The organism is Porphyromonas pogonae (genome assembly GCF_036320655.1).
Taxonomy (GTDB): domain Bacteria; phylum Bacteroidota; class Bacteroidia; order Bacteroidales; family Porphyromonadaceae; genus Porphyromonas; species Porphyromonas pogonae.
The window spans coordinates 2,673,700-2,731,370 of record NZ_CP143258.1 but is presented as its reverse complement, the minus strand read 5'-3'; the positions used below and the strand labels follow the sequence as shown (position 1 = coordinate 2,731,370).

General features: G+C 42.2%; 40 protein-coding genes, 4 tRNA genes and 4 pseudogenes (1 of these 48 running past the window's edge). 36 read left to right on the top strand and 12 right to left on the bottom strand.

The features are described from left to right. The first annotated feature begins 1,063 nt into the window (after nt 1-1,063). The 15 genes from rpsU (at nt 1,064) to VYJ22_RS10840 (ending at nt 17,499) form a co-directional block, all read left to right on the top strand. Nucleotides 1,064-1,255, top strand: a complete 192-nt coding sequence (gene rpsU, locus VYJ22_RS10910; RefSeq protein WP_329904097.1) for a 30S ribosomal protein S21 — start codon at nt 1,064-1,066, stop codon at nt 1,253-1,255. Between the two features lie 187 nt (nt 1,256-1,442). After that, a complete protein-coding gene (gene hpf, locus VYJ22_RS10905; protein WP_329904096.1) occupies nt 1,443-2,651 on the top strand; it encodes a ribosome hibernation-promoting factor, HPF/YfiA family in 1,209 nt (402 codons plus the stop codon). A 652-nt stretch (nt 2,652-3,303) separates the two neighbouring features. After that, nucleotides 3,304-3,386, top strand: a tRNA-Tyr gene (locus VYJ22_RS10900). 16 nt (nt 3,387-3,402) lie between these two features. Next, a tRNA-Thr gene (locus VYJ22_RS10895) sits at nt 3,403-3,474 on the top strand. A gap of 61 nt (nt 3,475-3,535) precedes the next feature. Then, nucleotides 3,536-4,723, top strand: a complete 1,188-nt coding sequence (gene tuf / locus VYJ22_RS10890; protein WP_329904094.1) for an elongation factor Tu — start codon at nt 3,536-3,538, stop codon at nt 4,721-4,723. Between the two features lie 106 nt (nt 4,724-4,829). Then, a tRNA-Trp gene (locus VYJ22_RS10885) sits at nt 4,830-4,902 on the top strand. A 16-nt stretch (nt 4,903-4,918) separates the two neighbouring features. Continuing rightward, nucleotides 4,919-5,125: a preprotein translocase subunit SecE gene (secE, locus tag VYJ22_RS10880; protein WP_329904092.1), complete on the top strand. Its 207-nt coding sequence runs from the start codon at nt 4,919-4,921 to the stop codon at nt 5,123-5,125. Nucleotides 5,126-5,136: 11 nt separating this feature from the next. Continuing rightward, nucleotides 5,137-5,676 carry a transcription termination/antitermination protein NusG gene (nusG, locus tag VYJ22_RS10875; RefSeq protein ID WP_329904090.1) on the top strand — a complete coding sequence of 180 codons (540 nt, stop codon included), beginning with the start codon at nt 5,137-5,139 and terminating at the stop codon, nt 5,674-5,676. 64 nt (nt 5,677-5,740) lie between these two features. Continuing rightward, the gene (gene rplK / locus VYJ22_RS10870) at nt 5,741-6,178 is read left to right on the top strand and encodes a 50S ribosomal protein L11 (RefSeq protein ID WP_329904088.1); all 438 of its coding nucleotides are present in this window, start codon (nt 5,741-5,743) and stop codon (nt 6,176-6,178) included. Between the two features lie 21 nt (nt 6,179-6,199). Further along, complete coding sequence (gene rplA / locus VYJ22_RS10865) at nt 6,200-6,895, top strand: 50S ribosomal protein L1 (protein WP_329904086.1); 696 nt, start codon at nt 6,200-6,202, stop codon at nt 6,893-6,895. 18 nt (nt 6,896-6,913) lie between these two features. Continuing rightward, nucleotides 6,914-7,438, top strand: a complete 525-nt coding sequence (gene rplJ, locus VYJ22_RS10860) for a 50S ribosomal protein L10 (RefSeq protein WP_329904084.1) — start codon at nt 6,914-6,916, stop codon at nt 7,436-7,438. 47 nt (nt 7,439-7,485) lie between these two features. Further along, the gene (gene rplL / locus VYJ22_RS10855; RefSeq protein WP_329904082.1) at nt 7,486-7,860 is read left to right on the top strand and encodes a 50S ribosomal protein L7/L12; all 375 of its coding nucleotides are present in this window, start codon (nt 7,486-7,488) and stop codon (nt 7,858-7,860) included. Nucleotides 7,861-7,969: 109 nt separating this feature from the next. Then, nucleotides 7,970-11,779: a DNA-directed RNA polymerase subunit beta gene (gene rpoB, locus VYJ22_RS10850; RefSeq protein ID WP_329904080.1), complete on the top strand. Its 3,810-nt coding sequence runs from the start codon at nt 7,970-7,972 to the stop codon at nt 11,777-11,779. A gap of 97 nt (nt 11,780-11,876) precedes the next feature. Beyond that, a complete protein-coding gene (gene rpoC, locus VYJ22_RS10845) occupies nt 11,877-16,208 on the top strand; it encodes a DNA-directed RNA polymerase subunit beta' (RefSeq protein WP_329904078.1) in 4,332 nt (1,443 codons plus the stop codon). A 214-nt stretch (nt 16,209-16,422) separates the two neighbouring features. Then, nucleotides 16,423-17,499 carry an IS5 family transposase gene (locus VYJ22_RS10840; RefSeq protein ID WP_329904076.1) on the top strand — a complete coding sequence of 359 codons (1,077 nt, stop codon included), beginning with the start codon at nt 16,423-16,425 and terminating at the stop codon, nt 17,497-17,499. A 442-nt stretch (nt 17,500-17,941) separates the two neighbouring features. Here the strand turns inward: VYJ22_RS10840 and VYJ22_RS10835 are convergent, their stop codons facing one another. From VYJ22_RS10835 to VYJ22_RS10825, 3 genes are read right to left on the bottom strand one after another with little or no spacing between them, the layout of a single operon-like run. Then, on the bottom strand, nt 17,942-19,594 hold the full coding sequence (locus VYJ22_RS10835; RefSeq protein WP_329904074.1) for a glycosyltransferase: 1,653 nt from the start codon (nt 19,592-19,594) through the stop codon (nt 17,942-17,944). A gap of 21 nt (nt 19,595-19,615) precedes the next feature. Continuing rightward, on the bottom strand, nt 19,616-21,772 hold the full coding sequence (gene feoB / locus VYJ22_RS10830) for a ferrous iron transport protein B (protein ID WP_329904073.1): 2,157 nt from the start codon (nt 21,770-21,772) through the stop codon (nt 19,616-19,618). After that, nucleotides 21,772-22,824 (bottom strand): metal-dependent transcriptional regulator, encoded by a 1,053-nt coding sequence (locus tag VYJ22_RS10825; protein WP_329904071.1) that lies wholly within the window; start codon nt 22,822-22,824, stop codon nt 21,772-21,774. The genes feoB and VYJ22_RS10825 overlap by 1 nt, the downstream gene beginning before the upstream one ends. Before the next feature lie 392 nt (nt 22,825-23,216). Between VYJ22_RS10825 and VYJ22_RS10820 the strand changes: the two genes are divergently transcribed. From VYJ22_RS10820 to VYJ22_RS10800, 5 genes are all read left to right on the top strand, one after another. Next, a complete protein-coding gene (locus VYJ22_RS10820; RefSeq protein ID WP_329904070.1) occupies nt 23,217-25,256 on the top strand; it encodes a transketolase family protein in 2,040 nt (679 codons plus the stop codon). Between the two features lie 4 nt (nt 25,257-25,260). Further along, nucleotides 25,261-25,695, top strand: coding sequence for a ribose 5-phosphate isomerase B (rpiB, locus tag VYJ22_RS10815; RefSeq protein ID WP_329904069.1), 435 nt, complete (start codon nt 25,261-25,263; stop codon nt 25,693-25,695). Nucleotides 25,696-25,702: 7 nt separating this feature from the next. Then, the gene (locus VYJ22_RS10810) at nt 25,703-27,139 is read left to right on the top strand and encodes an arylsulfatase (protein WP_329904068.1); all 1,437 of its coding nucleotides are present in this window, start codon (nt 25,703-25,705) and stop codon (nt 27,137-27,139) included. A gap of 23 nt (nt 27,140-27,162) precedes the next feature. Next, nucleotides 27,163-28,323: an AI-2E family transporter gene (locus VYJ22_RS10805; RefSeq protein WP_329904067.1), complete on the top strand. Its 1,161-nt coding sequence runs from the start codon at nt 27,163-27,165 to the stop codon at nt 28,321-28,323. Between the two features lie 75 nt (nt 28,324-28,398). Then, nucleotides 28,399-28,471, top strand: a tRNA-Lys gene (locus VYJ22_RS10800). A gap of 511 nt (nt 28,472-28,982) precedes the next feature. On the opposite strand, the gene VYJ22_RS10795 is transcribed toward VYJ22_RS10800, so the two are convergent. From VYJ22_RS10795 to mobV, 5 genes and pseudogenes are all read right to left on the bottom strand, one after another. After that, complete coding sequence (locus tag VYJ22_RS10795) at nt 28,983-29,825, bottom strand: KilA-N domain-containing protein (protein WP_329904066.1); 843 nt, start codon at nt 29,823-29,825, stop codon at nt 28,983-28,985. A 48-nt stretch (nt 29,826-29,873) separates the two neighbouring features. Further along, a pseudogene (locus VYJ22_RS10790) lies at nt 29,874-30,629 on the bottom strand (class I SAM-dependent methyltransferase). A 91-nt stretch (nt 30,630-30,720) separates the two neighbouring features. Then, a complete protein-coding gene (locus tag VYJ22_RS10785; protein ID WP_329904065.1) occupies nt 30,721-32,262 on the bottom strand; it encodes an HNH endonuclease in 1,542 nt (513 codons plus the stop codon). A gap of 321 nt (nt 32,263-32,583) precedes the next feature. Further along, nucleotides 32,584-32,841 (bottom strand): hypothetical protein, encoded by a 258-nt coding sequence (locus VYJ22_RS10780; RefSeq protein WP_329904064.1) that lies wholly within the window; start codon nt 32,839-32,841, stop codon nt 32,584-32,586. A gap of 25 nt (nt 32,842-32,866) precedes the next feature. Then, nucleotides 32,867-33,284: pseudogene (mobV, locus tag VYJ22_RS10775) on the bottom strand (MobV family relaxase); the annotation flags it as partial. A 1,160-nt stretch (nt 33,285-34,444) separates the two neighbouring features. Between mobV and VYJ22_RS10770 the strand changes: the two are divergent. Continuing rightward, nucleotides 34,445-35,752 (top strand): IS5 family transposase, encoded by a 1,308-nt coding sequence (locus tag VYJ22_RS10770; protein ID WP_329902946.1) that lies wholly within the window; start codon nt 34,445-34,447, stop codon nt 35,750-35,752. A gap of 623 nt (nt 35,753-36,375) precedes the next feature. Here the strand turns inward: VYJ22_RS10770 and VYJ22_RS10765 are convergent. From VYJ22_RS10765 to VYJ22_RS10755, 3 genes are all read right to left on the bottom strand, one after another. Beyond that, complete coding sequence (locus VYJ22_RS10765) at nt 36,376-36,708, bottom strand: RNA recognition motif domain-containing protein (RefSeq protein WP_329904063.1); 333 nt, start codon at nt 36,706-36,708, stop codon at nt 36,376-36,378. Nucleotides 36,709-36,876: 168 nt separating this feature from the next. Continuing rightward, on the bottom strand, nt 36,877-37,077 hold the full coding sequence (locus VYJ22_RS10760; protein WP_329904062.1) for a hypothetical protein: 201 nt from the start codon (nt 37,075-37,077) through the stop codon (nt 36,877-36,879). A 10-nt stretch (nt 37,078-37,087) separates the two neighbouring features. Beyond that, nucleotides 37,088-38,212: a DEAD/DEAH box helicase gene (locus VYJ22_RS10755; protein WP_329904061.1), complete on the bottom strand. Its 1,125-nt coding sequence runs from the start codon at nt 38,210-38,212 to the stop codon at nt 37,088-37,090. A 742-nt stretch (nt 38,213-38,954) separates the two neighbouring features. Between VYJ22_RS10755 and VYJ22_RS10750 the strand changes: the two are divergent. Then, nucleotides 38,955-39,256 (top strand): annotated as a pseudogene (locus VYJ22_RS10750) (IS982 family transposase); the annotation flags it as partial. A gap of 192 nt (nt 39,257-39,448) precedes the next feature. Further along, nucleotides 39,449-40,040, top strand: a pseudogene (locus VYJ22_RS10745) (IS982 family transposase); the annotation flags it as partial. A 1,035-nt stretch (nt 40,041-41,075) separates the two neighbouring features. On the opposite strand, the gene VYJ22_RS10740 reads toward VYJ22_RS10745, so the two are convergent. Continuing rightward, a complete protein-coding gene (locus tag VYJ22_RS10740; RefSeq protein ID WP_329904059.1) occupies nt 41,076-41,273 on the bottom strand; it encodes a CsbD family protein in 198 nt (65 codons plus the stop codon). A 213-nt stretch (nt 41,274-41,486) separates the two neighbouring features. Between VYJ22_RS10740 and VYJ22_RS10735 the strand changes: the two genes are divergently transcribed. From VYJ22_RS10735 to VYJ22_RS10675, 13 genes are all read left to right on the top strand, one after another. After that, on the top strand, nt 41,487-44,276 hold the full coding sequence (locus tag VYJ22_RS10735) for a TonB-dependent receptor (RefSeq protein ID WP_329904058.1): 2,790 nt from the start codon (nt 41,487-41,489) through the stop codon (nt 44,274-44,276). A gap of 14 nt (nt 44,277-44,290) precedes the next feature. Then, a complete protein-coding gene (locus VYJ22_RS10730; RefSeq protein ID WP_329904057.1) occupies nt 44,291-45,502 on the top strand; it encodes a DUF4876 domain-containing protein in 1,212 nt (403 codons plus the stop codon). Between the two features lie 21 nt (nt 45,503-45,523). After that, nucleotides 45,524-47,071, top strand: coding sequence for a DUF6850 family outer membrane beta-barrel protein (locus VYJ22_RS10725; protein WP_329904056.1), 1,548 nt, complete (start codon nt 45,524-45,526; stop codon nt 47,069-47,071). A 23-nt stretch (nt 47,072-47,094) separates the two neighbouring features. Next, a complete protein-coding gene (locus VYJ22_RS10720; RefSeq protein ID WP_329904055.1) occupies nt 47,095-47,982 on the top strand; it encodes an ABC transporter ATP-binding protein in 888 nt (295 codons plus the stop codon). 19 nt (nt 47,983-48,001) lie between these two features. Further along, the gene (locus VYJ22_RS10715; RefSeq protein WP_329904053.1) at nt 48,002-48,670 is read left to right on the top strand and encodes a hypothetical protein; all 669 of its coding nucleotides are present in this window, start codon (nt 48,002-48,004) and stop codon (nt 48,668-48,670) included. Nucleotides 48,671-48,695: 25 nt separating this feature from the next. Next, nucleotides 48,696-49,937, top strand: coding sequence for a DUF4857 domain-containing protein (locus VYJ22_RS10710; RefSeq protein ID WP_329904052.1), 1,242 nt, complete (start codon nt 48,696-48,698; stop codon nt 49,935-49,937). Between the two features lie 173 nt (nt 49,938-50,110). After that, nucleotides 50,111-51,325, top strand: coding sequence for an aminotransferase class V-fold PLP-dependent enzyme (locus VYJ22_RS10705; RefSeq protein ID WP_329904050.1), 1,215 nt, complete (start codon nt 50,111-50,113; stop codon nt 51,323-51,325). Between the two features lie 19 nt (nt 51,326-51,344). Continuing rightward, complete coding sequence (locus VYJ22_RS10700) at nt 51,345-51,920, top strand: ribonuclease HII (RefSeq protein ID WP_329904049.1); 576 nt, start codon at nt 51,345-51,347, stop codon at nt 51,918-51,920. Nucleotides 51,921-51,976: 56 nt separating this feature from the next. Beyond that, nucleotides 51,977-52,273, top strand: a complete 297-nt coding sequence (locus VYJ22_RS10695) for a hypothetical protein (protein WP_329904047.1) — start codon at nt 51,977-51,979, stop codon at nt 52,271-52,273. Then, nucleotides 52,273-52,596, top strand: coding sequence for a cell division protein ZapA (zapA, locus tag VYJ22_RS10690; protein ID WP_329904046.1), 324 nt, complete (start codon nt 52,273-52,275; stop codon nt 52,594-52,596). Before VYJ22_RS10695 ends, zapA begins: the two co-directional genes overlap by 1 nt. Before the next feature lie 147 nt (nt 52,597-52,743). Beyond that, entirely contained in the window at nt 52,744-54,282 is a 1,539-nt protein-coding gene (gene rny, locus VYJ22_RS10685) for a ribonuclease Y (protein ID WP_329904044.1), read from the top strand. 35 nt (nt 54,283-54,317) lie between these two features. After that, nucleotides 54,318-55,022, top strand: coding sequence for a hypothetical protein (locus VYJ22_RS10680; RefSeq protein ID WP_329904043.1), 705 nt, complete (start codon nt 54,318-54,320; stop codon nt 55,020-55,022). A gap of 1,473 nt (nt 55,023-56,495) precedes the next feature. Then, nucleotides 56,496-57,671: the 5' portion of an IS4 family transposase gene (locus VYJ22_RS10675; RefSeq protein ID WP_329903271.1), read on the top strand. It continues 174 nt past the right edge of the window; 1,176 of the gene's 1,350 nt are visible here — the first part of the coding sequence; the start codon lies at nt 56,496-56,498; the stop codon falls past the right edge of the window.

The following is a 57,671-nucleotide window of genomic DNA, read 5'->3' as shown; positions in this document are numbered from 1 at the left end:
ATGTCATTTTTTTACAGACGTGTCCAAACAGGTGGCTTTTAGAGATGAATGAAAGATTCTATTAGGATAGGTGTATAGACCTTGTAGATAGGTCGAGTGTCCGTGTATGATAGGTCGGCTGACTTTATAGGATAGGTCGAACGTCCGTCTATGATGAGTCTGTCGTTTTTATATGATGATTTTGGGTTGCTTTGCAGGATGAGACCGTTGCATAGCAGGCCAATTGCTTCGTTGCTTGCGAGATTCGCGCTTGGTCATTTACCTGAAGTAAACTCCGTGTGCACTCACTCTTAGCGCCTTGCACTTTACCCTCTCTGCCCGGTCAAAGAGTCTTTTGTCGGCTTTGCCTCCAAAATCCACGAGACTGTTGATTTTTGCAACAGTCTCGGATGGCTCAGTCTGCTATTATTATAGGGCAAGGCATATCGCTATCATTGGAGTAGCCTTTATGTGAATGAGGGTAGTGTTTTTTGGTAAAGCCATGTAAAGAGAGAAGTATGCTGAGGATCAGTGATGTATCCTGCGCTCGTGAGTATATGGCGTGAGTAAAATATACCAAACCATGAGCTTCCTAATGCATGTGGTATATTCGCTGGGGGAATAATCTGATGCAATTGTTTGTAGTGTATTATCTGTGATAGTGCTCATATTCCGTAGTCGTATTGTAAATAAGTTTTTGATTTAGTATATATAGTGTGTATAGGTAATTCATCCAAGAGCAAAGATACAACACTACGAAGCCTTTGTCAAGCCCCCTGGAATTTTGGTTCATAATCTCGGGACCATGTTTGTGAAGCATCGGGGAGATCTTACTTTTTGCATATCATAGCCTCGTATTGGGTGCAAACTGAAAGCTAAAGGCGGATTCATACCCCATTCGCTGGTATTGAGCCTCATTTATGAAGTGTTCAAATGTGCCGAGAAAACAGGAATTGTATCGGATTCTGAATATTTTATGATAATAAGTTTTGGTGTTTCAATAAACTCTTTCTAACTTTGCGAACCAAAATATAGGTAATAAAGGAAATAATAACATAAAAAATAGAAATCAAGAAAAATCATTATGATCGTAGTTCCATTGAAAGAGGGCGAAAACATTGAAAGAGCTCTGAAGAGATTTAAAAGAAAGTTTGAGAAAACAGGTGCTGTACGTGAGCTGAGAGCTCGTCAAGCTTTCACTAAACCTTCTGTGGCCAAGCGTAAGAAAATGGAAAAAGCCGTTTACGTAAAGCAACTGCAACAACAGGAAGATTAATTCAAGGTGTAACTTTTGCCCCTTGCAGTGTGACGTTAGTGCTCTTGATGAGGCATTATTTCTGTTCATGCTTATAAGCCTTATTGATAAGACATCTCTATTGCGGAGGTGTCTTTTTTTGTGTGACACTCCTGATTCTGAGGGCTTATTACTACTTTTAAACGGTTAATATCAGTAAAGTATATTTATGTTGCACTCTTCTATAATCGAATTTTGCAGTTACCTCTCGGCAGAGCGGAACTACTCGCCTGTCACCGTCAAAGCTTATAAAGATGATTTGGGACGCTATTGCGTCTTTGTGGCTAACTATCTGTCCGAGCCTTTTGCGCCGGGGAGTGGCGATGCCGATCTTGCCCGTGCATGGCTCTCGCATATGATCAAAGAGGGCCAGAGCCCCGCATCTGTGGGGCGACGCTTGAGTTCACTCAAGAGCTATTATAAGTATTTGGTAAAGTCTGGTGTGCTGGAGGGGAGCCCTGTGGCTTTGCTCAAAGGCCCCAAGAGAGAGCGTCCTTTGCCGGTATATGTGCCTCAGAAAGAGGTGGAGGCATTGTTGGATACGGGAGATGAGGAGCCGACAGACTTTATAGGAGTGAGAGATCGTCTGATCATAGAATTGATATATGAGACCGGAATGAGACGCTCTGAGGTGAGCAGTCTTATGGATACTGATATAGACATGGGCAAGAGGGTAATCAGGGTTCATGGCAAGGGCAATAAAGAGAGGCTTATTCCGTTTGGGCAACGTTTGTATACAATGATTAACAATTGGATGCAAATTAAGGCCGAAAAAGTTGTTTTTTCTAAATCCTTTTTTCTATCTTTGAAAGGAGAGCCAATGAAAACAGGTCAGGTATATCAGGTGGTGCACCGTATGCTTGCTTCCGTGCCCAATCTCTCGCGACGCGGCCCTCACGCCCTGAGGCATTCATTTGCAACAGACCTACTCAATCAAGGCGCTGATCTAATGGCTGTGAAAGAGTTGTTGGGACATTCGAGCATATCTACCACGGTGCAATATACTCATACTTCATTCAGGCAGCTCAGAGAAATGTATAACGCTCATCCAAGAGCACAAAACTTTATAAAAGCTATGGACGTTAGAATTCAATCGTTGCATTTCGATGCAAGCGACCAACTGAAAGAGTTTATTGAGAAGAAATTGAATAAATTAACTCATTTTGTAGATGGTATTCAGGCTGCTGAAGTAATCCTCAAGGTGGTAAAGCCGGAGGCAGCACAAAATAAAGATGCGTCTATAAAACTTATTGTTGACGGATACGACCTATTTGCTCAAAAGATAAGTGATACCTTTGAGGAATCCATAGATCTGTCCATCGATGCCTTGAAAAAACAGCTTGTAAAGAGAAAAGAGACATTGAACGGCAAAAAGTAAAACAAAATAGCAATCATACATAAATAAAAAATAAAGGTATGCCGGAGCATTTTTCGGCATACCTTTTTTGTGTGTATGATAGGTTATTGCTGGTAATATAAGACGAGGACAAGTCCGGATAATGAGGTTTGATTTGAAGGCTAATAATGTGCTCGGCATCATGTGTCCTGTGTGCACTGTTTCTCCTGCTATAGGAGTAGGGGAGGGCAGTGGGTATTTCTGACAATTCTCACTTTGGGGTGTAGTATTTGTGGCCGAGCTCTGAATGCGTCATGCTTTTAGTTCGAAATGGTGGCGGTAAACGGAGTGGGTTATTTGCAAAGATAAAGATAGATTATCTGACATGAAAAGTGTTGATGTTCAAAATTTTATTTATCTTTACATTCGGATTACATTGTGCGCAAGTGATTATACGGGTAGCTACTCTCCTGATGCATTTCTGATCGGGAGGGATTTGTTTGCCTTTGTATGATCAGGGGTTGTGTCTTTTTATACATCTATGAACCTGTGATGTAATATGAAGAATAACTGTTTGGTGCATATAAAAAATGACTTTTTATTTAATCAACTATTTGCTGATATAGAAAAAGTCACTATATTTGCACCCGATTAATCACTTTTGGTAGCCCTGTTGTCACTGGTGATAGTCTATGGGCAGTTACCAGAGTGGCCAAATGGGGCTGACTGTAACTCAGCTGGCTTTCGCCTTCGGTGGTTCGAATCCATCACTGCCCACAGTTAAATGTAGATTGCCAATGTAGCTCAGCGGTAGAGCACTTCCTTGGTAAGGAAGAGGTCCCGGGTTCAAGTCCCGGCATCGGCTCTAAATTGTGGTTTAACGTAAAAACTAAACACAACTAACTAAAATAGCAAATAATAAGGTTATGGCAAAAGAACACTTTAACAGATCGAAACCACACGTAAATATTGGTACGATCGGTCACGTGGACCACGGTAAGACTACCTTGACTGCGGCTATCACTACAGTTTTGGCTAAGAAAGGTTTGTCTGAGTTGCGTTCATTCGATTCAATTGACAATGCTCCTGAAGAAAAGGAACGCGGTATCACAATCAATACTTCGCACGTAGAGTACGAAACTGCTAACCGTCACTATGCTCACGTTGACTGTCCGGGTCACGCTGACTACGTGAAGAACATGGTTACCGGTGCTGCTCAGATGGACGGTGCTATCATTGTAGTAGCTGCTACTGATGGTCCTATGCCTCAGACTCGTGAGCACATCCTGCTCGCTCGTCAGGTGAACGTGCCTCGCTTGGTTGTATTCATGAACAAATGCGACATGGTTGATGATGAGGAAATGCTTGAGCTTGTTGAAATGGACATGCGTGAGCTTCTTTCATTCTACAACTTTGACGGTGATAATACTCCTATTATCCGTGGTTCTGCCCTGGGAGCCCTTAATGGTGAAGCCGTATGGGAAGACAAGGTTATGGAGCTTATGGATGCAGTAGATACTTGGATTCCATTGCCTCCGCGTGATGTTGATAAACCTTTCTTGATGCCTATCGAAGACGTGTTCTCTATCACTGGTCGTGGTACTGTAGCTACAGGTCGTATCGAAACCGGTATTATTCACACTTCTGACGAAGTTCAGATCATCGGTCTTGGTGCTGAAGGTATGAAGTCAGTGGTAACAGGTGTTGAGATGTTCCGTAAGATTCTTGACGAAGGTCAAGCAGGTGACAACGTAGGTCTTCTTCTTCGTGGTATCGATAAAGATCAGATCAAGCGTGGTATGGTTATCGCTAAACCTGGTCAGGTTACTCCTCACAAGCACTTCAAGGCTGAGGTTTATATCTTGAAGAAAGAAGAAGGTGGTCGTCACACTCCGTTCCACAACAAATATCGCCCTCAATTCTACATCCGTACTTTGGATGTAACAGGTGAGATTACTCTTCCTGAAGGAACAGAGATGGTAATGCCTGGTGACAACGTGACTATCGACGTAGAACTTATCTACCCGGTTGCATGTAACGTAGGTCTTCGCTTCGCTATCCGTGAAGGTGGTCGTACAGTTGGTGCAGGTCAGATCACTGAACTTGTTGACTAATTTGGTCAAAATGTCTGCCAAAGCAGCGTAAGCTCAAAGCAGATTTCAATAAAATATATCAAACCGACCCTTAGATAAGGGTTCTTGTCGAGGGTCGGTTTTATTCACGGGTTTAGCTCAGTTGGTAGAGCACTGGTCTCCAAAACCAGGTGTCGGGAGTTCGAGTCTCTCAACCCGTGCAAAATTTTCGTAGAAATGAAACTATTAAGAAATACGGGATCCTATATTATGGATTCCTATAACGAGCTTGCTCATAAAGTTTCTTGGCCCTCTCGCTCCGAGTTGACCAATAGTGCTATCGTAGTGATGATTGCTTCCCTTATCATTGCGATATTTGTCTATTTAGTGGACTTGGGCTTCCGTGAAATCATTGATGTGATTTATAGTTTGATTCTTCGTTAAGTTTATAAGATATGTCAGACGCTGATAAAAAATTTTATGTTCTCCGTGCCATCAGTGGCAAAGAGAATAAAGTGAAAGAATATCTGGAAGCGGAAATGAAGAACAGCGATTTGGGTAATTATCTTTTTCGTGTGATTATTCCCACAGAAAAGGTAGTGGCTCAGAGAGCGGGCAAGAAGGTTGTAAAGGAACGCCCATATTTACCGGGGTACATCTTGATCGAAGCTGCCTTGGTAGGTGAAGTAACGCACCAACTGAGGAACACTCCCAACGTGATTGGTTTTTTGGGTGACGGTGCTCCTGTGCCGTTGCGCAAGTCTGAAGTGGATAGAATCCTCGGTAAGGCAGACCAAATGGCGGATATGGAAGGCGATTATGATGTAAACTTCCTCGTGGGCGATACCGTCAAAGTTATTGACGGTGCATTCAGCGGCTTTGAAGCTGCTGTAGAGGAGGTTAATTCCGATAAAAAGAAACTTAAAGTGATGGTGAAGATTTTCGGAAGAAAAACTCCGCTTGAACTGAGTTATGCTCAAGTAGAGAAAGAGTAGGTTTTTGTTACGGAATCCTACGATGGACTACAAATCTAGTGTTTACACTTTTAATTTTTGAACAATGGCTAAAGAAGTTGCTGGACAAATAAAATTGCAAATTAAGGGAGGAGCTGCAAACCCTTCTCCCCCCGTTGGACCTGCATTGGGTGCCAAGGGTATCAATATTATGGAGTTTTGCAAGCAATTCAATGCCAGAACCCAAGAGAAAGCCGGTAAAGTATTACCAGTAGTAATTACTTACTATGCTGACAAGTCTTTTGATTTCATCGTTAAGACCCCTCCTGTGGCAATACAATTGCTCGAAGCTTCAAAGCAGAAGAGTGGTTCAGCCGAGCCTAATCGTAAGAAGGTGGCTGAAATTACATGGGATCAGGTTCGTGCGATTGCTGAAGACAAGCTTGTTGATCTTAACTGCTTCTCTGTAGAAGCTGCTATGAAAATGGTAGCCGGTACAGCTAGAAGTATGGGTATTACGATTAAAGGGGATTTTCCCGGGTAATTTTTTAACTTCAATTGTAACATGAGTAAACTAACAAAAAATCAAAAGTTAGCTTTAGGTAAGATTGAGGCCGGGAAAGCGTACACATTGGCGGAAGCTACTGCGTTGGTGAAAGAAATAACAACCACAAAGTTCGATGCTTCTGTAGATGTTGACGTACGTCTTGGCGTAGATCCTCGTAAAGCTAATCAAATGGTACGTGGCGTGGTAACACTGCCCAACGGTACCGGTAAGCAAGTAAGGGTTCTTGCATTATGTACTCCTGACAAAGAAGCTGAGGCTAAAGAAGCCGGTGCGGACTTTGTTGGATTGGACGAATATATCGAAAAGATAAAAGGCGGATGGACGGATGTTGACGTTATCATTACAATGCCTGCTATCATGGGTAAAATCGGAGCACTGGGTCGTGTACTCGGTCCGAGAGGCTTGATGCCTAACCCTAAGAGCGGTACTGTGACTAATGATGTTGCCTCGGCTGTTCGTGAAGTGAAATCCGGTAAGATTGACTTCAAAGTAGATAAGACTGGTATTATCCATACTTCTATTGGTAAAGTGTCATTTACTCCCGAACAACTTAAGGAGAATGCACAAGAGTTTATCTCTACGCTGATTAAGCTTAAGCCTTCTTCTGCAAAAGGAACATATGTAAAGAGCATTTATCTTTCAAGTACTATGAGTCCCGGTATCAAGGTTGATCCTAAGTCTGTTGAAGATTAATACTAAAGGAACTAAGAAATGAGAAAGGAAGATAAAGGCTTAATTATAGAGCAACTCAAAGGTTATATCAACGAATATCCTCACTTCTATTTGACGGATATCGAGGCCTTGAATGCTGATAAAACAATGGCCCTCAGAAGAGCTTGTAACAAAAGTGAAATTAAATTGGTGGTGGTGAAGAATACGCTATTGCGTTCGGCTTTGGCTGCCTCTGAAGTGGATTTTGCTCCTATTTACAGCGTATTGAAAGGTAATACTGCGATCATGTTTAGCCAGTCGGCTAATGGCCCTGCTAAGCTGATTAAAGATTTTACCAAAGACTCTAAGGGTGAAGGTAAACCTCAACTCAAAGCTGCGTATGCTCAAGAAGGCATTTACGTAGGTGCTCAGAACTTGGATGCTTTGGTATCTATCAAGAGCAAAGAGGAACTCCTCGGAGACGTTATCGCTTTGTTGGAATCTCCTGCAAAGAACGTTATCTCTGCACTTCAGTCTGCAGGTCAGACTATCCATGGTGTGTTGAAGACCTTGGAAGAAAGATAAAATCAACAAAACTTATTTGAATAAAAACTTTTAATAAATAGATAAAAATGGCAGATATTAAAGCTATTGCTGAACAACTAGTAAATCTTACTGTAAAAGAAGTTAGCGAACTCGCTACTATCCTTAAGGAAGAATATGGTATCGAACCTGCAGCTGCTGCTGTAGCTGTTGCAGCTGGTCCTGCTGCTGCCGGTGAGGTTGCTGAAGAAAAGAGCTCATTCGACGTAGTTCTTAAGAGTGCAGGTGCTGCTAAACTTCAGGTTGTTAAGGCTGTTAAAGAACACTGCGGTCTTGGTTTGAAAGAAGCTAAGGATCTTGTAGACGCAGCTCCTTCTAACATCAAGGAAGGTGTAGATAAGGATACTGCTGAAGCTCTTAAGAAAGCACTCGAAGAAGCAGGTGCTGAAGTAGAGTTGAAGTAATTTCTCTTACACCTGATTTTCAGGTAAATATGGTTAAGATTCCTCGTGTAGAGGATTCTTAACCATTTCGTGTCTATAATTCCCCAAGTCAATATTACTCCTGAATTAGATGGCCTCAAACCAAATCAAACCGAGAATAAATTTTGCTTCAATTAAACATCCGCTTGAATTCCCGGATTTTCTTGAAGTTCAATTGAAGTCGTTTAGAGACTTCTTTCAATTAGACACTCCTCCGGAAAGGCGTAAGAAAGAGGGTCTATATAAGGTTTTCGCTGAAAACTTCCCTATTGCTGATACTCGTAACAATTTTGTGCTTGAGTTTTTGGATTACTATGTTGATCCTCCCAAGTATTCTATTGAAGAGTGCCTTAGCAGAGGGTTAACTTACAGTGTCCCTCTGAAAGCTAAGCTGAAACTTTATTGTACAGACCCTGATCATGAGGATTTTTCTACTGTGATTCAGGATGTTTTCTTAGGTCCTATTCCTTATATGACCGATTCCGGCACGTTTGTGATAAATGGAGCCGAGCGTGTTGTTGTATCCCAGTTGCACCGCTCTCCGGGCGTGTTCTTCGGGACTAGCATGCATACCAACAGAACTCAGCTTTACTCAGCTCGTATTATTCCTTTCAAGGGCTCTTGGATCGAGTTTGCCACCGATATCAACAACGCTATGTATGCTTATATCGATCGCAAAAAGAAGTTGCCCGTAACTACTCTGCTTCGTGCGATAGGATATGAGACTGATAAGCAGATCTTAGACTTATTTGACTTGGCTGAAGAGGTAAAAGTTTCTAAAGCCAATCTCAAGAAATACATCGGTCGCAAACTCGCGGCCAGAGTTACAAAAACTTACTTTGATGATCTAAGTGATGAAGATACCGGCGAAGTTGTTTCAATGGAGCGTATCACCGTGCTTGTAGATCGTGAAGTGGAGTTGAATGATGATAACATCGAACTCATTTTGGAATCAGGTGCGAAAACAATCTTGCTTCACAATGAAGATAAGAGTGTTTCCGACTATTCGATTATTTTCAATACATTACAAAAAGACCCGTGTAACTCCGAACACGATGCTCTTTATTATATATACAGACAGCTTCGCAACTCTGAGCCTGCCGATGATAGCAGTGCTCGCGAAGTTATTACCAACTTATTCTTCTCTGACAAGAGATATGACTTGGGCGATGTAGGTAGATATAGAATCAATAAGAAACTAAATCTTTCTATCGACCCGGATACCCGTGTCCTCACCAATGAAGATATTATCGAAATCATCAAGTATCTTATAGAGCTTGTAAACTCTAAGGCTTCTGTAGATGATATCGACCACTTGTCCAACCGTCGTGTGCGCACTGTAGGCGAGCAGCTTTATAATCAGTTTGGTGTGGGACTTGCTCGTATGGCGAGAACTGTACGTGACCGTATGAACGTACGCGACAATGAGGTGTTTACTCCCGTAGATCTTGTAAATGCGAAGACTATTTCTTCTGTAGTAAACTCTTTCTTTGGAACCAATGCATTGTCCCAGTTTATGGACCAAACCAACCCGCTTGCCGAAATTACGCACAAGCGTCGTTTGTCGGCCCTCGGCCCCGGAGGTCTTAGCCGTGAGCGTGCAGGTTTTGAGGTTCGTGACGTTCACTATACACATTACGGACGTTTATGTCCTATTGAAACACCTGAAGGTCCTAACATCGGTTTGATATCTTCTTTGTGTGTCTATGCAAAGATCAACGATCTCGGATTTATAGCTACCCCTTATCGTCAGGTGAGCAAGGGTGTTGTTGATTTCTCTCAAGAAGGACTGCACTACTACACTGCCGAAGAAGAAGAAGAGAAGATTGTGGCACAGGGCAACGCTCCGGTAAAAGAAGACGGAAGTTTCAGAAATGATCGTGTTAAAGCACGTTTTGAATCAGACTTCCCCGTTGTTTCACCTGATCAGGTGGACCTTATGGACGTTTCTCCTACGCAAATTGCTTCTATAGCAGCTTCACTTATTCCTTTCCTTGAGCATGACGATGCTAACCGTGCTTTGATGGGATCAAACATGATGCGCCAGGCGGTGCCATTGTTGCGTCCGCAAGCTCCTATTGTTGGTACGGGTATTGAGGCGCAATTGGTTCATGACTCCAGAACACAGATTGTGGCTGAGCGTGAGGGTGAAGTAGTATTTGTAGATGCTGAGTGTATCAAGATCAAATATGATAGAACCGAAGAAGAGCAGTTTGTCAGCTTTGAAGATCCTATCACTACATATAAACTCCCTAAGTTCCGTAAAACCAACCAAAGTACAACTATCGACCTTAGACCCATTTGCTCCAAAGGAGATCGTGTGGTCAAAGATCAAGTTCTTACCGAGGGATATTCTACCCAAGCGGGCGAGTTAGCTCTTGGTCGCAACGTTCAGGTTGCATACATGCCTTGGAAGGGTTACAACTATGAGGATGCTATTGTGCTCAACGAACGTATGGTTCGTGAGGATTTCTTTACCTCTGTTCATGTAGATGAGTACGTGTTGGAAGTTCGTGAGACTAAACGTGGTCTTGAGGAACTTACTTCGGATATTCCTAATGTAAGTGATGAGGCAACTCGTAATCTGGATGAAAACGGTATTGTACGTGTTGGTGCACGCATCGGCCCGGGTGACATCCTCATTGGTAAAATTACACCTAAGGGTGAGTCTGACCCTACTCCGGAAGAAAAACTATTGCGTGCTATATTTGGCGACAAAGCAGGCGATGTAAAAGATGCATCCCTCAAAGCTACACCTTCACTGCACGGTGTCATTGTAGATACTAAATTGTTCTCCAAGGCTGTGAAGAAAAAAGGCCGTACCGAGACTAAAGAGATCGTTGCAAGACTGGATCAGGAGTTCGAGTCAAAACAAAATCAGCTCAAAACTTCTTTGGTTGATAAATTGGTGGAACTTACAGCCAATAAGACATCAAAGGGAGTAAGAGATTATTTGGATACTGAGTTGATTAAATCCGGTGCTAAATTTAACCGCAAGGATATTGAAGCACTTCAATTCAACGAAATACAATTGAGCGACTGGACTGACGACGATCACGCTAATGAGCTTATCAAATTAGTTATTGTAAACTATTTGAAGAAGTCCAAAGAGATTGATTCCGAGTTGCGTCGTAAAAAACTTGATGAGACTATCGGTGACGAGTTACCTGCAGGTATAGTGCAAATGGCCAAAGTTTATATCGCCAAGAAACGTAAGATACAGGTCGGTGATAAGATGGCGGGTCGTCACGGTAACAAAGGTATTGTTTCCAAAATTGTCCGTCAGGAAGATATGCCTTTCTTGGAAGATGGTACTCCTGTAGATATCTGTTTGAACCCGTTGGGTGTGCCTTCACGTATGAACCTCGGGCAGATATTCGAAGCCGTTTTGGCTTGGGCAGGTAAAACTCTCGACGTTAAATTTGCCACACCTATTTTTGACGGTGCTTCATTGGATGATATGAATGAGTGGACCGACAAGGCAGGCTTACCTCGCAATGGTAAAACTTATCTTTATGATGGTGGTACCGGCGAGCGTTTTGACCAGCCGGCTACAGTGGGGGTTACTTACTTCCTCAAGCTTGGTCACATGGTCGATGACAAGATGCACGCCCGTTCTATCGGTCCGTACTCTCTTATTACTCAGCAGCCTTTGGGTGGTAAAGCCCAGTTTGGTGGTCAGCGTTTCGGTGAGATGGAGGTTTGGGCTCTGGAAGCATTTGGAGCATCACATATCTTGCAGGAAATACTCACTATCAAGTCTGATGATGTTATAGGACGTTCCAAAGCATACGAAGCTATAGTGAAAGGCGATCCTATGCCTACACCGGGTATTCCCGAGTCCCTCAATGTGTTATTACATGAGTTGAAGGGATTGGGTCTAAGCTTCTCTTTAGATTAAATACATCACAACGCTTTCGACTCCGTGTGGTAAGCCAACAAAGCTTGCCACCGGATACCGGAAGAATCAAATTAATTCTTTACATCGTTAAAGACATATGGCTTTTAAAAAAGATAATAAGATAAAGAGCAATTTCTCGCAAATTCGTATTTCTCTGGCATCTCCTGAGGAGATTCTGGAAAATTCAAGCGGTGAAGTGCTCAAGCCGGAGACTATTAATTATCGTACTTACAAACCTGAAAGAGACGGTTTGTTTTGCGAGCGTATTTTTGGCCCGGTAAAAGATTTTGAATGTCACTGTGGTAAATACAAACGTATTCGATATAGAGGTATTGTTTGTGACCGTTGTGGTGTAGAGGTAACAGAGAAGAAAGTACGCCGTGAGCGTATGGGACACATCCTGCTGGAAGTTCCTGTAGCTCATATTTGGTATTTCCGCTCTTTACCCAACAAGATGGGCTATCTTTTGGGAATCCCTTCCAAAAAACTCGATACCATCATCTATTATGAGCGTTACGTCGTTATTCAGCCCGGTATCTTTGCTGATGAAGTACAGACACTGGATACACTTACAGAAGACGAGTACCTCACGCTGCTCGATAAGCTGGATGCTGAGCATCCTGAAAACGAAGCATTGGAAGACAGCGACCCCAACAAATTCATTTGTAAAACCGGTGCGGAAGCGATTTATAATCTGCTTTGCCGTGTTGATCTTGATAGTCTTTCATACGAATTACGCCACAAGGCTAATACAGATGGTTCTCAACAACGCAAGAATGAGGCTTTGAAGCGCCTTCAGGTAGTTGAGAGCTTCCGTTCATCGAAGGGGGTAAACCGTCCTGAGTGGATGATCATGAAAGTTATTCCGGTTATTCCTCCCGATCTTCGTCCTTTGGTACCATTGGATGGAGGACGCTTTGCCACATCCGATTTGAACGATCTTTACCGTCGTGTAATTATTCGTAACAATCGTCTCAAAAGAATGATCGAGATTAAAGCTCCCGAAGTGATTTTGCGCAATGAAAAGCGAATGCTTCAGGAAGCTGTAGACTCTCTATTCGATAACTCACGTAAATCCAGCGCAGTTCGTTCCGATAACAACCGCCCTCTCAAATCTCTTTCTGATAGCTTGAAAGGTAAGCAAGGTCGTTTCCGTCAGAACTTGCTTGGTAAGCGTGTCGACTATTCGGCTCGTTCGGTTATTGTTGTGGGACCAGAGCTCAAAATGCATGAGTGTGGTATTCCCAAGCATATGGCCGCAGAGCTTTATAAACCGTTTGTAATCCGCAAACTCATTGAGCGTGGTATTGTGAAAACGGTAAAAAGCGCGAAGAAGATTGTGGATCGCAAAGAACCCGTTGTTTGGGATATTCTTGAGCATGTGATGAAAGGTCATCCTGTATTGCTCAACCGTGCACCTACACTTCACCGTTTGGGTATCCAAGCTTTCCAGCCCAAGATGATCGAGGGCAAAGCTATTCAGTTGCACCCGCTTGCTTGTACGGCTTTCAACGCCGACTTCGACGGTGACCAGATGGCCGTTCACTTGCCTCTCGGCAATGAAGCTATTCTGGAAGCGCAGATGCTGATGCTTGCTTCGCACAATATTCTCAATCCGGCCAACGGTGCACCTATCACCGTACCTTCACAGGATATGGTACTGGGCCTTTATTATATTACCAAGCTACGTCCGGGCGCCAAAGGCTCAGGTCTTGTATTCTATGGTAGTGAAGAAGCTACTATTGCTTACAACGAGGGTAAAGTTGATATCCACGCTCCGGTAAAAGTTTATGTTGATGACGTTGTCGATGGCGAAAATGTACATCGCATCGTTGAGACTTCTGTAGGTCGTCTTATGGTCAATGAGTTTGTACCCCAAGAAGTAGGTTTTGTAAACGAAACTTTGGGTAAAAAAGCCTTGCGCGATATCATCGGTAATGTGATCAAGATATGTGGAGTGGCTGTTACTGCCAAGTTCCTTGACGATATCAAGAACCTCGGTTACTACATGGCTTTCAAAGGCGGACTTTCATTCAACCTCGGTGACGTCATTATCCCCGAAGAGAAAGACGCCCTTATCCAGCAAGGTTATGAAGAGGTGGAGCAGATCATGCAAAACTATAGCATGGGATTCATCACCAATAATGAGCGTTACAACCAGATCATCGATACTTGGACGCACATCAACAGCCGTTTGTCCAATATCCTTATGAAGCATTTGTCTGAGGACAATGCCGGTTTCAACTCTGTGTTCATGATGATGGATTCCGGAGCTCGTGGTTCTAAAGAACAGATCCGTCAGCTCTCTGGTATGCGTGGTTTGATGGCGAAACCTCAAAAGAGCGGGGCAGAAGGTGGTCAGATTATCGAGAACCCTATCCTCTCCAACTTCAAGGAAGGTCTTTCGGTACTTGAGTACTTCATCTCTACCCACGGTGCTCGTAAAGGTCTTGCGGATACCGCTCTCAAGACGGCCGATGCAGGATATCTTACTCGTCGTTTGGTTGACGTATCTCATGACGTTATTATTAACGAAGAAGACTGCGGTACACTTCGCGGACTTGTAGCTACAGAGCTCAAGCAAAACGAAGAAGTCATCGCTACATTATATGAGCGTATCTTAGGTCGTGTGTCTGTTCACGATGTTATCCACCCTTCTACAGGTGAGATTATCGTAAGAGCTGGAGACGAGATTCGTGAAGATGCTGCTCAGCGCATTCAGGAATCGCCTATCGAGCAAGTCGAGATACGTTCCGTACTTACTTGTGAGTCCAAAAAAGGCGTTTGTGCTAAGTGTTATGGTCGCAACCTTGCATCCAACCGCATGGTGCAGAAAGGCGAAGTTGTGGGTGTTATCGCTGCACAGTCTATCGGTGAGCCGGGTACACAGCTTACATTGCGTACATTCCACGTCGGTGGTATCGCTTCCAACGTAGCTACTGAGAATAGCCTTGCGGCCAAATTCGATGGCATACTTACTTTCGAAGAGCTTCGCGCAGTGGAGACTCAGGGCGAGGATGGCAAGATCTACAATGTTGTTATCAGCCGTATGGCAGAGCTTCGTATTGTCGATCCCAATACCAACATCATCCTCTCTACACACAACATCCCTTATGGAGCTTCTTTGTTCTATAACGAAGGCGATGCTGTGAAAAAGGGCGATGTGCTGTTCCAGTGGGACCCCTTCAATGCCGTTATCGTATCAGAAGTTGCGGGTAAGGTCGAGTTTGAGAATGTGATAGAAGGTGTTACCTATAAGATCGAGTCTGATGAAACTACTGGTCTTAAGGAAAAAATCATCATTGAATCCAAAGACAAAACCATGGCTCCCGGTGTACATATCACCGATGCTTCAGGTAATCCGCTCAAAAACTATAGCTTACCACTGGGTGCTCACGTGATGAAAGACAACGGAGACATTGTAAAAGTCGGTGAAGTTCTCGTCAAGATACCTCGTGCCGTGAGCAAAGCCGGTGACATCACCGGTGGTCTTCCACGTGTTACCGAGTTGTTCGAAGCTCGTAACCCGTCCAACCCTGCAGTAGTTGCAGAGATAGATGGTGAAGTGATATTCGGAAAGCTCAAGAGAGGTAATCGTGAAATATCTATCCAGCCCAAGATCGGCGAAACTAAGAAATACCTTGTGCCGCTGTCAAAGCAGTTGCTGGTACAGGAGGGCGACTTTGTTCGTTCCGGTACGCCTCTGTCCGATGGTGCCATCACTCCTTCCGACATCCTTGCTATCAAGGGCCCTACGGCTGTGCAAGAGTACATTGTCAATGAGGTGCAAGACGTGTACCGCCTGCAGGGGGTAAAGATCAATGACAAGCATTTCGAAGTTATCGTGCGTCAGATGATGCGTAAGGTCGAGATTGTCGATCCGGGTGATACTATCTTTTTGGAACAGCAGGTTGTGGATAAGATTGAGGTAATGGAAGAAAATGATCGCATCTGGGGTAAGAAGGTAGTTATCGATGCCGGTGACTCCGAAACCCTCAAACCTGGTCAGATCGTTACTCTCCGCAAACTCCGTGACGAAAACAGTATGCTCAAGCGTCGCGACCTCACATTGGTACAAGTGCGTGATGCTAAGCCTGCTACTGCCAGCCAGATACTTCAGGGTATCACGCGTGCAGCTTTGCAGACCAAGAGCTTTATGTCTGCGGCATCCTTCCAGGAAACAACCAAAGTGCTCAACGAAGCAGCTATTTCAGGCAAGGTGGATAATCTTGACGGCCTGAAGGAAAATGTCATCTGTGGTCACCTTATTCCCGCCGGTACCGGTCTTCGTGAATACAAGAAGTTGGTAGTCATGCCTATGGAAGATTACGAGCGTGCTGTAGCCGAGAAGAACAGAATGTTGGGCGACGAAGCTTTGTCGGAAACCTTGGTTGCCGAGGAGGCAGAAGCCAAAGAAAATCAGAACTAAGAACTACATCCACTATTCCCTAAGCAGTAGTAGGGTGGTGTAGTAATCTCTCAATACCGAGGGCTGTGCTCCAAGTCAAAGACTTGAGTGCAGCCCTCACTGTATATTGTATTTACAAATTGAGACTGTTGCACGAGAATTGTCCTTTTAATCTTGTCTATATCGCTGAATATCATTAGATTTGATATATAAAACAGCAATCAAAACAGTCTCTATGAGTAAGGAAAAGAACACCAAGGCCCCATCTTTTGCAGAACTATCAGTAGAACGTCGTCTGCAAGCCACCAAAAACAACTTTTTGCATCAGATTGACACCATTGTAGATTGGCGTCCCATCTCCAACTTGCTCAACAAACATTGCCTTAAGGGAGACACCCCATTTGGCGCTTCCTCTTACCGCCCCATTATGCTCTTCAAGATACTGCTTTTGGAGACTTGGTACGGTCTCTCAGATCGTCAATTAGAAGAGCGAATCAACGATTCCCTCACATGGAGTGCCTTCCTAGGGCTGACGATGGATTTCGTTTCACCCGATCACTCGACCATCTGTCGCTTCCGGACGGAGCTTATAGAGAAAGGCTTAATGGCAAAGCTGTTCAAGCTTCTCAACAAGCAACTCAAACAACATGGCATCATGGAGATCAAAAAGGGCGCCATTGTGGACGCAAGCATTGTTGACAGTCCCAACAAACCAACGGGAGGGTGTCAAATTGTGATCTGCGATGATCGGGAGGATACTCATAGCGATCAGGAGAAAGAGGCTGAAGAAGAATACCAGATCAAAGTCTGCTCAACGAAACCCGGCGTAGATGAAGAGGCTCGTTGGGTAAAGAAATGCAACAAATATAGATACGGTTACAAGAAGCACGTCTTAACAGACACCGGGGGACTGATACATGAAGTAATCACCACAGCGGCTAATGTGGCAGATACGACACAAATCATTCCTCTTTTGGAGCAGGCTCAACTCCCCCAAGAGACAATGATATTAGCGGACAAAGGTTACACATCCAAGAGGAACAGAGGTTATCTGTGCGACCACAACCTGATAGATGGCATCATGCACAAAGCAGTCAAGGGAGTGCCACTGACGGAGGGTAAAAAGCAATTGAATAGGCTGATCAGTTCCATGCGATGGCAGATAGAGCGTAGCTTTGGTAGCATTATACGATGGTTTCATGGAGGACGATGTCGCTATCGAGGAATTGCTAAATCGCATTATCAGAACCTCATTGAGTCTTTGGCCTACAATCTCAAACGTGCGCCAAGGCTACTTGACACCGTTGCATAGCAGGCCAATTGCTTCGTTGCTTGCGAGATTCTCGCTTGGTCATTTACCTGAAGTAAACTCCCTGTGCACTCACTCTTAGCGCCTTGCACTTTACCTTCTCTGCCCGGTCAAAGTGTCTTTTGTCGGCTTTGCCTCCAAAATCCATAAGACTGTTGACTTTTGCAACAGTCTCTACTTATGCAACAAAGTGTAAGCTAGCCTCCGATTGAAGGGGAAGCCCCCCCTCAGGTAGCTCAAAAAAGAGCTAAATCAAAAAAATTAGAATCAAAATTTCTTCGTCTGTTCACTAAAATCGGGCGGAAAATTGCTCGTCTTCTGTCTCTGTCTCTCGATCCGACTTTTTCAACGGTCTCATCAAAGACGGGCGGTATCATGTGCAATGATTACCGCCCCGCATTGTTGTTTATGAATTAGGATGACTATATGTAGAGTACAGAGATATTCAATGACTCTGATTTACGCGTTGCTCAAAAATAAAGTCGTATGCTTTGAGATAATAATAATAGAAATGTGACCACTGAGCTTTGACAGACAGCTGTAATGCACTTTCGCGAAAATCATCAGGAGAACCGCATGTGCCACGACTCAAGCAACAAATCTTATCTGCAATAGATGATGAGGCTTCGGCAGCATTGAAATCATCACGCATGACTATCTTGACGGGATATTTTTCAGGGGCAAGTGTTTCATTCTTACCCAATTCGTCCAAAGCCCATAGTCCAAAACCCGAAAGGTTGGTTGTAATAGTAGGCACCCCAAAAGCTATACTCTCCAGCGGAGTATACCCCCACGGTTCGTAATAGGAAGGATAGATCGTAAGATCCATACCGATCAATAGATCATAGTAACTTTTGTTGAAAATCCCGTCTGCACCATTGAGGTAGCAGGGTACAAATATGATTTTGAGTTTACCCCCCGAGTTATTATTTATGCCGAAGGTATGCAACTGTTTCATTATACTATCCTCCGACATATTGAAGAGCCAATGTGTAATCACAGGATGTTGCAAAGGTGCTTCATTAGACACCTCGCTATGCTGTAGCAAGTAGTTGAGATCGGCTCTGGGAGCAGATACCCATGCAGGGACTAATATAAAAGCGACGACCTCCTTACCCAACTCGGTGCTGTGTCCGGCCTTGTGAAGAGCTTCGATATACAGGTCAATCCCTTTGTTGCGGTACTCATAGCGGCCGCTCAGCGACATCAGTAATGCATTTTTATTAATCTCATGCCCCGTAAGAGCTTTAGCTACTCGTAACAGGAGTTCGCGCGCTTCCTTTCGCTTGGCAATATACTCCTGGCCCACAGGGACAAAATCAGGTTCAAACCCATTAGGAAGGACAGCCTCGGGTTCTTTGTCGAGCAATTGTTTACATTCCATAGCCGTGAGTTTGCTCACTGTAGCAAAACAATCACACTTGTGCGCTGCTGCTTTTTCCACGGCATGCTTGGCCTCCACATTGAGTTCGCGGGCCATGACGTCACCGTCATACTGCGCCATGTATGCATATAGAGCTTTATTATTTCCTGCTATAGAGCGCCCTACAGTAGTGGCGTGAGTAAGAAACATTGTATGTAAATCGGGGCAGTATTTCTTGAGGTAAAGAAGCCCGTTGCCCGTTTGCCATTCATTGAAGATGGCAACAGAGCGCTCACCACCTTGATGAAGATGGCGATAGAGACTCATCATCACTTTGGCTGCGGCTATACTAAATAGGGAGGCTTCATCATAGTCTCCATATCCCTTGGTATGATCTATACCATAAGCTTCCCATATTTCATAATAAACCACACTTCTGGCTTCCCACATGGGGGCGAAATCGACTAGAACAGCCGGCGGATTCCCCGGGACTTTCCAATACCCTACTTGAACCTCCAGCCCCAAAAAAGGAGCTTCCTTATCGAACCAGTCTTGCAGATATTCGGGACATTCGGCTACGAAGTCTGCAGGAGCAGCATCCCGAGCCGGTATCTTAGGCCCTATAAAAACAACCCGACCATTGTGTTTCTCCATCATCACACGAGCTCTCGAACTGAGCACCGTGTATATACCTCCCATTTTATTACAAACTTCCCAACTGGTTTCCAATATCATGATCAATCTCTTTTTTTAGTTTTATGCGGGAAGGAACAAGCGCCATACAAATGCTACCAGTATGGTCACTATTATACCCATGATCAGAGGCAGCAATGTGGCTACCGCTGTCCATTTCCGACTTCCCGTTTCTTTATAAATAGTATAAATAGTAGTGCTGCACGGATTATGTAGCAAGCTAAATAACATCAAATTTACTCCCGTAAGTATAGTCCACCCCCCAGCGTGTAACAGAGAGGCGATCTGGTTATCATCACCCTCAAATAAAACTCCATTGCCTGCACCTCCATGCACTCCCGTGATAAGAACGGTGAGCATGAGCACCGTGGGTATAACGATCTCATTGGCGGGGATAGCCAGCACATAAGCCAGCAGTATGATACCATTGAGGCCCATGATCCAACCCGGATACTCAAGGATGCGTATCAGGTATTCGGCAATGCTCGATCCTGCAATAGTGATATTACAAGAAAGCCAGATCAACGCACCTGCGGGTGCAGCAAAGACAATGGCACGCCACAAAACAATAAGGGTGCGATCGATAAGTGAAGTGTACAGCGTACGCCAAAACTGGGGCGGACGGTAAGGAGGAAGCTCCAGGTTGAAAGTGGAGACTTCGCCACGCAATACCGTACGGGAGAGTAGCCAAGATGTAAGGAACATAAACCCTACACCCAACAAAGCTACCACCAATACAGAGCCTATACTTACAATACCCCGCACAGCAGGTGGCACAACGGCTCCCAGGAATATGGAAGCTATAAGAATCTGCGTGGGCCAACGCCCATTGCAAAGCGAAAAATTATTGGTAATGATAGCGATAAGCCTTTCTCTGGGACTATCTATAATACGTGTGGAAACCACCCCGGCTGCATTACACCCAAAACCCATACTCATAGTCAAAGCCTGTTTGCCGTGAGCTCCCGTGCGTCTGAACATCTCATCCAGATTGAAAGCTACACGCGGGAGGTAACCAAAATCTTCGAGCAGGGTAAAGAGCGGAAAGAATATAGCCATAGGCGGCAACATCACAGATATCACCCAAGCTGTGGCAAGGTAGACTCCATCGAAAAGAAATCCCGACAGCCACCAAGGCATCTGTATATAATCGCCCAATGATTTGAGTGTGGGATGCAACCATCCGACCAAAAAATTGCTTAGCAATTCTGATGGGTAATTAGAACCCACAATAGTAAGCCACAATACTCCGCCCAGGAGAAGTACCATGATAGGAAATCCCCATACTTTGGAGGTGACGATCTTATCGATACGCACATCCAGTGGTGCACGACCTCTTTTATTGGACTGTCTCACCACATCGGAGCATATCTCGGCAGCATCGGCATATATGGCTTCAGAGAGTAAGTCGTGAAAACCATCGCCAATCTCCATCTTGAGTTTCATGGCTAAGTCCTGTATATTCTTTTGCGGGAATCTGTCAAGTACGCCTACATCTCCCTCGATCATCCTGAAACTAAGCCAACGGCTATTGAGCTGATCGGGGCTAACCTTTCTGATCTCTTCATCCAAAAGAGATACCTTACGGTTAATATCCTCAGGAATACTCTTGATTCTGTAAGGGTGGCATATATAGGTGCCTTGAATTACGGAATAGATAGCAGCCAACAACTCATCTATACCTTTACCTGAGCGGGCACTTGCTCCCACTACAGGGATTCCGAGCCTTCGGGATAGAGCCCGTATGTCGAGTTCTATCTTATTGCGCTGAGCCTCATCAAGCAAATTGACACACAAAACAACTTTGTCGGTGATTTCGAGAATTTGCAGTATGAGATTCATGTTACGCTCAAGCCTTGTAGCATCAGCTACAATGACAGTAACATCAGGATGCCCAAAGAGAATAAACTCACGTGCGATCTCTTCGTCTTCCGAGGTTGAGAGTAGGGAGTAAGTTCCCGGCAAATCCACTACCTTAAAGTTTTCATCCGAATATCGGAAACTACCTTCGGCTCTTGCCACCGTTTTTCCGGGCCAATTGCCTGTATGCTGTTTGAGCCCTGTAAGGGCATTGAATACGGTGCTCTTCCCTGTATTGGGGTTGCCTGCCAATGCTATGGTATAACGTGTATTCACGCTTTGCTCTCCCATCTTCCTGAGAGAGTGTGCGGCTGTATTTACAGTACAGCCAGCACAATTGTTATTATCACATTGGTTCATCAGACAAACGTTTTTATAGTATGAGGGTTTATCAATATATACTTAGCCTGATCCCTCCTCAGTGCTATAGCTGTACCCCTGATCACATAAGCAGTGGGGTTGCCCATGGGACTTCTGAGATCGATAGATACTGTGCTGCCTTTCACAAATCCCAAGTCTAACAATCGGCGACGTGCAGGGCCTTTGCAGCCGGGTGAAAGCCCTGTGATCTCAGCCTCAGAGCCAGAAGGCAATAGAGTGAGCCTTATCGAATCCGTCCTTAGAGTACCATCCTCGGGCGTCCTGGACAGAACTTCTACCTCTACAGCCGAAGCTTCATTCTGATTCAATGTATATCTCTCACCTTCTATCATAACGGAATACTTCTCGGAATGTGGCGAACTCTCCTCCAAAAATATCACTGTATGTGGATAAACACCTATTTCCGTAAACCTTTTGTACGCTTCGGTATTATGATCATCTATCCTGAGTACTTCACATCTATATCCCTTCTGTACACGATCCAAAGAAACTTCATTTTTAGCTTCACTACTCGCTACTCCCTCATCTGATATAAGATCTCCGTGAGGATCGTAAATAGGATTGCGGAGTATACGGGTTATTTTCTCTACGTCTTCGTCATCCAACCGGTGTTCCATACGCTCAGCGAGACGGTGCCAATCTTTGGGATTATGCCCGGACTGCTCAGCAAGGTAACGCTCATAGAGTCGATGCAACCGTATGATCTTACGTGCATAGTCCTCTCCTGCAACAGTGAGCTTGATAGAATCATGACTAATAAAGTTGCGATCACGTAGGATGTTCAATATTTTTTGTTGGCGACAAGTACTTATTCCCAGCTGAGAAGATAATGATTTGAGATTATACTCACCCTTACCTTCTGCCCTATAAAGGACTTTGATAGTATCCTCCAGCAGTTCCTTGCGCTTGCTCTCCCCGTAAGAAACGGAATTGATAAGCGCATGCTTGCTACGCCGGCCTATACCCCTGAGAAATAGATATCCCAAGGTAAGCAGGCATAGTATGACAATGAGTATAATGGAGGTATTCATTCGCTATAATCTTTATATAACAAACTTAGATAAAAATTTGCGATTTATAAGCGAGCTCTACAAAAGAACAGTCTTTTGAAAAACCCGATTATATTGAAATCACACTAAATAACCAATCAGGCGTATCCTGTTTACAGGGAGGTAAGGAAAGGGGGTAATAATCTCATCTCGCTCTACGCCCGTTAGCTCCCCAAAGCACCTGATCAGTCATCACACTTGATCAATTCAAAGAATGCAACCAAACGGCTAAGAAAGTGTATTTGAGAAAGAAGTCCGATTTTTTTGTTTGTTTAAGGCAAGATTATTAAGTTTGAAATAGTTTAATGTTTACCTTTGTAAAAGAGTAAATACTAATCGCTGTAAAAACCTATTTAAATTATATATTCCGAATCATGAACGATAATCAACTGATGGTAAAAGCTGCGGACAACATCCGTATCCTTGCAGCCTCAATGGTAGAAAAAGCAAAAAGTGGTCATCCTGGCGGAGCTATGGGTGGAGCTGATTTTATTAATGTGCTTTTCTCCGAATTTCTGATTTTTGACCCCAGAAACCCTTCTTGGAGCGGTAGAGACCGGTTTTTCCTCGATCCCGGCCACATGTCTCCTATGCTTTATGCTCAGTTGTCATTGATCGGTCGTTTTTCTATGGAAGAACTGCAACAATTTCGCCAGTGGGGAAGTGAGACACCGGGACACCCTGAGCGTAATGTGCAGAGAGGGATAGAAAACACCTCAGGCCCTCTGGGACAAGGACACACCTATGCCGTAGGAGCTGCCATCGCAGCAAAGTTCCTGGAGCAAAGACTCGGCTGGGTGATGAGCCAAACAATTTATGCTTATATCTCAGACGGAGGTATACAAGAAGAAGTATCGCAGGGTGCAGGTAGAATAGCAGGTCATCTAGGACTTGATAATCTGATCATGTTTTATGACTCGAACGATGTGCAGTTATCTTCGACAGTGGAAGAAGTGACTACAGAAGATGTGGCTATGAAATATAAAGCTTGGGGATGGCATGTACTAGAGATCAACGGTAACGACGTCAATCAAATCAGAGAGGCTCTCAAAGAAGCCAAGGCCTATGCAGGAAAGCCGGTACTTATCATAGGACATACACTTATGGGTAAAGGAGCATGCGCTGCCGACGGATCGTCATACGAAAACAAGGTGTCGACTCACGGTCAACCTCTCAGTGCAGCAGGAGCAAGCATAGAGCGTACCGTGGAGCAACTGGGCGGTGAATATGACAAGGCCTTCACAATATTCCCCGAAGTAAAGGAGATGTACCACAAACGCATGACTGAACTGGACAAACTGATGGACGAAAGAAAACAGGAAGAAGATCGCTGGAGAACAGAGCATCCTGATTTGGCAAAGAAGCTGGATAGCTGGTTCAACGGTGAGATTGCCTCCGTTGATTGGGCATCCATAGAGCAGAAACCCAACCAGGCTACGCGTGCAGCATCGGCTACGGTATTGGGTAAATTGGCAGAAAAGGTAGAAAATATGATAGTCTCATCTGCAGACCTCTCCAACTCAGACAAGACTGACGGATTCCTCAAAAAGACCACAGTACTACAGAAAGGAGACTTTAGCGGAGCATTCCTCCAAGCAGGAGTATCGGAGTTTACCATGGCTTGCTTGTGTATAGGTATTACCTTGCACGGAGGTGTGGTAGCGGCCTGTGGCACTTTCTTCGTATTTTCAGACTACATGAAACCCGCTTTGCGTATGGCTGCACTCATGGAACTTCCTGTAAAGTTTATTTGGACACACGATGCATTCCGTGTGGGAGAGGATGGCCCTACTCACGAACCGGTAGAACAAGAAGCACAAGTGCGCCTCCTCGAGAAACTGCAAAACCACAGAGGCAACAACAGTATGTTGGTGCTGAGACCTGCTGATGTAAACGAAGCTACCGTAGCATGGAAGATGGCAATGGAGAATACTAAAACTCCCACCGGTCTTATATTCTCTCGCCAAAACATCAACGATGTACCGGTAATGAATCCTGAGAATAGCCGTTACACAGAAGCATTACAAGCAGAAAAGGGTGCTTATATTGTGATGAAAGATGAAAAACCTGATGTGGTCATGCTTGCCAGCGGGTCAGAAGTATCTACTCTCATAGAAGGTGCAGCATTATTACACGAAGAGGGTGTAAAAGCTCAGATTGTATCTGTACCTTCGGAAGGTCTCTTCTCCAAGCAAGATGAGGCCTACAAAAAAGAAGTACTTCCGCAGGGAATCAAGCGCTTCGGGCTTACTGCAGGTTTGCCTGTGACATTGGAATCGTTGGTTGGCGAAAACGGTAGTGTATGGGGACTCAACTCTTTCGGCTTCTCTGCTCCTTACAAGGTGTTGGATGAAAAGCTGGGCTTTACCGCTCAAAATGTAAAAGAGCAAGTACTCAAATTAATAAGGAAGTAATATTATGGATAAAATAGGGATATGTAGCGATCATGCGGGATATGAACTCAAGGAGCATGTAAAAACAAAGTTGGAAGAAAAAGGAATACCTTTTGAAGACTTTGGTTGCTTTAGCGAAGAGCGAGTTGACTATCCCGACTTTGCTCACAAGATGGGGCATGCCATAGAAGAGGGTAAAATAACCCGAGGAATAGCTATCTGCGGATCAGGCAACGGAATATCCATGGTAATGAATAAATATCCGCACGTAAGAGCTGCTCTTTCATGGAATGAGGAAATAGCTCGCTTAGGAAGAGCCCACAATGATGCCAATGTACTTTCTTTGCCTGCCAGATTTATCAGTGACAAAGAAAGTGATGATATATTGGAGGCCTTTCTGACTACTCCGTTCGACGGAGGCAGACATGCAGAAAGAATTGAAAAGATACCAATTCATTAATTCTTCAATGAAAAGAAACTTCTATAAAGGTGGGGGCATGACACTCTGCGTATTAGCCATATCTTCTATGGCTAATGCTCAGAAACCTGCCCCCAACGTTGTTTTCATCCTTGCAGATGACTTGGGTTATGGTGATGTTGGTTGCTATGGACAGAAGATTATCAAAACACCCAACATTGACTCTCTTGCAAGTGAAGGCATGAAATGCAATCAATTTTATGCCGGATGTACAGTGAGTGCACCTTCACGGGCTTCGCTACTCACAGGTTTTAATACGGGACATACTACGGTGAGGGGAAATAATGAGATCGAGCCTGAGGGCCAAATGCCGATGAACCCTTCGCGCACCACACTGGGCAATCTCTTTAAGTCGCATGGCTATGCCACTGGTATGTTTGGTAAGTGGGGATTGGGATATCCCGGTAGCGGATCAGAACCGCAAGACAGAGGTTTCGATAAATTCTACGGATACAACTGCCAGCGCCTTGCACACTATTACTACCCTCCTCATCTTTGGAATACGGGAAAAAAGGAGAACATCTACTCCAATCTCAACAATGGACGCAAGACCTATGCTCCCGAGCTTATCCAAAAACAAGCATTGGGCTTCATCACAGAAAGTGTAGCCAAAGGCAAGCCGTTCTTTGCCATGCTTACCTACACACTACCTCATGCAGAGCTCAATCTCCCACACGATGCCATATACGAAATGTATAAGGGCAAAGTAGTGCCCCGCCCATGGGACGGTCGCGACGGCTATCCGCCATCTGAAGATGCCCATGCTTCTTTTGCAGCGATGATAACACAGCTTGATGCCTATGTAGGAGAGGTAGTGCAGCACCTTCGTAAGTTGGGCGTGGATCAAAACACCATTATTATCTTCACCAGCGATAATGGCCCTCACCTCGAAGGCGGAGCAGATCCTGATTATTTTGATAGCAACGGACCGTTACGGGGATATAAACGCGACTTATATGAAGGCGGTATCAGGGAACCCATGATAGTGGTGTGGCCTCAAAAGATCAAAGCCGGATCAGTAAACAATACTGCAGGTGCTTTTTGGGATATGATGCCCACTTTCGCCGACATGCTTGGATCACCAAGCCCTAAAACAGATGGGATATCACTTTGGGATTCATGGATAAATCCCTCGAAATTCCGGCCTAAGCAACGCTCTCTTTACTGGGAATATCACGAGTACAAAGGTAGACAAGCCTTGCTCGACGGTGATTGGAAACTTATAGTGCTGAAAAAGAATACGGACAAACCCGTTATAGAGCTCTACAACATCAAGGATGACTTATCAGAGACGCATAATCTGGCAGATAAACATCCTGAACGTGTAAAAACAATGTTGCAAAAGATGGAAGCAGAGAGAACTCCTTCCAAAGATTTCCCCTTCAGATCTGATAGTATATCTATATCCAGCAAGGCTGTAAAATAAAACGAATACAGGACAACGAGGCTATGGCAAATTTCTTCTCCCGGGAATTTACTTTCGACAGAACGGCTCGGGCGTTCTTTTTGATCATCTTAGTGGTGGCATTGATCATATTCTTCAATTACATGAAGCCTGTGCTGATCCCTTTCCTGTTAGCAGGGATATTTGCTTATGTGTTTATGCCCATAGTGAAGTTTGTCCAGCACAAACTCAAAGTACGCAGCAGAGTAGTTTCCGTACTTTTGGTGTTGCTTTTCATACTGGGTGTAACCACGCTCACCGTATTCACGCTCACACCTACCATTCAGGCTGAGATAGACAAAACTTGGCAGATGTTGCAAGAATATACCAATGCAGAGACTCTCACAGAGATGATTCCGCCCAAAATGAGAGCTTACATCGAAAAGAATGCCAATCTGGATAGCATCATTGCGTCCATGAATAGCGAGAAACTCTTTGAGAGTGGCAAGCAGGTCATGGCGCAAATCGAAAAACTTATCAGCAGTACTCTTTCTGTATTCTCTTGGACCGTAGTTTTCTTTATGGGGATTACTTATTTCATTTTCATCATGATGGACTTTGAAAAACTTGCTCATGGCTTTATCAATCTTTTTCCCATAGATGCCCGTAGCATGGTCAAAAGCATTATGTATGAAATAGACGGCTACATGAATAGCTATTTCCGCGGACAAGCCCTTATAGCTATCAGTGTGGGTATCTTGCTATCCATAGGTTATAAGATAATAGGGCTCCCCATGGCTATAGTAATAGGTCTCTTTATAGGTATGCTCAATTTCATTCCCTATTTACAGTTGTTAGGATTCATACCGCTCACATTCTTGGCAATACTCCAGTCTGCCCAGACCGGTCAAAATGTATTTCTCTGCATCTTGCTTGCCTACGGAGTACTGGGTATCGTACAAATAATTCAGGACACCGTGCTCACGCCCCATATCATGGGTAGACAAATGGGCATGCGACCATCACTTATTTTGTTTTCCATAGCTTTTTGGGGATACATATTAGGGTTCTTTGGTCTACTCATCGCTTTGCCTATGACTATGTCTCTCTACGCCATCTACAAACGATACGTTTTGATCGATGTTGCATACATTGAAGAGCAAGAAGCCGAGCGTTTATACGACTTGGAGAAGAAAAAAAAGAAGCGCAAAAAGGAAAAAATTTAAGGAAACGTTTGGCAGTTTTAAAAAAAACACTACCTTTGCATCGCAATCGGGAACAAAACGATTGCTTTCGAGGTCGATTCGCTAGCTCAGCTGGTAGAGCACATCCCTTTTAAGGATGGGGTCCTGGGTTCGAACCCCAGGCGGATCACAATAAAAATAGGAAAGTCATTATGACTTTCCTATTTTGTTATTTAGATGTTACAGATATCTTGTTGGAGACTGTTGCAAAAGTCAACAGTCTTGTGGATTTTGGAGGCAAATCCGACAAAAGACACTTTGACCGGGCAGAGAGGGTAAAGTGCAAGGCGCTAAGAGTGAGTGCACAGGGAGTTTACTTCAGGTAAATGACCAAGCGCGAATCTCGCAAGCAACGAAGCAATTTGCCTGCTATGCAACGGTCTCTGTTGGAGGAATTTATAGAATCGGGTCAATTATCCTGACAGAAGGAAGCAATGTTCTGGTGCCCCACCTTTTTTACCTAATCAAATATTATTGATTCTGTAAATCAGACACTTGCAATTCTATCGCACAGATATGGTACAAATACTTGACCTTTGTAAAATCAGTAAATACCCTCAAATATAGCGTATTTTAGTGCAAATTGACGTTTCATTCTTGGAACATACCTTTGTGTTCGGATGAAGAAAGGTTTAGCATCTTTATTTTTTTGCTTCTAATTTCCTAAATCCTTTTTCTGCGTCTATGGCATTGAGACGTGTCAGTTGACGTTCTGCCATTTCGTGTAAGCAGGCGTATCGTGTAGATTTGTCCATATCACGTTTCAAAAGTTCTGCATTAAATGACTCAAGATTTGCCAATACAACCAATTCGTTAATACTTGACGTATCGCGTATATTCAACCCTTTCTTTGCGTATTCGGGATTTGCCTCCCGCCATTGCCTTGCTGTACAAGCCCACAAAGCGAGATTCAGCATATCGGCTTCATCTGCATAAGCGTATGCTTTCTCACGCTCGACATCAATTTTGGGAATGATAAAATCACGGACGGCATCGGTATGAAGCGTATAATTCACTTTACTAAGTACCCGTTTCACACTCCATTCGCCGAGCATCGGATTGCTTTCAGCCTCTTTAAGCCGTTGATATTCGGTAATCAAATAGAGTTTAAACACCGGGCTGAGCCACGAACCGAACTCGAACGCAATATCCTTGTGGGCGTAAGTTCCGCCGTTTCGCCCAGCTTTAGAAATCAGACCTATAGCATTGGTCGCCTCAACCCATTTGCGGGGTGTCATATTAAAACGGTTTGCCCCTGCCTCATGCAAAAAGGTGTCGAATTCGACACCTTTAAAGGCGGGGTTGTGCAACATCTCCCAAGCGCCGAGAAACTCAAGGGAATTGCGGTTGCGCATCCAGTTGCGGATATGGTCTTCACCCTCTTGACCTTTTACCATATCGGTAAGGCAAATATAATCACTATTTTTCTCCGAAATAACGGTTATTTCCATACCCTGTACGGTTATTCTCTCTTTTTTGCTCATATTACTTCCTATTTCTTTTTTTGCACAACTTCAAATCTATCGCCCAGATTAGCATTGACAAACATATACTTGTTTCTCTGAATTATCATTAAACGCTTCTTCCTCAAAACCTCCAAACTTGTGAATAATACTAAACCCAGTACATTCCAAATATGAATCCAGTTCTTGAGGAAAAAACATTCTCATATCCAAATTTTGGATAGAATTGAACTCACCATTAATAAAATAATGCCATTCTATGCGATTAATCTGGGCTACAGTTTCGTATCGCATGGTCTGCTTTATCAATACATCTCTTCCATCGTCAGTTGTATATGCTGCAATTTCCTTCTGCTCTTTTGCGGCTTCAATAATATATTGAATGCTGGGGTTAAAGCAATCAAACAGAAATAAACCTCCGTCTTTGAGGTGGTTTTTAACAACATCCAACACCTTGAATAAATCTTCGTTCTTATATAAATGATGGATTGAATTAAATGGAATAAAAATAAGGTCGAACTTCTCTTGCAAATTTAACATTCTAATATCTGCTTCAATGAAATTAATCTCTAATCCTGCTTCGGAAGCCTTTACCCTTGCTTGCTTAAGCATGGAAGAAGTGTAATCTACTTCACAAATACTGTACCCTTCCTTTGCAATGGGAAGCGTAAGTCTGCCTGTGCCACAGCAAAGTTCAAGTATTTTAGCATCCTTATTTTTCGGCAGCCACTTTTTTTAAAATTGCAAATCATATAGGAAAGTATTTAATCCATCATAAATATTTGCATCATAAATCAACTCGCCAACTTTATAATCACCATTCATTTTATGTCCTCCAATATCTCTTACCCCATACTCATAATGTTGCGGGGCTTGTTAAGTGTTGACTATTTTTTGTATTTTCTATATCACTTTGTCAATAAAAATTAAAGTGGACATTTGATTGTTTTATTATTTCATTTCTTCGCCAGATATCATTCAACGTTGAATTTGCAAACATATAAGGCTCATAGTGCCCCCTAATGATTAATTTATCATTAGGGCTTACGGGTATAGACAGGAATTCTCCCTTTCTTAGAACTACATTTTCACAATACAATCTACTATTAATATGGATTCTCTCAATGTAAGTTGTTTCGTCCTCAAGTTCACGAATTACTATTTCAAAAATTTCATCGGGAATTGTAATTGTGTCAAATCTTTGCTTGAAAGAGGCTGATTTTAACAGTTCGCGAACATATTTTTGTTTTCCGTGCTTATTAATAACGAATAAATGTGGACAAGATCCGCATTGCCAATAACTATTTATGCTATATAAATTATTGAAATCAAAACCGTGAATTTCAATTTCATATTCTCCCTCGTTATCATTATATATAACAGAGTTTGGGTTAATTTTTTCATTAAAGAAACAAACATCATCTTCATTAAAATCACTGCCGTTCAGTATCCGTGAAAAATCTTGTCCTCTGTCTCCGTCAATGTGTTCTATAATGATTTTGCTTCTGTCAATTTCCTGGAAATTGATAGCAGTTGCAATTGGAACTAAAACCATTTCACGAGGAAGTAAATTGAAATTGGGGAGGAGAATTTTTGTGCTTTCCTTTGTTAATAGGCTGTTCAATTTTATTTGCTCCTTTGAGGTATTTGTTATTCCAAGAAAAATGAAACTGATAGGGGAAATTTCTAAATACTCAGTATAAGCAAATTCGAAAGCTTCTCCACCACAAGAATTTTCATTTCTGCGAAGTAACGAGGTGCAAAACGTTTCGGCTTTAATTCCTGATTTACTCAATTGCTCTAAAAATGAATTTGGTTTTAAAATATTCAGTAATGAACACCAATCACATTTTCTTTTTGCTTCAAAATAAGGGTATTCCACACTTGTTTTGTCTGTCATCTCAACTCCTTCATATTCCTGAAAATACTCCTCAATAGAATTAAATAGTCGAACTTCCATGATCATTTTTTGCTCAACATTAGAGCCGAAGTCCTTCAAATGCGAGTTAAGAGTTTCTTTCCATTCTTTTAATATTGAGTTGTCAGATAAAAATACACTGTTTCTGTATTTGTCAATAGAAGAAAAATCTCCTTTGATTACTGACTCTAAAACATCAAAAGCGCGAAGAACATAATAGCATGTATGTATTTGATTTGAAATAAGTTTTTTCTCAACTATTGGATTATTTTTCACAAAATCATACCAATTATTTCGTGCTTTAGTTAATTCCGGAATAGAAAATTTAATTCCCTTAGGATGCTTATTGTTATAATGCCCTGCGTTTGCGTGACAATCAAAGCAAAGAGGAATGGCATTCTCAAATGTATTGGGACCTCCATTTGCTTCTTGTATCAAATGGTGAACTTCTAAATTTATCCCTTTATAACTATGACAAACACAACAATGTCTTGCTGTCGCAATCATTACTTGTTCTTTTATTTCCAGTGAAAATCCCATGGCATATTTTGTATTATTTTACTCGCTACATTTATTAAGTTTGCAGCTAACATCAAAAACATACGTATATTTTACAGTCAACCGCTATCATATTAGACTATTATTTTTCGGACAAAGCAGTTGGTATATCCAAAACGCGCAATGCGTAAAAAGAATATTCTCTAAACCAGAAGAGTTACTTGCCGTTTGCAAATTTAGTAAACATCTGTGAGTCAGCCTCGATTATTTATTCAAACCTTTACCCTTATTTAGTTTCTGCTTTGCCGGAGGTTTGATATGAGGTATTATCACTAGCTTCATCTCTTGATATTTCTATTTGAACTAGTCAAGGATATTCTGACCGTTAAGGGAAAGACGGAACTTGTCCGGATTATCCGGCTCCTTGAATAGTTGCAGTTTGGCATCCTGTATGTTAAAATCTCGGTCGTGTTCAGGCGAATGGAGTTTTCCTATAATGGGTACAGCTTCGCCGTTGAATAGCTTTCTAATACTCTCTATTGTTAGCCCAATGCCCTTACATAACTGTACTATCCGTAAGTGCTCGCTTAGCTTGGAAAATACACCGAAAAACAAATTCATATCTTTTTGCGCCTTATAAGGTTCATAATATGGGAACGACGGTAGCATTGGATATGGGATGTTTTCTCATCCATATGTAGGACTGCCGGCACTACGTTATCTGCGCCGTAGGTTTTACGAAGCCATGCGAGATTGTCCTCACACCACTCGTCGAGCTTCCCAGCAGTCTCTATACGCTGCATATCTTCCGGCGTGCCAGATAGCATAATCCGCAACGCCCGGATTTGGTTTGTACCAATCTTACGGGTCAGCCCGGCATTATCGAGGCGGTGTTGGATAGCCTGTGTCCGGTTATCAACTCCTTCCGGGAGCTCGATTAACTTCCGGTTCAGGTGGGTGCGTTCCTTGTCGGTATTTGCCGGGTCTATGGTTCGCTCGATGTGGGCGGTCATACCGGCATCGTTGCCGGGAGCCTTATCTATATGCAATACGACAAATCCCATAACTTAGTCTGATTTGGTGTTAATACTATTTGCCAACAGGCACTCATTGATAGCGGAAAACATATCCTTATTTCCGCTCGTTTGCCGCTCATGCGGCTACGGTCGCAAGACCGTTAAGGGAGATTCCAAAGGGTGAAAACCTTTGGCTTATTGGGGCCCTTTTAGTGGGAGTGCAACGAAGCGTTAAGAAAATACCCTAATAAGCTATGGCTTTTCTCTAAAAGCCCATCGGGGATGGCGGCGTATAGACCCTGACAGCCGGGTCGATACACCTTATAATTTCAATCTCGGGTTTTTCTTTTTCACGGGTAATTCTAAACCTTGTTTCTTCCCGCATACGTAGTCGTTCAAATCTTTATGCTCCCTGTAAATGGAAGATTTATCTAATATGTTCAACCCGCATTTATTTCGGATTTAGATATATGCGGATGCTCCGGCTTTGTCGTTGTCCAGATAGCACTGCTTTTCTTGATAGTTGCTAATGGTGTCGATTGCTTTAGAGAAACATTGGTGATGGAATTAAGAATAATGTAATCCTGTTTGTCGATACTGGAATCAGTATAATCTTAAAAAAGAATCAATTAAAAATGTCGCTTAACTTTATGTCTCAAATAAGTTTGCAAGTCCATTTCCCTCTTTTGTAAATATCATATTATGGCTTGATTTTATCAAAAGGAATTAAATAGATAAGGCTAAAAAAAGCAACGCCGGAGATTACAAAAAGATACTACATCGGCTTATTAAATGTCATAACTACATTACACATGCACTAAGATATCGTGAAAATTTTTCTGCAAATTATTGATTGTATACCAACTAAATTTATTGAAGATGGTGTTTCCTATAAAATTTCTCTTTGAAAGGAGTAAACAAAATAGGTGGTAACAGTTGCAAAACAGAATTAAATAATCGTCTTGAAGATACGCAACGAAAATTAACCACTAAAGGAGCTATAACTAAAACACAAATCTATCTTAATTGCAATAGGTATATGTCTTAACTAAAACACAAAAACGTTTTAGTTAAAACACATAAACCTTTTAACTAGTCGCCCCTTAAAATCGCGTTTATTTTCTGATATACAGCGAATTACATTCTTGTACTCTTTGATAAATCTGCAAGTTTTTGTATCTTTGGATGTAGAAACTTGCAGATTTTTTATGATACGCCCTACTCAAACAGTTCAATCTCTATTCTCTTCGCTGGACGATTTGCTTAACCAGCAACATCCTCTGTATAAACTTTCCCATAAAATCGATTGGAAAAGGTTCGAAGAGGATTTTTCTTCCTTGTATTGCCCTGACAATGGTCGTCCCGGTAAGCCTATTCGTTTAATGTGTGGTCTTTTAATTCTGAAGCATTTGCGTAATATTTCAGATGAATCTGTTGTAGAACAATGGAGTGAGAACGCTTATTTTCAATATTTTTGTGGCATGCAGGAGTTTACTCCTTCCTTTCCCTGCAATGCCTCGGAACTGGTTCACTTCCGCAAACGTATCGGCGAAAGAGGGATAGAGCTTATTCTTGCAGAAAGTATTCGTGTGAATGATGACAAAAATGAGAAGGATCACCACGATACCGCTTTTATAGACTCCACCGTGCAGGAAAAGAATGTGACTTATCCTACAGATGCCAAGTTGCATAAGAAGATAGTAGGCAAGGTTCTCAAAATCGTAAGGGCTCTCAATCTACCCATTCGTCAAAGCTATACTTTCGTATTGAAAAGAATTTATCGGGATCAACGTTTTCGCAACCATCCCAAGAACCGTAAGAAAGCTCTTAAAGCGGATAAACGGTTACGAACAATAGCGGGACGTTTGGTTCGGGAACTTAAACGAAACCTGGGTAATAACAGGGAGTACGACAAACTCATTTCCCTCTTTGAAAGGATTCTTTCGCAACGGCGTAATTCCACTCAAAAGATTTATTCTCTTCATGAACCGGATGTTCAATGCATCAGTAAAGGTAAGGAGCACAAAAAATATGAGTTTGGAAACAAAGTCTCGATTATACGCTCCATGACGGGAGTGATTTTGGGAGCCTCTTCTTTCCGTAATGAGTACGACGGACATACCATAGAGCAAAGCCTCGATCAGGTGAAGAGACTCACGGGAGAAAGGATTAAGAAACTGGCCGGAGATAGAGGTTACCGTGGGAAAAAAGAAATAAACGGTACGCAAATATTGATTCCTGACACTCCAAAAGCAAAAGACAGTTATTATCAACGTAAAAAGAAGCATCGACTTTTCTGCAAGCGTGCAGGAATAGAACCAACTATCGGACATTTGAAGTCAGATTATCGCTTGGGACGTAACTTTTACAAAGGGCTCTTCGGGGATGCTATCAATGTAATGTTAGCTGCAGCGGCATATAACTTCAAAAGAGCCATGAAGCTTCTTTTGTACCTAATAAACAAAATCAGCGAAACACTCCCAATGGAGAGGATTGCGCTGAAATGTGCTTTTTAAGGGACGACTAACTAAAATATTAGACTGTCTTGACTGTAAAATCAATTTATTTGTATATAAAAAGGGGAAATCGCATGTCGGAATTACACAAGCTGCTAAATACCACAAATCAGTATGTCAGCTATAGGAATATGATGATAAGAAATTATTGACTTACAAGATATAAGCAAATAAAACAGATTTGACTAATTAATCGACCCAAAACTCAGAAAAACCACGTCCTTTCTTGTTGATATCGAGAATGATATATGAATAGGTGTAGACATCAAGCTACAGAATGGTTGAATCAATATATTAAGGGCTCTTATATTCAATACATGATTCATATTCTTTTCTAATATACGTTTGTCTTGCATGTCATAGCCATGAGTATAAATTGGGGTTTAAAACAGTTCTTGTCACGCAAAGATACAACATCGCCCACCCTTTGTCAAGCCCCTCTTGCATACAGACCCAATATCATAATGCTTGATATACAGGCCTAATAACATCAAAATGACAATAACCACTACTTTTGAAACAATAGAATAGAGTGGCTGCGCATGACTCTCTCTCTGCATAAATAAAAACCGCTCACCAGATTCCTGATAAGCGGTTATTTTTATTGGGGAAACAGATGTCTGTTAGTAGCGATTTTTGTTATATCCACCACCATTGCCTCTGCGGTTGTTGCCATAGTTGTTATTACCATAGCCACCTCTATCTGAGCGCTCTGCACGAGGACGTGCAATGTTTACGTTGAGAGTCTTACCCTCGAAATCAGCTTCATGCAATTCTGAGATAGCGTGTTCGCCTTCGTTATCATTAGGCATCTCTACAAAACCGAATCCGCGAGATCTCCCTGTTTCACGATCCGAAATAATGTTAGCTGAAGTAACGTCTCCATACTCTGAAAATAATTGGTGCAAGCTATCTGCATTGGTGCTATAGCTTAGATTTGACACATAAATGTTCATCTTTTTTTGTTTTTTAAATTGTTATAAGACCGTTTCCCAGAGAGGTCAAATCATAAGCAAAAACGCTATCAAAATCGATTCCGGACAAAACAAATCCTTATTTATCTATTTTATTTATATTTACTAATATCTTGTGGCAGATCACATGGGGTAGTGATGCCTATGATATTATTTATTAGTTTCAGCACTCCGTATCTTTTCTACCGGAGGTGTATCTGTAATCACCCCATTCTCGTCTACATAAGCTATCATATCCTCCAGCGAACCACTTCCAGCGTTGGCTTTACGGTCTTCTTTGCGCCTCTGCTTTTCGAGCCTCTTACTCTGCCTTTTCTTCTCTTGCTCTCTTTTATTATATGATATGGCCATAGTTGTTTATTTATGCAGATACTGATGTTACAGTATTTATTTTTTTTCCTGTTAATTTTTGGATGCTCTTGAGCATATCGTTCTCCTCTCTTGAGCAGAATGTGAGAGCCGATCCGGTGTTGCCGGCTCGCCCCGTGCGCCCTATTCGGTGCACATACGTCTCAGGTACATCAGGCAAATCATAATTGATCACAAGTTCCAGATTGGCTATATCGATACCTCTGGCAGCTATATCCGTAGCTACTATGACACGTATCTTACCTGATTTGAAATTGGTAAGAGCGCGCTGGCGCGCCACTTGACTCTTATTGCCATGTATTGCTTCGCATTTGAGCCCCTGCTTATTGAGGACACGGGCTATTTTATCTGCACCATGTTTGGTACGTGAGAAGATAAGGACGGTCTTGTTTTTGTCCTGCCCCAAAATATCAACAAGTAGTTTACTTTTGTCAGGTTTTTCTACAAAGTACAATCCTTGACTTATGGTATCTACAACGGATGATACGGGTGCTACCTCTACCCTTGCAGGTCTATTCAAAATAGTTTTGGAAAAACGCTCAATAGACACAGGCATGGTGGCAGAGAATAGAAGAGTCTGTTTCTTTTGGGGTAAAAGGGGTAAAAGTCTTTTGATTTGGTGTATAAAGCCCATATCAAGCATGCGATCGGCCTCATCAAGCACAAAGTGCGCAATGCGATCCAGCCTTATCACTCCTTGAGTAATCAAGTCCAACAATCGTCCCGGAGTAGCGACTAAAATGTCAGTACCCTGTTTGATTTGTTTTACTTGGCTCACCTGGCTTACGCCGCCGAATATTACTGTATATTTCAGATCAGTATACTTTATGTAGTCATTGATACAATCACCGATCTGTATTGCAAGTTCGCGGGTAGGTGTAAGTATGAGGGCTTTGATGTTTCTCTGACGACTTTGAGCACCATGAATAAGTTGCTCAATGATGGGAATTGCAAAAGCGGCTGTTTTACCTGTACCCGTCTGCGCTATACCTAGAAGGTCACGTCCGGTTAGGATCTCGGGGATGGCTTTCTCCTGTATGGGAGTCGGCTTATCGTATTTCTTATTTTTCAAAGCATTTTGTAAAGGCTCCGATATCTTTAAATCTCTAAATGTCATAATTCACGTTGCTTATAGTAAGCAACTCTTTTTAATTTTTAATATGCAATAAAACAAGGAAATAAATTCATACAAAGACAGTCTTATTGCTCCCTAAAATATGCAACCGACACTTATCAACTAAAGAGATACACCGGGTGTGCATTTGTTTTTGCACACTATATAAATCTCCTATTATTATGAGAGAGAAAATCTCTTCAATATAAAACTTAAAAGATATTTTTTATCGACTGAATAACAAAATCGCTGTAATCAGATGAAATTACCTAAACAAGAAAGTTGATTTTGATGTCGATTTTTACGATGGGAAGACCTGCATGCAAGTGCAGAACAAAGCATTGCGAATAAAGATTACAATATAACTTGATTGTTCGAGAGACAAAGATATAAAAAAAATCTAATATTTTGTTAAAATCTTGAATTATAATCTTAATTCTTGAATTTAAGTACTCGTCGCCCGAAAAGAGACTGTTTTGATTCCTATTTTATATCTCAAATATAATGATATTCAGCGATATAGGCAAGATTAAAAGGAATATTCTAGTATAACAGTCTCAAAAAAAGAGGCATTTCGCCTCTTTTAAAAAACGTGAGTTCGATATAAGGGATAATAGGAATAATAGAGTTTACAAGGTGCTGTAAATCAGTGTAATTTCTTATGTGTTTCATTGCAAAAGTGGTGAATTATTTGCGCCTTAGTAGTTGACAATCAATAAGATATAAACAAACAAAACACCACTTTATGAAAACAAATATAGTTGAAATTTTCTGTCTTACCGATGATTTTTCCAAACTTTTCGATACCTTGATTCAGCAAAGAACCCTTTGCGAAGGAAACAAAAAGCGAAGAAATCGCAAGTTTAGGATGTCCGATGCTGAAATCATGACCATTCTGATTCTTTTCCATCATTCGAGGTATCGCGATTTTAAGTCCTTTTATCTTCAATATATTACGCAACAATGTCATTCGGATTTTCCTTCGTTGATCTCTTACAATCGTTTTGTAGAATTACAAAGCAAGGTGGCTTCAAACTAATTTCATTTCTCAATATGAGACCGTTGCATAGCAGGCAGATTGCTTTGTTGCTTGCGAGATTCGCGCTTGGTCATTTACCAGAAGTAAACTCCCTGTGCACTCACTCTTAGCGCCTTGCACTTTACCTTCTCTGCCCGGTCAAAGTGTCTTTTGTCGGCTTTGCCTCCAAAATCCATGAGACTGTTGACTTTTGCAACAGTCTCAATATGTGTTGTCTGGGCGAATGCACCGGTATCTCATTCATTGATTCCACACCTTTTACGCACCTGCCATATCAAGCGGGCACACGGGCATAAGACCATGAAAGGATGGGCCCAAAAGGGCAAATGCAGTATGGGATGGTTCTATGGTTTCAAACTGTATATTGTGATTAACGACCGGGGTGAAATCATTCAATATCAAATCACACCGGGGAATACGGATGACCGTGCTCCACTTAAAGGCGGAACCTTCACGAAGAAACTATTCGGCAAACTTGTTGCCGACAGAGGATATATCTCACAAAGTCTTTTCGATAAGCTCTTCATTGACGACATACACATGATTACGAAGATAAAGAAAAACATGAAAAATACACTGATGAGCCTGTATGATAGGATATTACTCAGAAAAAGAGCCCTTGTGGAAACCGTTAATGACCTACTCAAAAACGTTTGTCAAATAGAGCACACACGACATAGAAGCGTCAATAATTTCGCCATTAATTTGATTGCCGGCATAATTGCCTACAATCTGCTACCCCAAAAGCCGGAATTAAACCTAGAAATCATACACAATCCATCAACCCACTAAGTACACCACGCTTAGACCGAACTCACGTTATAATAAGGTCTTGATGTAAATATAATTATGTCTGACTTTTATATAATTTAAACTCTTAAATAATGAGATATATGTCTGAAAATAAGGGATTTTTATTAATGGTTATGAAGACGGATGTAATAAGATTTTTATTTAATCAGGGGCTGATATAATGTAATGTATTCGTGTGTTTTTGCGTTAAATTGTGTCTTTTGTTGGTTTTTTTATGCTTTTATGTTTGTTTGGGGTTGGGGTAGAGTCTGTGCGGAGAATGCTTGAATAGCTGTGATGTATTTTTTCTAACTAAGCTGTGTTATTTTCTTAGTTAGCTTTTATTATTTTTCTAACTACAAACTCCAAAATTCTTAGTTAGAAAAATAAGAAGACCTAGTTAGAAAAATATTGCAACCTAGTTAGAAAAAATACGACTTTCCAGTTATTATATAAAAAGTCCGCAAATGGGATGATTCATCCCATTTGCGGACTTTTTATAGGTGATGGCTTATGATATTTTACATTCTGACATTTTGATATTTTATAGCTCTTGCCTTTGGGGGATAAAATGTAAACAGAGGTACTCCACACCCATTGATGGAATAGGTGAAGGATAGGCTTTCAATGTTCTAGAAGTACAATGTTTGTTGTTCATCTTGAGCTATATTTCTTTGTTGAGTGATCGGCTCGTGTTTATATAATCTGTTTAATACCTATATACAAATATACTACATCGCTATCCCCGTTGTCAAGCTTTTGGGTCGAATTTGAGAAAATAAAATTTGGATTTATTCCCTGCAAAGTGTGAGGTCCGTGGAAATTGCTCGTGCCAATTAGGATTAATATTCAACAAAAAAACTCCGGAAACCTTGATTCCCGGAGCTTGATGAGTTGTTTTACAAATGAAAAGATTCTTTCTTGGCAATCACCTCAGACGAAAAAAGATACTGTATTCTTGACTCTACTATGCCGCTTTTTAAGCTGAAGAAAACTTGCCATTTCTAATACAACTTCATGTGTGGGGTTAGTGTCTTAAATTTTGTCAAGCTGTTTGTCAAACCAGTTCTTGATGTCTTCAATAGTCTTACCGGTTTTCTTTTGGATTCTGCCGAACATTTCATCTTCCTGACCTTCTTCGTAAAGTAGATCATCATCCGTTAGATCAGCCCACTCTTGTTTAGCGCGGCCTTTCAGCTCGTTCCATTTTCCTTTAAATCTTAAATCAGCCATAATCTAAATTTTTATAGAGACTCTTCATTGAATTCTCCATATCTATAACAAATATGCGGTCGTGTTGTTCGCATAATCTATGTTCAAATCATTTTGGGTAGTTATGTTTTATTTGGATCTCATAGCTTTTTTTTGCCGGAGCAAGAATCACCATTTGTTGGGATTGACTTTGAAAAACAGAGCCTATAATTTTGACAGACTAAAAACAGTGAGATGCTAAGAGGTTATTATAAGTTCTTTTTCAGAGGGATTATTATTTTCGTAAGTCTGCTCCTTTGTCATGGTTACAATCTTACGGGACAAAGCTCCGGCAAGGGATTTACGATCAGGGGGGCGGTATTAGATGCCGGTAACGGACAGGCAGTGGAGTACTCTTCTGTACGTCTGTTCGATGATGCAAAGAAATTGGTTTCAGGTACAATAACTTCGACTCAAGGGGAGTATGTAATATCAAAATTACCTAAAGGTTGGTATATTGTAGTAGTATCCAATGTATCATACCAAAACCAAAGTAAGAAAATCTACATCAATTCGGATACAACACTGAATGTACGCTTAAGTAGCCAAGCCTTTGTCTTGGGCGATGTGGTCGTTACTGCTACCGAAAACAAAACTATACGCACTACTTCTACAATCAATAAAGAAGCTCTGAGTCTATTGCAGCCTTCGAGTTTTACCGATGTATTGGAACTGCTGCCCGGAGGTAAGGCTGTGGATCCTGTAATGAATCGGGTGAATACCATCCATTTGAGAGAAAATAATACACCGGGAGATAAGTATCAGACAGGGGCTTTGGGTACGGCCTTTGTGATAGATGGCGCACGAATCAGCACCAATGCCGATATGCAGGATGTACGCTCCTCTGCCGAAACTTTTGTGGATAATAAGTCATCGGTAGGCAAAGGGGTGGATATGCGCACACTTACCACTGATGATATAGAGCAAATCAAAATAGAGCGAGGCATACCCTCTGTAGAATATGGCGACCTTACGGATGGATTGGTACGGATTATCCGCAAAAAAGGAGCCAAACCATGGGAGTTGCGATTCAAATCGGACCTTACTTCCAAACTTTACTATGCCGGTAAAGGATGGGCATGGGGAAACAATAGCCTCAATACAGGTGTCTCTTATATCCATAGTACCAAAGACCCTCGTGACCCACTTGAGGACTTCAAGAGGATAGCTATATCCCTGCGCAATCATATCAATGGCTCTGCAGGTTCTGTGCGTGTCGTTTGGGAGAGTAATCTTGACTTTACGGGGTCTTTCGATGACTATAAGAAAGATAGTGAACAAATAACCGTGAGAGACGACTATTTCAAAAACTCGCGTAACCGTTACAGTTGGACCAATCGTGTACTGCTACACTTCAAGGAAGGATCTTGGATTAGTTCGCTCAACAGCCTTGTAAATCTTTCGTTGGGAGATGACAAGATGAAGCGGCGCCGTACAGTATATTTGAATAGACCTCTGTCCATCCCAAATGTGGAAGGAGAAGGAGAGTTTATAGGTTCATATATTTCCCCTGAGTATATCTCATATTTTGATGTGAAAGGTACGCCTTTTACAATGAATGCGAAGGTAGTAGCTGATGGTAGGCAACAGTGGGGTAATATACTTTCCTTATATAAAATAGGTGCTGAGTGGCAGACTGATAAGAATTTTGGACGAGGTCTCAACTTCGATCGTTTTAAGCCTCCCTATCCAAGTGACATGCGCTCACGCAATCGCAAATTCAGTGCTGTGCCGGCTTTTCATCAACTTTCCGTTTTTGGCGAGATTACGACTAAGATGCAGTTGGGTAAGCATCAGCTTAATGCCATTGCGGGAGTAAGGGTTACTGCAATACCGGGAATTGACCACCATTATAAGTTGAATAACCAAATAGCCTTCGACCCACGCCTTAGCATTCAATGGATTTTACCTGATCTCAGTGTTTGTGATTATCCACTACAACTTGCTTTAGAGGCAGGTTATGGTAAGCTCAGTAAAGCACCGGGCATAGCACAGTTATATCCCGAAAGCTATTATGATGATTTGGTCGAGCTCAATTATTACCATCCCAAGCCGGAGTTGAGACGTATTGTGTTCCGCTCTTATGAAACTGATCCTGCCAACTATAAGCTCTCATTTGCAGCCAATCATAAACTGGAATTCAGGATAGACGCTTCTTATCGCCGTCACAATTTATCGCTCACTGTATATCGTGAGAATCTGGATAACGGATTTCGTGCCCAATCTTATTTCAGAGCTTTGGAGTATAAGAGATATGACTATTCTGGTATAGACCACGAACACATTACTGTCCCTCCTGATTACACCAAGTTACCTTTTGTCCGTGACACTCTGCTCAAGTCTACCTCCATGTGGGGCAATGGCAGTCGTACGGAGAAAAGAGGGATTGAATTTCAATACAGTTCGCCCCGTCTGCCTATTGTGCTCACCCGTATCACCTTCAACGGGGCTTATTTCCATAATAATTACGAGAACTCACAGCCTATTTACAAGAAACCTTCTATCATCCTTGATGGGAATGAGTATCCTTATGTAGGGCTTTATCGTTTTGATGACGGCTATACCACCGATTACTTTGGTACCAATCTTATGTTGGATACCTATGTGCCACGTTTGGGCATGAACTTTATGCTGAGTATGCAAGGCACATGGTATGATGCCTTTACAAGCAAAAGGATAGCGGAAGCACCTATATCCTATATCGATAAGAAGGGGATAGAACATCCCTATAATAAAGCTGCGGAGCAAGACCCTGTGTTACAGTGGCTCATCGATAAGAGTAATGGCAATGAACGTTTTTCACGTAAAAGCCCGGTATCGGTATTTTTCAATTTTAAAGGCTCCAAAAGCTTTGGCAAACATCTTAAAGTCGCATTATTTGTCAATAGACTTTTTGATTATCTGAAAACTCTCAATGTAAACGGCTTTCGTAGCCGTAGGCAATCTGATCCCTACTTCGGGATGGAAATCAATGTGAATATCTAAATAATATAACAGGAATGAAAAAATCAATTTTACAGTTAATGATCTTATGTATGGGTATTTTATGGGGTACAAGTTCTTGTAGCCATGATAATGCACCCAACATACCGCAAAAAGGCATTGTGATTAACATCGAAAAAGATGGAGATCTCAAAAATGTAGAGTTGCAGAATGTTCAGGTCAAGCTTGTCAATGTCAACAATGAGGCTCAAAGCTACACCTTCACGCCTAAGGTGGAGAATAATGCTTTCAGGCTGGATGTTTCGGAAGGGATCTATAACATCACAGTGCAAGCCACTGCCCATCTTCCAGGAGCTGATAAAGCTGTATCAGTGTATAGCTATTTGAGAAATGTGGAAGTGCAGTCAGGCGAAAAGCAAGTGACAGCCAAATTTGAAATTAGTAAAGTATCGGATTTTGTTCTTTCCGAGCTTTTTGTTGTAGGAAGCAAGGCCCCTGATGGCAAAGACTACCGTCAGAGTAAATACTTTGTGATTTACAATAATTCTGATCGTGTATTATATGCTGATAGTTTGGTCTTGTGCGAAACGGAATTCATGTCATCGATGAGGCGCCAAGACTTATCCCCTACGATATTTGATAGTGATGTCCCTGTGGGTGTTGTCTATAAAATACCCGGCAGTGGTAAGGAGTATCCTATCAAGCCCGGCGAGCAAATTGTAATAGCCGATATTGCCAAGAATCACAGTGCTATACAATCCAATTATCCTGATCTCAGTAAAGCTGACTTTGAATGGTATGATGATAATAAGTTGGATGAAGACATCCCTACGGTAAAGAATTTGATCAAAATATATTCTTACTCTAAGTCAGTATGGACTCCTCACAACTTGGGTTCAAGGAGCTATGTCCTGGCCAAATTGAAAGTTTCTCAAGAAGATTTCTTGAAGAATTACAAATACAGCTATACTTATAATGTCAATTCGGCCGGAACCGTCAAACAGATGAAAGGAGACGGCTACAAAATACCTAATAATTGGGTAGTAGACGCTGTGAACCATTCTATCAAAAACAATTACTTCTGGGACATCATGTCCAAAACATTGGATAGAGGATACACCTATATCAATGAGACCGATAAGGATCGTAATAGAGACAAGGCCGTAATCAGAAAAATTGCGGAGACGAAAGGCGGGCGTAAAATCTATCAAGACACCAATAACAGCACCGAAGATTTCGAAATCAAAAAGCCTTCTATGGTTAAATAGCCCGGTACACGATAAGCATTTATGATAAAAAACATCAGGAGAGCTATAGTCGCTAGTTGTTTGTTGGGATGCTTATGCTCCCATATTGCATGGGCGCAAAAAGGGCGTTGCTGTGGTAAATGTGATAAGGCTATGCCTTACCGTATATTTTCTCTACAGACTCGTTCCTTGGAAAGCTCTTATACATTGCCTTCCGATAAGATTTACCTCAAACCTCTCTCTTATTATAAGGGAGAGGTGGAGATTTACGGGCTCAAAAGTCGTGATTACATTGATTCCTATGCTGTAGGCAAAAGTAGACATGACTTCAGCATCAACTTAGAGGCTCATCACAAGTTGTCAAATAAAAGTTACACATGGGGTAGGGCATCTTATTCCAATGAAATGAGGAAGTCGGTGATGTGGAATAATAGCTCGGACTATGACCTCATATATCCTTATATCATAGTTGACTCTGTAGGCGGGAATATGAAGACAGAAACATATAGCTTTCTCGGAGGCTATGCCACTCACATAGGTAAATTCACTTTAGGAGCTGAGGCAGATTACAGAGCTGCCGTGGCTTCGAGGCATACCGACCCTCGCCCGCTCAATATAATTTCCGATCTCAAAGCGCGCATTTCTTTGAGACGAAGCATAACATCCCGCTATGGCTTATCCGTGGGATTGGAAGGGGGCAAATACAAACAACATAGTAGCATAAAGCTTTTTGGTGACAAGTCTCGTATCAGAGTTCATCATTATACAGGTTTGGGCTTAGTACATTCGCGATACAAAGCTGATGATGCCAATGTGTATCTATCAGGCTATTCATGGGCTACTAAGGTGGCTTTTACCCCAGGGGATACAGACGGTTGGATGTCTTGTTTCTCATTTGGAAAGGAACATATTACCAAAAGTTTGGATGAGAATGGCAATCTCCAGCCGTTTGAGCTATTACGTACTACAGTGAAAGCATCCGTGGGGAGAAGCTTTCGACGTGGAGCTCTTCGGCATTATTATATGGTAGAGGGTATATATGCCAAGACCACGGGGAAGGAAAACTTGTATGGCTTGCCCTCAACAGACAAATACCCTTTGATCGGTTCGCAAGAGCCATACGTGCACAAGCAAAGTCTGTTGTCAGGCTTAGCAGCTTGCGAATACGTTACAAATCAAGGAATGTGGGAGGGTACTCTCAAAGTAGCATGGGAAGATCAGGACGAACAGTATTCAGCTCCATTTCGTCAGTTGGGAGGCGATTGGTTGCATGTTACGGTTCATCCTCGATATTCTCTTTTTGCCGGTAAGTGGACACACCGCATAGGTATCAAAGGAATGTACAGGCATACCCTCACATCCAATATTATCCTGCGGAACAAAGAGTATAGCATGTCTACCAATTCCATCCCGGAGCTTCGATACGACAGGTGGCAAGGAAGTGTTTTGGGGATTACTTTGGAGGGAACTTCCTTTGTACAACTCAAGGGCGGCAGGCTTTTCCTCTCACCTCATTATACATTCACTCGCTATGCTGCCGTGCATTCTCATACTCATGAAGGGGGCGTTACGCTGGGGTATGTATTTTAATATAACATCACAATCACTTAAATATGGACAAAGTTATACAGTGTCATAATATTACACATTATTATGGGACCAAATTGGTTTACGAGGATCTTTCTTTCGAGGTAGAGCGAGGCAAAGTACTTGGATTACTGGGAAAGAACGGTACAGGTAAGACTACCATAATCAACATCCTCAATGGTTTTCTCAAACCCCGCAGCGGAGAGTGTTATCTTTTGGGTGAAAACATCAAGACATTGAACCCTCATACCAAAGCAAGTATAGGGCTTTTGTTGGAGCAACATGTACAGTACTCGTTTTTTAATATTCAACAGATCGAGCGCTTTTACAGAGATTTCTATCCCCAGTGGAACGCAGAGGCTTACTATGATCTGATGAGCAAACTCAAGGTACAGCCCAATCAACCTATCAGTAAAATGTCGTGTGGGCAACGCTCCCAGGTTGCCTTGGGGTTACTTTTTGCTCAGGATCCTGAGCTTTTGATTCTGGATGACTTCTCTATGGGGCTTGACCCGGGCTATCGCAGGTTGTTTGTGGAATATTTGAGAGACTGGGCTCATGCCGGTAATAAGACTATTTTTCTGACCTCTCATATCATCCAAGATATGGAGTTCCTTATCGATGATTGTATGATTATGGACTATGGTAAACTCATGCTTCACAGACCTACCCGAGAGATTCTCGAGGGGTTTCACCGTTACAGAGTTTTGTTGCATCCTGAAGTCAAGATTTTAGAAAGTAAAGACTTCAAGTCTACTGAAAATAGAGGTGATGAGTGGTCCTTTTACTCATTCTTGTCCGAGCAAGAAGTGCTCGTAGAGCTCTCTCGTATGGGTATCACTCCCTTACAGCAAATGACAGTAGAGAGACTAAGCCTCGAAGATGCTTTTATTGGTCTTACAGGAAAATACTAACAGCAGAACGCAAAAAATCATGAATAAAAATATTTGTTATAAAGAATGGGCCAAAACCCGTCGTATCTTCTTTGTCTTACTCGTCTTCATGTTGGCAGCTTTCGTGTTTGAAAGCTCCAAGATGTACATAGCCGGAAGAGAAGTGGGCAATCTTTATCTCTGGCAATTGATGATTCTCAAAAACATGGTTCCTTTTATGACCCTGAAATTCTTCCCTATACTCGTTGGTATTCTTATAGCATGGGCGCAGTTTGGCCCAGAGTTGGGTAAGAAACGTCTCAAATTAACTTTGCATCTGCCCCTAAGCCACAACAAAGTTATTTCTGACATGCTATTGTTTGGCGGGATCTTGGTGCTTATTATCAATGTACTATCCTTCGGCTTATTTATACTGTGGTGCATAACTATTTATCCGTATGAGGTTATTATTGCCTGGGTTTATACTGCCTTGCCACTTATCATAAGCAGTTGTGTAGCTTATTTGTCCATGGTATGGGTGATGATTGAGCCCAAATGGAGCCAAAGGATCATTAATGTTCTGGTTGCATTGGGAGCTTTGTCTTTATTCTTCTTATCGCACGAGCCCACAGCTTATAATCCGTCGTTATGGATAATTGCGCTATTGATCCCTCTTTTCGGATCTTTTGTGTGGATTTCCCTGCGTCATTTTGTGGACGGTATTGAATAGATAAAAAACTAAAAGACAAACGAAAATGAAAAATAGTATCAAAATCATATATCTCCTCTTTGTGGCCTTATTGGCATCTTGGCTTATACCGAGTGCTGTACGCTTTATTACTTATTCCTATGATAGGTTTCCCATGATTCATTACAGCTCCATTGCCAAGCGGTTTATGATGACTGTAAATGAGGGAAAAGGTAAGACGCAATACAAGGATGTCAATGGTAATAAATACACCGAAAAAAGTTATTACGCTTTACAGCCTATGCTCTTTTACCGTCAACTTATTATGGATGGCAACCTCCCAGATAGTGTGGATGGTGTGTCTATTTCGCCGGAATTTATCGGTAAGCACACATTTACTTTCCGTTACAAGCCTGAGGAGAAGAATGCAGCAGGCATAGCACTCTATCCTATGTATGAATCGGAGTCAGGCAAGGTCAATCTTTCTGATCCTACCGATATGTTTCGCTTGCGTAATACTTTCGCTTTTATCGAGAGTGCCGATAATAAAATCAACAAACCTAAAAGTGCTCTTTTTGATCAGGCCCTGAAACAAAAAGGCTTTTCTTATCCTGCTCAGTGGGCAGTAGGTATTCCTTATGCCAAAAAGCCTTTTGATGATGGTTATTTCAGCTTGGATTCACAGGGCAAACTTTTTCAGATTAAACTAGCCCGAGGCAATGCAGTTGTGAATGATACGCGTGCCTCGCAGCGTATCAAAGTAAAGTATATGATGCCGATTTCCGTCAAAGATCATACATTGCTGGGTTTTGTAGTGAGTGAAGACAATGCTCTCTATGCCTTATTCAACAAAAACTTTGGCTTAAGAAAAGTGCTTGAGCATTTCGATGTGGATAAAGATAAACTCAGCATTTTTGCCAATCCGCTTTACTGGACACTATGGGTTGATAATCAAAACGGACGTACAGCCTATGCCCTTGATGCCAGAAGTTTTACCTTGGTCGATCATTATCAGCTCCATCCTAAAACTAAGGTTTGGGAGCAAATCCATAGCTGGATTTTTCCTTTCAGACTGACCTTCAAAAACCCTAATTCCGGCTTTATTGCTCCTCGACTTATTGATTTCAGTGCCAAGAGCCTTTTATTAAATCTGTTTTTGGTGATTGTTTTCCTCTGTGTCCATCGTCGTAGATGTGACTCAAGATACCTTACATTCACGTCCGTATTGATAGCAATATTCGGAGTCTTCGGCTTTATTGCCGCTTTGTGCAATACCGATAGGAATCTCAAGTCCATTGACTATATCTGATTCTCGTCTATTCAATTCTATATTCTGCTCCCTGCTTGAAAATACTCTTGTTAGAGGCATTTTCAGGCGGGGAGTTTTTTTTATGTTATTTGCAATTGCATTATAATGTGGGCGATGATATGCATATCAAGAATAATATTCATAAATTAGTTTTATGATTATCTTTGTTTATTATGTTTGATATAAATACAATCAGGGATCAATTCCCTATACTTAATACCCGGGTTTATAATAAACCCTTGATATATTTGGATAGTGCCGCTACTACCCAGAAGCCTTTACGTGTACTTGCCAAGATAGAAGAGTCGTATCGTACAGCCAATGCCAATGTACACCGCGGAGTGCATTATTTGAGTCAGGAAGCAACAGAAAGGCATGAAAATGCCCGCAAGGTTGTGGCTCGTTTTATCAATGCACCTGATCCTGCGGAATTACTTTTTACCCGAGGTACTACGGAGTCGATCAATCTGGTCGCATTCTCTTTTGGCGAGGTCTTTGTACATGATGGTGACGAAGTAGTTATAAGCACTATGGAGCATCACTCCAATATTGTACCTTGGCAGATGATGTGCGAGCGCAAGGGAGCTTCGCTCAAAGTAATAAAAATCAATGATCGGGGAGAGCTGGATTTGGAACACTTCAAATCCTTGCTCAATGAGAAAACCCGCATCGTGGCGGTAACCCATGTTAGTAACGTGTTGGGTACTATCAATCCCGTCAAGGAAATCATAGCCGAGGCTCATCGACACAATATCCCCGTACTCATCGACGGAGCTCAGGGTATAGCTCATGCTTCTGTCGATGTACAGGATCTGGATGCCGATTTTTATGCTTTCAGCGCACACAAAATCTATGGCCCCACAGGCATAGGAGCTTTGTATGGCAAAAGGTCTCTTTTAGACGCTATGCCGCCTTATCAAGGAGGTGGCGAGATGATTTCCAAAGTAACCTTTGAGCATACGACTTACAACGAACTTCCGTATAAGTTCGAAGCCGGTACTCCCGATTTTGTAGGCTCTACGGCTTTTGCCGAAGCTCTTCAATTTGTGAATGAGATCGGCTTGGATGTTATTATCAAGCATGAGCATGACTTGCTTACATACGCTACAGATCAGCTGTTGGAGATCCCTGAAGCTAAGGTTATAGGTACCGCACCCGGTAAGGCCGGTGTATTGTCATTTGCTATCGGAGACAAACATCCTTATGATATAGGTATGTTGCTCGATCGTATGGGGGTAGCTATCCGTACGGGGCATCACTGTGCCGAGCCTTTGATAGAGCATTTTGGCTACCATGCATTAGCGAGAGCTTCTTTGGGAGTTTATAATACCCCGGAAGAAGTAGATATATTCATCTCTTCGTTGAAGAGAGCCGTAAACATGCTTTAGAGCTTAGGGGGAAGGCAATATGCTTGAAAGCTTTTTTCTTGACGACGGACTTGTCGAGTGTGGTTGTGACGAGGCCGGCAGGGGTTGCTTGGCAGGCCCTGTATTTGCTGCCGCCGTTATTTTGCCACCCACTTTTTACCACCCATTACTCAATGACTCCAAGCTACTCACCGAACGCAAACGTTATTTGCTTCGCCCTGTGATCGAGCAGACCGCACTGGCATGGGCGGTGGGTATTTGCAGTCCTGAAGAAATAGATGAGATCAATATCTTGCATGCATCTTTCAAAGCTATGCACAAAGCTATTGACTCCTTGACCATCAAGCCTGATAGGCTGCTTATCGATGGTAACAGATTTGATCCGTACCCGAGTATAATGCATACATGCGTTATCAAGGGCGACGGTAAGTATGCTTCTATAGCAGCGGCTTCCATTCTGGCCAAAACCTATAGAGACGATTATATGAGAGGCAGGGCAGAGGATTATCCGGCCTATGATTGGTGCACAAACAAAGGGTACCCTACAAAGGCTCATCGTGCCGCAATAGAAATATTCGGATTAACTCCTTTGCACAGAAAAACATTCAAAATGTAGTGATTTAATAAATTTATCAAAGTAATTAGTTACTTTTGCATTATAAAGGTGGAGCTATGACTGATCGGGAACAATTAAACCTTTTGAGGCTCGAAAGTAATATTCGAAAGCTGATGGGTTTGGTTCGTGCGCAGCAGGATGAGATTGAGTCCTTGCGCAAGACAATTCTCTGTCAGGAAAACCAACTTAAGGAATTTGACGAATTGCTTAAAATAGCAGAAACAAAGAATAGGACATTACTGACAGCCAAAGCTCTTTCAGCTGAGGATAAAGAGGTGAAAGATGCCAAAGCTCGTTTGGCAAAATTAATCAGAGATGTTGACAAGTGCATAGCACTTTTAGAAACCGAATAATGTTGAAGCCCGAAAGCGAAAATAATATTCAGCGTATCAACTTGGTGATAGATTCCAATCACTTGACCATGTTGATTCCCAGAGACGAAGAGCCTTTGTTCAGAAGAGCAGGCTCGTTTATCTCGGGTAGGCTCGAAGGCTATCGCCATAAATATCCCAATGAGTCGACTATCCCTGCAAACGGATATCTGATGATGACAGCCGTGGATGCTGCTTATCATTATCACAGACTCAAGGCCGAAAAGAATCAGGAAGCTCTGCACCGTAAGGTGGAGGAACTCAATGAATCTATTGAGGATTTTCTGCTTCGTTATCATCGTTAATCTGTGACCTGTTCTTAGATTTCTATCCCGTTACTTCCTTGTGTTTTTCATGGCCACAAAGCTCTCGTCAATGAAAGTTTCGCCTTAAACGTTACAGTAAAAACAGGATATTATAACAAGAATAATTAGCTAAAGAATTATTAGAATATGGGAATAGGATCAATATTGCTTATTGCCTTTGCTTTTGTTTTGGGAGCGGCTGCCATGTGGTTTTTGAATGAGCGTATCCTCAAGCAGAAAAGAGAGACAATACTAGAAGACGCAAAAAGAGAATCGGAAGTCCTGAAGCAAAAAAAGCTTTTGGAAGTAAAAGAAAAGTTCCTCCAGCTCAAGGGTGAGCTCGAACAACAAGTTTCTCAGCGTAGCAACAAACTCAAACAAGTAGAATCAAAGCTCAAAAACCGTGAGCATTCTTTGAACCAAAGACAGGACGAACTCTCCAAAAGAAATGCAGAGATAGACGCCATCAAAGAAAACCTTACAGCCCAGTTGGGTATCATCGATAAGAAAAAAGTAGAGCTTGAAGACCTCAGAGTCAAAGAGCTTGAGCATCTCGAATCTCTCAGCGGACTATCTGCCGAGGAAGCCAAAGATCGGTTGGTAGACAGCTTGAAGAGCGAGGCCAAAGACCAAGCAGAGGCTTATGTGTCTGAGATACTCGAGGAGGCTAAGATGACAGCCAACAAAGAGGCTAAGCGCATCGTGATACAATCTATACAGCGTGTAGCTACAGAGACCGCCATAGAAAACTCAGTGACTGTATTCCATATCGAAAGCGATGAGATCAAAGGACGTATCATCGGTCGCGAAGGTCGTAACATACGTGCTCTCGAAGCTGCTACCGGTATAGAGATCATCGTAGATGATACCCCCGAAGCTATAGTGCTCAGCGGGTTCGATCCCGTGCGTCGCGAAGTGGCACGTTTGGCTCTGCATCAGTTGGTGCAGGATGGACGTATACACCCCGCCCGTATTGAGGAAGTAGTAGCAAAGGTGAAAAAACAAGTAGAAGAAGAGGTGATAGAAACCGGTAAGCGCACGGTGATAGACTTAGGTATTCACGGCATGCACCCGGAACTCATCAGGATGATAGGTAAGATGAAGTATCGTTCTTCTTACGGCCAAAACTTACTACAGCACTCTCGTGAAACAGCCAATCTGTGCGCCATCATGGCGTCTGAGTTAGGACTCAATCCCAAGAAAGCCAAGAGGGCAGGTCTGCTACACGATATCGGTAAGGTGCCCGATGACGAACCCGAATTGCCACACGCACTTTTGGGAATGAAGCTTTGTGAGAAGTTCAAGGAGAAACCTGATATATGCAATGCTGTAGGAGCTCACCATGATGAGATAGAGATGACTTCTCTCATTGCTCCCATAGTACAGGTGTGCGACGCTATCAGCGGAGCTCGTCCCGGAGCTCGCCGTGAGATCGTAGAGGCTTACATCAAGCGCCTCAACGATTTGGAACAGCTTGCACTCTCATATCCCGGAGTAGTCAAGACGTATGCTATACAGGCTGGTCGTGAGCTGCGTGTAATAGTGGGTGCCGATAACACAGACGATGCCTCTATCGCTACCTTGTCAGGTGAACTGGCAAAACGTATTCAGGACGAAATGACTTATCCCGGACAAGTAAAAATAACAGTGATACGTGAAACTCGATCAATAAGTTATGCCAAATAAAATACTTAACTAATAACTATACTTTCAATTAACTCATGAAAAAGCTTATCTCTATTTTCACGCTTTTTCTCTTGGTTGCAGGCACTGTATTTGCTCAGTCTTCCAAGGACAAAGTGTATTATCTCAAGAATGGCTCTATTATAAAAGGACACGTGATTGATACCCGCAAAGACGGTAGTCTGGTAATAGAGACTTCTGATGGTAATGTGGTTTTATTCAAGAAATCTGATATCAGCAGGGAAGAAGAGGACTGGGACAAAAACGTTCTGCTTTTTGATTCTTCCGAGACTTTAGGTTACAGAGGTTTTGTCGAAATAGGGTTGGTACCTGCGGTTCCTTCTTTCTCTATCTACACCTCACACGGATATCAGATCAATAAAAACTTTTTTGCAGGGCTTGGAGCCGGTTTTGACTTTATCAGTGAAAATCATAACAACAGTTTTACAGGCTTTTCAATCTTCGGTAATCTGCGTGGTGAAATGACTGACCGTCAGCTTGCTCCGTATGCCGATATCAAAGCGGGATTCGGGTTGAGCAAGCTCAATGGCTTTCTCGGCGAGTTCACTGTAGGTGGGCGCTATGCGATAGAGACGGAGAGCATACCCTTGGCTCTGTATGTAGGTCTTGGATACTCCATCAAGGGGGGCGATACTACAGAACTGTATGAGGATAAAACAACTGTCAGAAAATATAGAAAAAGCTACAATGGTCTTATTCTCAAGGCCGGTATTGAGTTTTAGGTTTCTATAGTCATAACCCTTTCATATTCCTGAAATCCGCTTATGAGCGGGTTTCAGGTTTTTTATTATATGATGAGTCCGGGGGTAAATATATTCTTGTTTAAAGGGCTTTTCTTGCCTCTAATCCCTTTTAAGACTGTTGCAAAAGTCAACAGTCTCGTGGATTATGGAGGCAAAGCCGACAAGAGACACTTTGACCGGGCAGAGAGGGTAAAGTGCAAGGCGCTAAGAGTGAGTGCACAGGGAGTTTACTTCAGGTAAATGACCAAGCGCGAATCTCGCAAGCAACGAAGCAATTTGCCTGCTATGCAACGGTCTCTTTTGCTTCGGCGGGGAATTTATCCCTTTTGCATCTGATTTTTTGTGAAAAACGGGTGCTCGTCGCTTTCAATATGTTACCATTACATGGCTATAACGGCATAGAGTATAAGAGAAGCAACGTGTTACAGCTGTGATAAGGTAATGAGTGTGACATTGTGATACTTAATTTTCTAAAGATATAGATTTTTCCTGTCTCGATAAGTTATTACAATAAGGTATTGTGAGCTGATATACTGGTGTTTTCTTTCTGAAACGTATAATAACGGTGTTGCTTTCGTGTTTTAGTTAAAACGTTTTCGTGTTTTAGCTGTAATGTTTTGGTGTCTTAACTAAAACGCTGTCGTGTCTTAACTAAAACACGGAAACATTTTAACTAAAATACGGACACAAAGCAGCTATAATATTTGCATAAAACCAAAGGAGAGCTCTAGGTTATCAACCTTGAGCCCTCCTTTTTTATTTTATGTAAAAAGATGGATTATTTGATGTGGATAATAAAATCAATTGATTGATCTTTCTGCAATACGGTATCTCCAAGGTACTTATAAGTATACAGATGTAAATTTCGGTGTAGCAATTGGCTTGTTTTGATGTAAGTAAGGATGAGTAAGATATTGCTCAGCACATTTAATGTGTATATATCTCTCGGTCAATACAAGCTTATTACTCTCCCAAATATCGTAGTGCATTTTTTGTATCATCACCATGCTATGATATTTATTTATCACGGGTGGTATAGCTCCGTAGCTGTAGCATCCTGCTATCTCGGCTCTGTATAAACAGTGATTATAGAGATATGACGGCAAAGCACTCATGAGTGAAGACGGCGCCCCCATCACAGCAATAAGCCTGATGGCGATTAAAAGGCAATGTATTATTGTAATTGTAAGTATAGCCATGACAATATAAAACCGAAAGTAAATAGACGTAATAAATATATTTGAGGGGTGCTTGTCAGCAAAGATACAACAATGACACCCCCCTTGTCAAGCTAATCTATACACATATCTCAACGATTTAACATACTTTTATTCAATTTCTTGCATTGTATCCTCGTTGTTTTTTTCGTATCTTTATATATGTAACTTAACATTTTCAGGCGTCATAAAAGATGCACGTATCGCTAAGCGATTATATTTCGTCTTGGCAGCAATGACACGTCGTGTGGACGGGGTCATGAACAGTTGTTTTAAGAATCATGCAGAAAGGCAGGGGGCTTATCGACTCCTAAATAATAAAAGATGGAAAATGGATCAGTTTTTGGACTGCGTTACCGCAAATAGCGCACAATGTTGCAAAGATCTTAAGCATGTGCTTTGCATTCAGGATACTACAGAGTTTACTTTTGATAATATCAGTGGCCGATTAAACCCTAATGACGAAGATTATGGGTATGGAACCAACAAGAGTTCGGAGTACAGCATCTTTGCTCATCCTTGCTTGCTCTTTGACCCTGAGACGGAAACCCCTATGGGTTATAGTTCGATTGAGTTGTATAACAGAGATCGCAAAGACGCACGCCAGAAGAAACAGCTGCGTAAAAAAATTGGATTTAATGAGAAAGAATCGTCTCGTTGGGCTGCATCGGCTAAAATGGCAAACGCGAATTTGCCAGAAAATTTACGTAAAACCATGGTGGGTGATCGTGAGAATGATATCTACACCGTCATGAGTAAGACGTTGGAAGAAGGATGTGATTTTCTGATTCGCTCCATTCACAATCGGCTTCTCGAGGGAGATTCAAAATCTAAAAAAGAACGTATCATCGAATGGTTGGATAAACAACCGGTTAGTTTCAGTTGCACATCCCAGATCACTAGGCAAAATAGGCGTAAACCTCGCAAGGCGTTGTTCGACGTCAAATATGCACCAGTCACTTTCGGCAACACAGGTAATGGTAAAGACGATGTTTCAAAGAGTATTAGCTGCCACTACGTTCATGTCAGAGAAGATGCCGGTAGCGTTCCCGAGGGTGAAAAGCCTATCGAATGGCGTTTGCTCACCTCGCACGAAGTAAAGAGTAAGGAAGATGCACTCCGGATTATACAGTGGTACAAGTATCGATGGCATATCGAAGAAGTCTTTAGATTAATGAAAACCAAAGGCTTGGGTATTACCTCTGCCCAATTAGAAAACGGTATGGCGATGAAAAAGCTTATGGCAATGGGGTTCTATGTTGTGCTAAAGTGTATGACTCTAAAGAAAAAATATGACACTGCCAATGAGAGCGTTTCATGTAATCGACTCTTTACAGAGGAAGAGTGCGAGATGCTGCATCTAGAGATGGAAATGCTACATAAAGAGTCTCCTCGATCAAAAGATGGGAAT

Coding starts and splice junctions, on each gene's coding strand:
- rpsU (WP_329904097.1), top strand. CDS start 1,064: ATGATCGTAGTTCCATTGAAAGAGGGCGAAAACATTGAAAGAGCTCTG.
- hpf (WP_329904096.1), top strand. CDS start 1,443: ATGTTGCACTCTTCTATAATCGAATTTTGCAGTTACCTCTCGGCAGAG.
- tuf (WP_329904094.1), top strand. CDS start 3,536: ATGGCAAAAGAACACTTTAACAGATCGAAACCACACGTAAATATTGGT.
- secE (WP_329904092.1), top strand. CDS start 4,919: ATGAAACTATTAAGAAATACGGGATCCTATATTATGGATTCCTATAAC.
- nusG (WP_329904090.1), top strand. CDS start 5,137: ATGTCAGACGCTGATAAAAAATTTTATGTTCTCCGTGCCATCAGTGGC.
- rplK (WP_329904088.1), top strand. CDS start 5,741: ATGGCTAAAGAAGTTGCTGGACAAATAAAATTGCAAATTAAGGGAGGA.
- rplA (WP_329904086.1), top strand. CDS start 6,200: ATGAGTAAACTAACAAAAAATCAAAAGTTAGCTTTAGGTAAGATTGAG.
- rplJ (WP_329904084.1), top strand. CDS start 6,914: ATGAGAAAGGAAGATAAAGGCTTAATTATAGAGCAACTCAAAGGTTAT.
- rplL (WP_329904082.1), top strand. CDS start 7,486: ATGGCAGATATTAAAGCTATTGCTGAACAACTAGTAAATCTTACTGTA.
- rpoB (WP_329904080.1), top strand. CDS start 7,970: ATGGCCTCAAACCAAATCAAACCGAGAATAAATTTTGCTTCAATTAAA.
- rpoC (WP_329904078.1), top strand. CDS start 11,877: ATGGCTTTTAAAAAAGATAATAAGATAAAGAGCAATTTCTCGCAAATT.
- VYJ22_RS10840 (WP_329904076.1), top strand. CDS start 16,423: ATGAGTAAGGAAAAGAACACCAAGGCCCCATCTTTTGCAGAACTATCA.
- VYJ22_RS10835 (WP_329904074.1), bottom strand. CDS start 19,594: ATGATATTGGAAACCAGTTGGGAAGTTTGTAATAAAATGGGAGGTATA.
- feoB (WP_329904073.1), bottom strand. CDS start 21,772: ATGAACCAATGTGATAATAACAATTGTGCTGGCTGTACTGTAAATACA.
- VYJ22_RS10825 (WP_329904071.1), bottom strand. CDS start 22,824: ATGAATACCTCCATTATACTCATTGTCATACTATGCCTGCTTACCTTG.
- VYJ22_RS10820 (WP_329904070.1), top strand. CDS start 23,217: ATGAACGATAATCAACTGATGGTAAAAGCTGCGGACAACATCCGTATC.
- rpiB (WP_329904069.1), top strand. CDS start 25,261: ATGGATAAAATAGGGATATGTAGCGATCATGCGGGATATGAACTCAAG.
- VYJ22_RS10810 (WP_329904068.1), top strand. CDS start 25,703: ATGAAAAGAAACTTCTATAAAGGTGGGGGCATGACACTCTGCGTATTA.
- VYJ22_RS10805 (WP_329904067.1), top strand. CDS start 27,163: ATGGCAAATTTCTTCTCCCGGGAATTTACTTTCGACAGAACGGCTCGG.
- VYJ22_RS10795 (WP_329904066.1), bottom strand. CDS start 29,825: ATGAGCAAAAAAGAGAGAATAACCGTACAGGGTATGGAAATAACCGTT.
- VYJ22_RS10785 (WP_329904065.1), bottom strand. CDS start 32,262: ATGGGATTTTCACTGGAAATAAAAGAACAAGTAATGATTGCGACAGCA.
- VYJ22_RS10780 (WP_329904064.1), bottom strand. CDS start 32,841: ATGAATTTGTTTTTCGGTGTATTTTCCAAGCTAAGCGAGCACTTACGG.
- VYJ22_RS10770 (WP_329902946.1), top strand. CDS start 34,445: ATGATACGCCCTACTCAAACAGTTCAATCTCTATTCTCTTCGCTGGAC.
- VYJ22_RS10765 (WP_329904063.1), bottom strand. CDS start 36,708: ATGAACATTTATGTGTCAAATCTAAGCTATAGCACCAATGCAGATAGC.
- VYJ22_RS10760 (WP_329904062.1), bottom strand. CDS start 37,077: ATGGCCATATCATATAATAAAAGAGAGCAAGAGAAGAAAAGGCAGAGT.
- VYJ22_RS10755 (WP_329904061.1), bottom strand. CDS start 38,212: ATGACATTTAGAGATTTAAAGATATCGGAGCCTTTACAAAATGCTTTG.
- VYJ22_RS10740 (WP_329904059.1), bottom strand. CDS start 41,273: ATGGCTGATTTAAGATTTAAAGGAAAATGGAACGAGCTGAAAGGCCGC.
- VYJ22_RS10735 (WP_329904058.1), top strand. CDS start 41,487: ATGCTAAGAGGTTATTATAAGTTCTTTTTCAGAGGGATTATTATTTTC.
- VYJ22_RS10730 (WP_329904057.1), top strand. CDS start 44,291: ATGAAAAAATCAATTTTACAGTTAATGATCTTATGTATGGGTATTTTA.
- VYJ22_RS10725 (WP_329904056.1), top strand. CDS start 45,524: ATGATAAAAAACATCAGGAGAGCTATAGTCGCTAGTTGTTTGTTGGGA.
- VYJ22_RS10720 (WP_329904055.1), top strand. CDS start 47,095: ATGGACAAAGTTATACAGTGTCATAATATTACACATTATTATGGGACC.
- VYJ22_RS10715 (WP_329904053.1), top strand. CDS start 48,002: ATGAATAAAAATATTTGTTATAAAGAATGGGCCAAAACCCGTCGTATC.
- VYJ22_RS10710 (WP_329904052.1), top strand. CDS start 48,696: ATGAAAAATAGTATCAAAATCATATATCTCCTCTTTGTGGCCTTATTG.
- VYJ22_RS10705 (WP_329904050.1), top strand. CDS start 50,111: ATGTTTGATATAAATACAATCAGGGATCAATTCCCTATACTTAATACC.
- VYJ22_RS10700 (WP_329904049.1), top strand. CDS start 51,345: ATGCTTGAAAGCTTTTTTCTTGACGACGGACTTGTCGAGTGTGGTTGT.
- VYJ22_RS10695 (WP_329904047.1), top strand. CDS start 51,977: ATGACTGATCGGGAACAATTAAACCTTTTGAGGCTCGAAAGTAATATT.
- zapA (WP_329904046.1), top strand. CDS start 52,273: ATGTTGAAGCCCGAAAGCGAAAATAATATTCAGCGTATCAACTTGGTG.
- rny (WP_329904044.1), top strand. CDS start 52,744: ATGGGAATAGGATCAATATTGCTTATTGCCTTTGCTTTTGTTTTGGGA.
- VYJ22_RS10680 (WP_329904043.1), top strand. CDS start 54,318: ATGAAAAAGCTTATCTCTATTTTCACGCTTTTTCTCTTGGTTGCAGGC.